This is a genomic window from Streptomyces sp. XH2 (assembly GCF_049725035.1).
Classification (GTDB): Bacteria; Actinomycetota; Actinomycetes; order Streptomycetales; family Streptomycetaceae; genus Streptomyces; species Streptomyces roseoverticillatus.
In genome coordinates this window covers 91599-149269 of the sequence record NZ_JBMMMZ010000018.1, presented here as the reverse complement: position 1 = coordinate 149269, position 57671 = coordinate 91599, and the positions used below count along the sequence as shown (strand labels likewise).

At 72.0% G+C, this 57671-nt stretch carries 48 protein-coding genes and 1 pseudogene; 32 read left to right on the top strand and 17 right to left on the bottom strand.

The features are described from left to right. The first annotated feature begins 568 nt into the window (after window positions 1–568). Window positions 569–2725 (top strand): TIR domain-containing protein, encoded by a 2157-nt coding sequence (locus tag ACOTKD_RS33310; protein WP_424892725.1) that lies wholly within the window; start codon window positions 569–571, stop codon window positions 2723–2725. 84 nt (window positions 2726–2809) lie between these two features. On the opposite strand, the gene ACOTKD_RS33305 is transcribed toward ACOTKD_RS33310, so the two are convergent. The 4 genes from ACOTKD_RS33305 to ACOTKD_RS33290 all read right to left on the bottom strand — a co-directional run bounded on the left by ACOTKD_RS33305 (window position 2810) and on the right by ACOTKD_RS33290 (window position 6424). Then, on the bottom strand, window positions 2810–3127 hold the full coding sequence (locus ACOTKD_RS33305) for a DUF6343 family protein (protein WP_424892724.1): 318 nt from the start codon (window positions 3125–3127) through the stop codon (window positions 2810–2812). A 69-nt stretch (window positions 3128–3196) separates the two neighbouring features. Further along, the gene (locus ACOTKD_RS33300; protein WP_424892723.1) at window positions 3197–4627 is read right to left on the bottom strand and encodes a WGR domain-containing protein; all 1431 of its coding nucleotides are present in this window, start codon (window positions 4625–4627) and stop codon (window positions 3197–3199) included. A 125-nt stretch (window positions 4628–4752) separates the two neighbouring features. After that, window positions 4753–5337: a methylated-DNA--[protein]-cysteine S-methyltransferase gene (locus ACOTKD_RS33295; protein WP_424892722.1), complete on the bottom strand. Its 585-nt coding sequence runs from the start codon at window positions 5335–5337 to the stop codon at window positions 4753–4755. Window positions 5338–5455: 118 nt separating this feature from the next. Further along, window positions 5456–6424 (bottom strand): glycerophosphodiester phosphodiesterase, encoded by a 969-nt coding sequence (locus ACOTKD_RS33290; protein WP_424892721.1) that lies wholly within the window; start codon window positions 6422–6424, stop codon window positions 5456–5458. A gap of 225 nt (window positions 6425–6649) precedes the next feature. Here ACOTKD_RS33290 and uvrB point away from each other — a divergent pair, with 225 nt between their 5' ends. From uvrB to ACOTKD_RS33270, 4 genes are all read left to right on the top strand, one after another. After that, complete coding sequence (gene uvrB, locus ACOTKD_RS33285; protein WP_424892720.1) at window positions 6650–8794, top strand: excinuclease ABC subunit UvrB; 2145 nt, start codon at window positions 6650–6652, stop codon at window positions 8792–8794. A 157-nt stretch (window positions 8795–8951) separates the two neighbouring features. Beyond that, a complete protein-coding gene (locus ACOTKD_RS33280) occupies window positions 8952–9530 on the top strand; it encodes a TerD family protein (RefSeq protein WP_106681282.1) in 579 nt (192 codons plus the stop codon). A gap of 120 nt (window positions 9531–9650) precedes the next feature. Then, window positions 9651–11525, top strand: coding sequence for a TerD family protein (locus ACOTKD_RS33275; protein WP_424892719.1), 1875 nt, complete (start codon window positions 9651–9653; stop codon window positions 11523–11525). Between the two features lie 120 nt (window positions 11526–11645). Beyond that, entirely contained in the window at window positions 11646–12671 is a 1026-nt protein-coding gene (locus ACOTKD_RS33270) for a TerC family protein (protein WP_424892718.1), read from the top strand. A gap of 38 nt (window positions 12672–12709) precedes the next feature. On the opposite strand, the gene ACOTKD_RS33265 is transcribed toward ACOTKD_RS33270, so the two are convergent. The 3 genes from ACOTKD_RS33265 to ACOTKD_RS33255 all read right to left on the bottom strand — a co-directional run bounded on the left by ACOTKD_RS33265 (window position 12710) and on the right by ACOTKD_RS33255 (window position 15670). Beyond that, the gene (locus tag ACOTKD_RS33265; RefSeq protein WP_424892742.1) at window positions 12710–13993 is read right to left on the bottom strand and encodes an MFS transporter; all 1284 of its coding nucleotides are present in this window, start codon (window positions 13991–13993) and stop codon (window positions 12710–12712) included. 288 nt (window positions 13994–14281) lie between these two features. Continuing rightward, window positions 14282–14938: an MBL fold metallo-hydrolase gene (locus tag ACOTKD_RS33260; protein WP_424892717.1), complete on the bottom strand. Its 657-nt coding sequence runs from the start codon at window positions 14936–14938 to the stop codon at window positions 14282–14284. 39 nt (window positions 14939–14977) lie between these two features. Next, the gene (locus ACOTKD_RS33255) at window positions 14978–15670 is read right to left on the bottom strand and encodes a maleylpyruvate isomerase family mycothiol-dependent enzyme (protein ID WP_424892716.1); all 693 of its coding nucleotides are present in this window, start codon (window positions 15668–15670) and stop codon (window positions 14978–14980) included. A 252-nt stretch (window positions 15671–15922) separates the two neighbouring features. On the opposite strand from ACOTKD_RS33255, the gene uvrA reads away from it, so the two are divergent. After that, window positions 15923–18835, top strand: a complete 2913-nt coding sequence (uvrA, locus tag ACOTKD_RS33250) for an excinuclease ABC subunit UvrA (protein ID WP_424892715.1) — start codon at window positions 15923–15925, stop codon at window positions 18833–18835. Between the two features lie 114 nt (window positions 18836–18949). Continuing rightward, a complete protein-coding gene (locus ACOTKD_RS33245; protein ID WP_424892714.1) occupies window positions 18950–19402 on the top strand; it encodes a Rieske (2Fe-2S) protein in 453 nt (150 codons plus the stop codon). Window positions 19403–19528: 126 nt separating this feature from the next. Here ACOTKD_RS33245 and ACOTKD_RS33240 read toward each other — a convergent pair whose 3' ends face one another. After that, entirely contained in the window at window positions 19529–20488 is a 960-nt protein-coding gene (locus ACOTKD_RS33240) for a hypothetical protein (RefSeq protein ID WP_424892713.1), read from the bottom strand. Window positions 20489–20723: 235 nt separating this feature from the next. Here ACOTKD_RS33240 and ACOTKD_RS33235 point away from each other — a divergent pair, with 235 nt between their 5' ends. The 13 genes and pseudogenes from ACOTKD_RS33235 to pgi all read left to right on the top strand — a co-directional run bounded on the left by ACOTKD_RS33235 (window position 20724) and on the right by pgi (window position 35898). Continuing rightward, window positions 20724–21350 carry a papain-like cysteine protease family protein gene (locus ACOTKD_RS33235; RefSeq protein ID WP_424892712.1) on the top strand — a complete coding sequence of 209 codons (627 nt, stop codon included), beginning with the start codon at window positions 20724–20726 and terminating at the stop codon, window positions 21348–21350. 4 nt (window positions 21351–21354) lie between these two features. Beyond that, a complete protein-coding gene (locus ACOTKD_RS33230; RefSeq protein ID WP_424892711.1) occupies window positions 21355–22212 on the top strand; it encodes a hypothetical protein in 858 nt (285 codons plus the stop codon). Window positions 22213–22394: 182 nt separating this feature from the next. Then, window positions 22395–24380 (top strand): excinuclease ABC subunit UvrC, encoded by a 1986-nt coding sequence (gene uvrC / locus ACOTKD_RS33225; protein WP_424892710.1) that lies wholly within the window; start codon window positions 22395–22397, stop codon window positions 24378–24380. A gap of 66 nt (window positions 24381–24446) precedes the next feature. Then, window positions 24447–25379 (top strand): RNase adapter RapZ, encoded by a 933-nt coding sequence (gene rapZ / locus ACOTKD_RS33220; protein ID WP_030366603.1) that lies wholly within the window; start codon window positions 24447–24449, stop codon window positions 25377–25379. Continuing rightward, window positions 25376–26428: a gluconeogenesis factor YvcK family protein gene (locus tag ACOTKD_RS33215; protein ID WP_424892709.1), complete on the top strand. Its 1053-nt coding sequence runs from the start codon at window positions 25376–25378 to the stop codon at window positions 26426–26428. The genes rapZ and ACOTKD_RS33215 overlap by 4 nt, the downstream gene beginning before the upstream one ends. Next, complete coding sequence (gene whiA, locus ACOTKD_RS33210; RefSeq protein WP_030366605.1) at window positions 26419–27426, top strand: DNA-binding protein WhiA; 1008 nt, start codon at window positions 26419–26421, stop codon at window positions 27424–27426. Before ACOTKD_RS33215 ends, whiA begins: the two co-directional genes overlap by 10 nt. Window positions 27427–27568: 142 nt before the next feature. Further along, window positions 27569–29779, top strand: a pseudogene (locus ACOTKD_RS33205) (M14 family metallopeptidase); the annotation flags it as partial. Window positions 29780–30114: 335 nt separating this feature from the next. Further along, entirely contained in the window at window positions 30115–31119 is a 1005-nt protein-coding gene (gene gap / locus ACOTKD_RS33200) for a type I glyceraldehyde-3-phosphate dehydrogenase (RefSeq protein ID WP_424892708.1), read from the top strand. Between the two features lie 176 nt (window positions 31120–31295). Beyond that, complete coding sequence (locus ACOTKD_RS33195; protein ID WP_424892707.1) at window positions 31296–32507, top strand: phosphoglycerate kinase; 1212 nt, start codon at window positions 31296–31298, stop codon at window positions 32505–32507. Between the two features lie 6 nt (window positions 32508–32513). Continuing rightward, entirely contained in the window at window positions 32514–33290 is a 777-nt protein-coding gene (tpiA, locus tag ACOTKD_RS33190; protein ID WP_229899659.1) for a triose-phosphate isomerase, read from the top strand. 115 nt (window positions 33291–33405) lie between these two features. Continuing rightward, entirely contained in the window at window positions 33406–33636 is a 231-nt protein-coding gene (gene secG, locus ACOTKD_RS33185) for a preprotein translocase subunit SecG (RefSeq protein WP_030366610.1), read from the top strand. Window positions 33637–33797: 161 nt separating this feature from the next. After that, on the top strand, window positions 33798–34133 hold the full coding sequence (locus ACOTKD_RS33180) for an RNA polymerase-binding protein RbpA (RefSeq protein ID WP_003957010.1): 336 nt from the start codon (window positions 33798–33800) through the stop codon (window positions 34131–34133). Between the two features lie 112 nt (window positions 34134–34245). Beyond that, the gene (pgi, locus tag ACOTKD_RS33175; RefSeq protein ID WP_424892741.1) at window positions 34246–35898 is read left to right on the top strand and encodes a glucose-6-phosphate isomerase; all 1653 of its coding nucleotides are present in this window, start codon (window positions 34246–34248) and stop codon (window positions 35896–35898) included. Window positions 35899–36145: 247 nt separating this feature from the next. Here pgi and pgl read toward each other — a convergent pair whose 3' ends face one another. Genes pgl through tkt form a run of 5 tightly spaced genes read right to left on the bottom strand, consistent with a single transcriptional unit; the run spans window position 36146 to window position 42758 of the window. Beyond that, window positions 36146–36925 carry a 6-phosphogluconolactonase gene (gene pgl, locus ACOTKD_RS33170; RefSeq protein ID WP_424892706.1) on the bottom strand — a complete coding sequence of 260 codons (780 nt, stop codon included), beginning with the start codon at window positions 36923–36925 and terminating at the stop codon, window positions 36146–36148. Further along, window positions 36922–37995, bottom strand: coding sequence for a glucose-6-phosphate dehydrogenase assembly protein OpcA (opcA, locus tag ACOTKD_RS33165; RefSeq protein WP_424892705.1), 1074 nt, complete (start codon window positions 37993–37995; stop codon window positions 36922–36924). The genes pgl and opcA overlap by 4 nt, the downstream gene beginning before the upstream one ends. Then, window positions 37992–39518, bottom strand: coding sequence for a glucose-6-phosphate dehydrogenase (zwf, locus tag ACOTKD_RS33160; RefSeq protein ID WP_424892704.1), 1527 nt, complete (start codon window positions 39516–39518; stop codon window positions 37992–37994). Before zwf ends, opcA begins: the two co-directional genes overlap by 4 nt. A 1-nt stretch (window position 39519) precedes the next feature. Beyond that, window positions 39520–40635, bottom strand: a complete 1116-nt coding sequence (gene tal, locus ACOTKD_RS33155) for a transaldolase (protein WP_424892703.1) — start codon at window positions 40633–40635, stop codon at window positions 39520–39522. 35 nt (window positions 40636–40670) lie between these two features. Continuing rightward, window positions 40671–42758 (bottom strand): transketolase, encoded by a 2088-nt coding sequence (tkt, locus tag ACOTKD_RS33150; protein ID WP_424892702.1) that lies wholly within the window; start codon window positions 42756–42758, stop codon window positions 40671–40673. 433 nt (window positions 42759–43191) lie between these two features. On the opposite strand from tkt, the gene ACOTKD_RS33145 reads away from it, so the two are divergent. The 3 genes from ACOTKD_RS33145 (at window position 43192) to ACOTKD_RS33135 (ending at window position 45691) form a co-directional block, all read left to right on the top strand. Then, window positions 43192–44133: a heme o synthase gene (locus tag ACOTKD_RS33145; RefSeq protein ID WP_424892701.1), complete on the top strand. Its 942-nt coding sequence runs from the start codon at window positions 43192–43194 to the stop codon at window positions 44131–44133. 24 nt (window positions 44134–44157) lie between these two features. Then, the gene (locus ACOTKD_RS33140) at window positions 44158–44532 is read left to right on the top strand and encodes a hypothetical protein (RefSeq protein ID WP_424892700.1); all 375 of its coding nucleotides are present in this window, start codon (window positions 44158–44160) and stop codon (window positions 44530–44532) included. A 112-nt stretch (window positions 44533–44644) separates the two neighbouring features. After that, window positions 44645–45691: an amidohydrolase gene (locus ACOTKD_RS33135; RefSeq protein WP_424892699.1), complete on the top strand. Its 1047-nt coding sequence runs from the start codon at window positions 44645–44647 to the stop codon at window positions 45689–45691. On the opposite strand, the gene ACOTKD_RS33130 is transcribed toward ACOTKD_RS33135, so the two are convergent. From ACOTKD_RS33130 to ACOTKD_RS33120, 3 genes are all read right to left on the bottom strand, one after another. Then, window positions 45664–46659 carry a COX15/CtaA family protein gene (locus ACOTKD_RS33130; RefSeq protein ID WP_424892698.1) on the bottom strand — a complete coding sequence of 332 codons (996 nt, stop codon included), beginning with the start codon at window positions 46657–46659 and terminating at the stop codon, window positions 45664–45666. The two genes, ACOTKD_RS33135 and ACOTKD_RS33130, sit on opposite strands and share 28 nt — an antisense overlap. A 67-nt stretch (window positions 46660–46726) precedes the next feature. Then, the gene (locus ACOTKD_RS33125; RefSeq protein ID WP_424892697.1) at window positions 46727–47512 is read right to left on the bottom strand and encodes an ABC transporter permease; all 786 of its coding nucleotides are present in this window, start codon (window positions 47510–47512) and stop codon (window positions 46727–46729) included. Then, complete coding sequence (locus tag ACOTKD_RS33120) at window positions 47509–48468, bottom strand: ABC transporter ATP-binding protein (RefSeq protein ID WP_424892696.1); 960 nt, start codon at window positions 48466–48468, stop codon at window positions 47509–47511. The genes ACOTKD_RS33125 and ACOTKD_RS33120 overlap by 4 nt, the downstream gene beginning before the upstream one ends. 205 nt (window positions 48469–48673) lie before the next feature. On the opposite strand from ACOTKD_RS33120, the gene ACOTKD_RS33115 reads away from it, so the two are divergent. From ACOTKD_RS33115 to ACOTKD_RS33080, 8 genes are all read left to right on the top strand, one after another. Beyond that, window positions 48674–49492 (top strand): helix-turn-helix transcriptional regulator, encoded by an 819-nt coding sequence (locus tag ACOTKD_RS33115; RefSeq protein ID WP_424892695.1) that lies wholly within the window; start codon window positions 48674–48676, stop codon window positions 49490–49492. Further along, window positions 49489–50910, top strand: coding sequence for a Fe-S cluster assembly protein SufB (gene sufB, locus ACOTKD_RS33110; RefSeq protein ID WP_424892694.1), 1422 nt, complete (start codon window positions 49489–49491; stop codon window positions 50908–50910). The genes ACOTKD_RS33115 and sufB overlap by 4 nt, the downstream gene beginning before the upstream one ends. A 92-nt stretch (window positions 50911–51002) precedes the next feature. Continuing rightward, entirely contained in the window at window positions 51003–52193 is a 1191-nt protein-coding gene (gene sufD / locus ACOTKD_RS33105) for a Fe-S cluster assembly protein SufD (protein WP_424892693.1), read from the top strand. After that, window positions 52190–52516: a non-heme iron oxygenase ferredoxin subunit gene (locus ACOTKD_RS33100; protein ID WP_424892692.1), complete on the top strand. Its 327-nt coding sequence runs from the start codon at window positions 52190–52192 to the stop codon at window positions 52514–52516. Before sufD ends, ACOTKD_RS33100 begins: the two co-directional genes overlap by 4 nt. Window positions 52517–52523: 7 nt before the next feature. Next, window positions 52524–53291, top strand: a complete 768-nt coding sequence (gene sufC, locus ACOTKD_RS33095) for a Fe-S cluster assembly ATPase SufC (RefSeq protein WP_424892691.1) — start codon at window positions 52524–52526, stop codon at window positions 53289–53291. Further along, window positions 53288–54544 carry a cysteine desulfurase gene (locus ACOTKD_RS33090; protein WP_424892690.1) on the top strand — a complete coding sequence of 419 codons (1257 nt, stop codon included), beginning with the start codon at window positions 53288–53290 and terminating at the stop codon, window positions 54542–54544. Before sufC ends, ACOTKD_RS33090 begins: the two co-directional genes overlap by 4 nt. A 12-nt stretch (window positions 54545–54556) precedes the next feature. Next, the gene (gene sufU / locus ACOTKD_RS33085; protein WP_424892689.1) at window positions 54557–55021 is read left to right on the top strand and encodes a Fe-S cluster assembly sulfur transfer protein SufU; all 465 of its coding nucleotides are present in this window, start codon (window positions 54557–54559) and stop codon (window positions 55019–55021) included. Further along, the gene (locus ACOTKD_RS33080) at window positions 55018–55356 is read left to right on the top strand and encodes a metal-sulfur cluster assembly factor (RefSeq protein WP_424892688.1); all 339 of its coding nucleotides are present in this window, start codon (window positions 55018–55020) and stop codon (window positions 55354–55356) included. Before sufU ends, ACOTKD_RS33080 begins: the two co-directional genes overlap by 4 nt. A 44-nt stretch (window positions 55357–55400) precedes the next feature. On the opposite strand, the gene ACOTKD_RS33075 is transcribed toward ACOTKD_RS33080, so the two are convergent. After that, on the bottom strand, window positions 55401–56417 hold the full coding sequence (locus ACOTKD_RS33075; RefSeq protein ID WP_424892687.1) for an agmatine deiminase family protein: 1017 nt from the start codon (window positions 56415–56417) through the stop codon (window positions 55401–55403). 216 nt (window positions 56418–56633) lie between these two features. On the opposite strand from ACOTKD_RS33075, the gene dapD reads away from it, so the two are divergent. Beyond that, on the top strand, window positions 56634–57623 hold the full coding sequence (dapD, locus tag ACOTKD_RS33070) for a 2,3,4,5-tetrahydropyridine-2,6-dicarboxylate N-succinyltransferase (protein WP_424892686.1): 990 nt from the start codon (window positions 56634–56636) through the stop codon (window positions 57621–57623). Window positions 57624–57671 lie beyond the last annotated feature (48 nt).

The following is a 57671-nucleotide window of genomic DNA, read 5'->3' as shown; positions in this document are numbered from 1 at the left end:
GCCACCAGGACCTCCCGCACCCGGGCGATCTCCTCCCGCAGCGCCGCCGCGTGCTCCCAGCCGCGCTCGTACGAGACGGGGTCCACGTCCGCCGGGCGCAGGGACTCGTACGCGGCCAGGCGGGGGTGCCAGGTGGCGAGGACGGGGCGGAGGGCCTGGTTGAGGACGGTGACCGCCAGCGCGCCGAAGGTGATCTCGCCCGGGCCGCGGCGCGGGGCGACGTCGGGGCCGTAGCGGCGCAGGATGTCGCGCGTGGTGCCGAAGAGGCTGTAGAAGGAGGACAGGGCCTCCCGCAGGAAGCCGTCCTCCGGGCCCAGCTCGACGGTGGAGACGCGCGTGGCCAGCTCCGCGTACAGCTCCCAGGCGGCCTTGCGCTCGGCTTCCACCGGCTCCCAGACGCCCGTGATGTCGCCCAGCATCGGAATCGCCATCCGGACCGTGACCTGCTTCGGCCTGGCCCGGCCGGCGGCGTTGCGTATCCGTCGCATGATCTTCCTCCCCGGGGCCCCACAGTAGGCTAGTCCGGCCGCAGCAGACAGGCATCGGCCGGAACACCGTGGGAGAGAGCGTGGAGGGACAGGGCGCCCGCACCTGGGACGTCTTCCTCAGCTACAGCCGCGGCGACGCCCACCGCATAGCTCCCCTGCGCGACCGGCTGCTCGCCTCCGGGCTGGAGGTCTTCGTCGACGAGGTCACCGTCGCGGGCTTCGCCGGCATCAGCGACAGCATCCGCGCCGGCCTGGCCCGCTCGAAGGCGCTGCTGGCGTGCTACTCGGCGGCGTACCCGACGCGGCACGCGTGCCAGTGGGAGCTGACCGCCGCCTACCTGGCGGGCCTCGCCGAGGGCGATCCGCGCCGCCGGGTCATGGTCGTCAACCCCGAGCCGGGCACCGGGCACATCCACCCCGTGGAGCTGCGCGACGCCAAGCACTGGGCCCTGCCGGCGGGAGCGGCCGGGCTCGACGCACTCGTGGCGGACGTGCGGGCGCACGTCGCGGCGCTGGAGGGCACCATCGGGGCGACCGAGGCCGCGCCGGCCCGCTGGTTCCCGGGCCCGGCCCCGTCGCCCGCGCCCGCGTTCACCGGCCGTCTGCCCCGCCTGTGGCAGGTGCACAGCTGCCTGCACCAGCACGACGCCCCGCTCACCACCGGCCATTCGGCTCCCCGGCCGGTGCAGGTCCGGGGCATGGCCGGGATCGGCAAGACGCTGCTGGCCCAGGAGTACGCGACGCGCTTCGCCGCCGGCTACCCGGGCGGGATCCACTGGCTCTCCCGCGACACCGGCGCGGAGCCGGGCGGCACGGGGTCTTCGTACGCGCCCTACGAGGGAAGCCTGCGGGCGCTGGCCGCCGCGCACGGCCTGCCGGGGGAGGGCGGCGCGGAAGACGTCGCGGCCCGGCTGCGCGACCGCTTCGCCGCGGCCGGCGAACCGTTCCTCTGGATCGTCGACGACCTCCCGGACCGGCTGACGGCCCAGCAGGTGGCACGGCTGTGTGCCCCCCACCCGCTGGGCCGCACCCTGCTGACGACCCGCAGCCGCCGCTACGACACGCTCGCCACCCCCGTCGACCTGGACCCCCTGCCTCCCGGCGAGGCGTACGCGCTGCTCACCCACGCCGCGGCGCCCGCCTCCCCCGAGGAGCGGGCGGCCGCCGAGGCCCTGTGCGCGGCCGTCGCCGGGCATCCGCTGGCGCTCGACCTGCTGTCCTCCGCCGCGGCCGACGGCTACACCACCCTCCTCGACCGCTTCCACACGCCCGGGCGCTCGCTCCTGGACGTCCTCGGGCGGGACCGCGTCCTGCCCACCGGATACCCGGCCGGGGTGACCGCCGCGCTCGTCCGGGACGTACGGGAGGCGGGCCCGAGCGCCATGGACGCCCTGCGGCTCGCGGCGGCCTTCGCACCGACCCCGCTGACCAGGGACGACGCGGTACGGGCCCTGTCGCCGGGCAGCGCCGCCCCCGATGTCGTCGCCGCCCGCCGCCTCGACGCGGGCATCGCCGTGCTGCGCGGCCGCGGCCTCCTCGCCTCCGCCGGCACCCGCGCCTGGTCGGTGCACCCGCTCACGGTCCACGCCTGGCTGCGGCACGACCCCGAGCCCGGCCGGGCCGAACAGCTGCGGCACGCCGTCATACGGGTCCTGCGCACCGCCCACGGCACTACGCTGGGCGGCGTCGCAGCCCGGCCCGGCACGGCCGGCACGAGCAGCACGAGGGAGCCGCGGATGAAGCAGCACACGCCCGCGCCGCCGGCCGGCGCGCCCGGCGAGCTGGAGCGCATGGCCGCCTTCGACCTGCAGGTCGAGCTCGCCACCCGCATCGGCGTCCAGGAGCTGGCCCCCGGCACCGGCAGCCTGCGCGAGGCCCTCGGCTCGCTCCACGCGATGTTCGAGTTCACGCGCTCCACGCTGCGGCAGTACAGCATCAACCTCGCCGGCGGGCCGCCGCCCGAGGGTGCCCGCACCGTCCACGCGATCGCCTACGACCTCCTCAACCGCACGCTGAGGCCCTTCACCAGCACGTGGCACCCGCGGCTGGCCGCCCACGAGGCGCTCCGCCCGGAGGGCACGAGCCCGGTCGCCCACGAGGAGGCGTGGGCGGACGCCCCGGCCATGCGCGCGGCCCTCACGGAGCTGCGCACGCCGCTGCTGCGGATCGTGGGTGAACTGGCCGGGATCTCGGGCGCCGACTTCGGCCTGTCGGCGGCCGGCTCACAACCGGGCTGAGGCCTGCTGCCCGGATGCGGGGCGCCGTGCGGAGGCGGATCGCCGCGGACACAGGCCGCCGCGGATACCCGCTACGGACAGCCGCTACGGATACGGTCCGCGTCCGTCGTCCCCCGGCCCCCGGCGCTCCCAGGGATCCCGGCGCCGGCTGACCGGCCGGTACGGCGGGACGTCCCGGCCGGGCTGGAAGTGCGGGCCCTGCCGGATGTGCCGGATCACCAGGGAGAGGTCGACGGCGGTCACGGCGACCAGGACCCCGCAGGCGACGGCCCAGCCGGGGTGGTCCGTGATCGCGAAGAGCACGGTGCCCGCGACGGCCCAGACCAGGCCCCAGGCGGCCAGCCCGCAGCGCAGCCGCAGGGGGCTGCGGGCCGTGGCGGGTTCGTTGCCGGTACGCGGCATGGCGATGCACCTCTGCTTCCAGCATCCACCCGCCGGAGTGCGGGGTGCCGCCCGGCCGGTCGGCCGGGCTCAGACCAGGCGCCGGATCTCGCCCCGCACGCGGTAGAAGCCGCCGGCCGCGGGCGCGAGGGAGTCGATGACGTAGCGGGCGCCGGCCTCGCGTATGTGCCGGGGGAACTGGACGTTCCAGCTGGGGTCGTAGCCCTCGGAGACGACGTGGACCCGCAGCCGGCCGGCCTCCTGGACGCACTCGACGACGATGCCCGTCGCGGGCGCCGCGGTCACGGTGGCGAGGGTGCGGGACGGGGTGTACGTGGGCACGGCCGCGGCCGACTTGACGTCCATGGGCACCGGGACGTCGCCCGCCTGCGCCGCGGCGATGGCGCTGTCACCGGCGTCGACGCAGACCAGTGCGCCGTCCGTGGTGACCATGTACAGCTTCTCGTTCAGATACTGCATGGACAGCGCCGAGCCGCCGCCGGTGCCGAGCTTCCACAGCCGGGTGCCGTCCGCCGCGAAGCAGTACACGGACGAGGAGGAGTCGCCCGCGAAGACGTAGCGGCCACCGGGGGAGGTGGCACAGGAGTAGACCACGGTGTCGCACGGGTAGGTGGCCTCGACGGCGCCCGTGGCCTTGGACAGGCGCTGGACGACCCGGCGGTTGGTGCCGGCGTAGACGGCGTGGTCCTCCTGCCAGCCGAACAGCACCGAGCCGGACGTGGGGGTGTGCCACAGCTCGCCGCTGCCGTCCTGGGCGTAGGCGGTCACGCCGCGCGAGTGGCCGTGGTAGACGGCGCGCTCGTCGCGGCGGACCATCCAGGCGTGGTCGCCGCTGCTGTTGCGTGACCACTGGTACTCGTCCTCATGGTCGATGACGGTGAGTCGGCCGTTGCGGTCGGCGACGTCGAGGACGCCCTCGCGGATGTCGAGCCAGAAGATGTCGACGTCGGAGGAGATCTCGTAGGCGGCGAAGGGCAGCTTGGAGGACAGGTCGTAGACCGTGCCGTCGTCGCACCCGGCGTAGATCCAGAAGTCGTCCGCCACCAGGCACTTGACGCCCGCGGGCAGCTGGTAGCGGGCCAGGACCTCGCCGTCGTGGCCGAGGGTGTGGACGTGTCCCGCCTGGTTGCCCACCCAGCAGCGGTCCTCGTCCACGTGGATGCCGAACGCGGAGGAGCCGGTGTCGAAGCGCCACAGCACCGGTGCCACGGCCCGCGCGGTCGACGGGGCGGAGGAGACCTGACGGCGCGTCACCGGGCGGGCGGCGCGCTGCCCGGCCACGGCCGGGGCGTACCCCTTGCGGACCTTCTCGCCGACCTTCTTCGCCGCTGCGGCCCGGGCCTTCTCCGCGCTGGGGAACGAGGAGGTCTGGCTCTGGCCGGGGGCGCCGATGCGGCCGTAGCGGACCGTGACGGACGTGCCGGCGACGGTGACCTCGTAGAACTTGTGCGCCCCGCCGCCGTCCTGCGACAGCTCCAGGTACGTCGTCTCTCCGGCCATGGCAAAGCCCCTCTTCCCCGTCCGTCGGCCACGGCGGCCGATCTCCGTGCCGAGCACGCTAGGGGCTGCCACTGACAACCGGGCCTCGCTCGCCTGCGCGAGCAGCGCCGCAAACAGACGAACCGTTAGAAAAGGGGCTCGGGGAGCACTCCTTCGAGGGACAGGAGGGCGCGCTTGATCTCCAGCCCGCTGCCGAACCCGCCCAGGCCGCCGTTGCTCTCGATGACGCGGTGACACGGCACCACGACCGGCAGGGGATTGCTGCCCATGGCCACGCCCACGGCCCGGGCCGCCCCGCGCTCGCCCACGCGGTCGGCCAGGTCCTGGTAGCTGACCACGGTCCCGTACGGGACGCCGGCGGCCAGCTCGCGCAGCACGCGGCGGTTGAACCCGGAGGTCAGCGACCAGTCCAGCGGGACCGAGAAGGTCTCCCGGCGGCCGGCGAAGTAGGCCGTGAGCTCGGCGGACGCCCGGTCGAGGACCTGCCGCGCGGCGCACGGCCCGGTCGCCGGCCCGGTCCCCATGCGGCGCGCGAGGCCGGCCACGGCCGCCTCCGTCTCCTCCGCGCCGGCGCGGAAGATCACCTGCAGCAGCCCCCGGGGCGTCGCCGCGATCCCCAGCGGCCCGATGGAGGCGCCGACCGTCGCCCACGCCCACTCCTGCGGCCGGGGCGGCGTCGCAGCCGCAGCGGCCGGTTCCAGGTCCGTCATGGGGCCAGCGTAGGCCGTCCGGGGGACCGCCGGGCCCCGGACCGCACAAGTGATCCACGATCTTGCGATCGGGCGGGCCGGCGGGCCCGGCCGCGGGTCCCCCGGGGGGCGGAGCCCGCTAGAGCCCCAGCCAGCTCAGGATCGACAGGGGGCCGTCGTCCTCCTCCTGCACCTCCTGCTCGTCCGCCGCCTCCTCCAGGGCCTCCTCGATCACCTGCGGGGCGTTGCTGATGATGCCGTCGACCCCCATGCGGGCCAGTGCCACGGCCCGGTCGCCCTTGTCCACCGTCCAGGCGGACACCTCCAGCGGCCGCCCGTGCGCTCCCCGTACGGCGTGCACCGCGCGCACGTAGGCGGCGGTGACGCTTTTGTGGTTCGGGTTGATCTGGTCGGCGAACGCGGCGTAGGACCGCAGCTCCGAGGGCTTGGGAGCGCCCAGGAAACCCGTCTTCACGTCCGGCCGCACCCGGTGGAAGGCTTTGAGGGACGGCGCGCTGAAGGACTGCACGACGAGGGAGCTCCGCACGTGCCGGGCGTTGAGCCACCCGGCGCGCTGCAGCTCGGCCGCCAGCTGCCGCTCGATGCCCGGGTACAGCTCGGGCGCCTTGACCTCCAGCAGCAGCTTCTGCCGGTTGTGGTCGACGCGCTGCAGGTAGCGCCGCAGCGTCGGCACCCGCTCACCGGCGAACCTGCGGTCGTACCAGCTGCCCGCGTCGAGCTTCTGGATCTCCGCGAGGGTGAAGTCGGCGATCTTCCAGGGGGCGCGGCCGGGATAGCGCCGTCTGGCGTCGGTGGTGCGCTCCAGCGTCGTGTCGTGCATGACGATCAGGGCGCCGTCCTTGGTGCGCTGCACGTCGTTCTCCACCCAGGTGATCCCCAGGTCGGCGGCCTCGTCGATCGAGGCCAGCGTGTTCTCCGGGGCCCGGACCGGCACCCCGCGGTGGCCGATCGCGAGCGGCGCGGAAGCCTGCGAGGACTTCGCGGCGGGGGCGGCCGCCGGGACCGCCAGGGCCTGGGGAGCGGCGAGGAGGAGTGCGGACAGGCCGAGCAGCGCGCTGGTCACGGCGGAGACGGGGCGGATGCGCATACGGGCTCCTCGCGGCGGCTGGACACGGACGGGCACGGACGCCGGAGGCGCCCCCGACCCCTGGTGTACGGGACGGGCCCACCTCAGACAAGTACGCGACGGAAGCGCCGCGGGCGCACGGCGACGGGTGTTCTTCGCCGGACCGCCGCCCGCCGTTCGCCCCGGGAACAGGGGCCGGACGGCGGGTGTCCGGCCGTTGTCAGTGGCGGGTCGTACCGTGGTCCCATGCGGCCCGTATCGAAGATCGAACGCAAGGTGGCGCCTTTCGAGGTCGTCAGCCCCTTCCAGCCCAGCGGTGACCAGCCCACGGCCATCGCCGAGCTGGAGCGACGTATCCGCGCAGGTGAGAAGGACGTCGTCCTCCTCGGTGCAACCGGCACCGGCAAGTCCGCGACCACCGCGTGGATGATCGAGAGGCTCCAGCGGCCGACGCTCGTCATGGCGCCGAACAAGACCCTGGCGGCCCAGCTCGCCAATGAGTTCCGCGAGCTCCTGCCCAACAATGCCGTCGAATACTTCGTCTCGTACTACGACTACTACCAGCCCGAGGCGTACGTTCCGCAGTCGGACACGTACATCGAGAAGGATTCCTCGATCAACGAGGAGGTGGAGCGGCTGCGCCACTCCGCCACCAACTCCCTGCTCACCCGGCGTGACGTCGTCGTGGTGGCCTCGGTGTCCTGCATCTACGGCCTGGGTACCCCTCAGGAGTACGTCGACCGCATGGTGCCGCTGAAGATCGGCCAGGAGATCGACCGCGACGAGCTGCTGCGCCGCTTCGTGGAGATCCAGTACACCCGCAACGACCTCGCGTTCACCCGCGGCACCTTCCGCGTCCGGGGCGACACCATCGAGATCTTCCCGGTCTACGAGGAGCTCGCCGTGCGCATCGAGATGTTCGGCGACGAGATCGAGGCGCTCTCCACGCTCCACCCGCTCACCGGAGAGGTCATCTCCGACGACCAGGAGCTGTACGTCTTCCCCGCCAGCCACTACATCGCCGGTGCCGAGCGCATGGAGAAGGCCATCGCCGGCATCGAGACGGAGCTGGAGGAGACCCTCGCCCGCATGGAGAAGCAGGGCAAGCTCCTGGAGGCGCAGCGGCTGCGCATGCGCACCACGTACGACATCGAGATGATGCGTCAGATCGGCTCCTGCTCCGGCATCGAGAACTACTCGCTGCACATGGACGGCCGTGAGCCCGGCTCCCCGCCCAACACCCTCATGGACTACTTCCCGGAGGACTTCCTCCTCGTCATCGACGAGTCGCACGTGACCGTCCCGCAGATCGGCGCCATGTACGAGGGGGACGCCTCCCGCAAGCGCACGCTGGTCGAGCACGGCTTCCGGCTGCCGTCGGCCATGGACAACCGCCCGCTGAAGTGGGAGGAGTTCACCGAGCGCATCGGCCAGACGGTGTACCTGTCGGCCACGCCCGGCACCTACGAGATGTCCCGGTCCGACGGCTTCGTCGAGCAGATCATCCGTCCCACCGGCCTCGTCGACCCCGAGGTCGTCGTCAAGCCGACCGAGGGCCAGATCGACGACCTGGTGCACGAGATCCGCAAGCGCACCGAGAAGGACGAGCGGGTTTTGGTCACCACCCTCACCAAGAAGATGGCCGAGGACCTCACGGACTACTTCCTGGAGCTCGGCATCCAGGTCCGCTACCTGCACAGCGACGTCGACACGCTGCGCCGGGTGGAGCTGCTGCGCGAGCTGCGGGCCGGCGAGTACGACGTGCTGGTCGGCATCAACCTGCTGCGCGAGGGCCTCGACCTGCCCGAGGTGTCCCTCGTCGCCATCCTGGACGCCGACAAGGAGGGCTTCCTCCGCTCCGGGACGTCCCTCATCCAGACCATCGGCCGCGCGGCGCGCAACGTCTCCGGCCAGGTGCACATGTACGCCGACAAGGTCACCCCGGCGATGGAGAGGGCCATCGAGGAGACCAACCGCCGCCGGGCGAAGCAGATCGCGTACAACAAGGAGCGGGGCATCGACCCCCAGCCCCTGCGCAAGAAGATCGGCGACATCGTCGCGACCCTCGCCCGCGAGGAGATCGACACGCAGGAACTGCTGGGCTCGGGCTACCGCGACAAGGGCGCCAAGGGCAAGGCGCCGGCGCCCTCCGCCCCGGCCGGCAAGGCGGCGGGCAAGGGGGCGAAGGCCGCCAAGGGCGGCAAGGCGAAGGCCGCCGCCGCGGTGACGGACAAGCCCGCCGCCGAACTGGCCCAGCAGATCGAGGACATGACCGACCGTATGCGGGCCGCGGCCGCGGAGCTGCAGTTCGAGGTCGCCGCCCGGCTGCGCGACGAGGTGAGCGAGCTCAAGAAGGAGCTGCGGCAGATGAAGGAGGCCGGCCTCGCCTGACGCTCCGGCACCGCCCGCCCCGGACCGCGGGCCGGGATGTTGCAAGACCGCCACAAATCCCGTCCGGATTCGTGTGCGGTCGGGGTCCGTGCGTAGGGTCTGGGCGGAGGCCGTGCGGACGCGCGGCCCACGGGGATAGAACGAGAAGGGACTGCGCGTGACGGTCAACTTGTCCAAGGGTCAGGGCATCAGCCTGCAGAAGGCAGACGGGGGCACCCTGACCGCCGTGCGGATGGGGCTGGGCTGGCAGGCCGCCCCCCGCCGCGGACTGTTCGGGTCGCGCACGAGGGAGATCGACCTCGACGCCTCGGCGGTGCTGTTCGCCGGTGGCCAGCCGGTCGACGTGGTCTTCTTCCGCCACCTGGTCAGCGACGACGGCTCGGTCCGCCACACCGGTGACAACCTGGTCGGCGGCGCCGGCACGGGCGGCGACGACGAGGCCATCCTCGTCGACCTGCAGCGCGTTCCCGTGCACATCGACCAGATCGTCTTCACGGTGAACTCCTTCACCGGCCAGACGTTCTCCGAGGTGCAGAACGCCTTCTGCCGCCTGGTCGACGAGACCAACGGCCAGGAGCTCGCCCGCTACACCCTCGACGGCGGCGGCGCGTACACCGCGCAGATCATGGCGAAGGTGCACCGTTCCGGCAGCGGCTGGGCGATGACCGCCATCGGCACGCCGGCCAACGGCAAGACCTTCCAGGACCTGATGCCGGCGATCCTGCCGAGCCTGTAGGCACAAGCGTCCTGACCGCATCCCGGGCCCGGCGGAGAGTGTTTCCGCCGGGCCCGCGGGCACGGCAAGGACGGAACACGACAAGCGCAGAACGAGCATGAGCAACGAGGGGGCGCAGGAATGACGGCCGAGCTGGTGCGGGGGCAGAACCACCCGCTGTCCGGGACCCGCCTGGAGATCCGGGTCTCCGCGGGAGGCCCCGTCGTCGCGGGCGCCACGCTCGCCGGCGCGGACGGCAAGGTGTCCGGCGCCGACCGGGTCGCCCACCCCGCCTCCCACCGCCTGCCCGGCCTGGAGGTCTCCCGGCAGGCCGCCGCCGACCACCGGCTCGCCGTCGACCTGGAGGCCCTCCCCGAGGGCGTGCACCGGGTCCACGTGCTGCTCGCGCTGCCCACCGGGGCCGGCGGCCCCACCTCCTTCGAGGCGCTGGCCGCCCCCTTCGTCGCCGTCACCGAGCTCGACGGGGCGGAGATCGCCACGTACACGATCACGGACCTCGGCGTGGAGTCCGCGGTCGTCGCTCTGGAGCTGTACCGCAGGCAGGACGCCTGGAAGGTGCGCGCCGTCGGCCAGGGATACGCGGGCGGGCTTGCCGCGATGCTGCACGACCAGGGCCTGGAGCAGGCCTTCGAGACGGCCGCGGCCATCAACGAGGCCGTCACTCGCGGCATGGCCCGCGCCGTGGCCCCGCCGCCCCCGCGCCCGGCCGCGGACCCCGAGCCCCCGCGCCCCGCCCCGGACCCCGCACCGCAGGGCCCCGCGGCCGGGAGCGGGCCCGTCGACTACCGTCACCCCCGCCGCGCCACCGCCACGCCCCCCGCACCGGCTCCGGCCGCCCCGCCCGCCGAGCCGGGGCAGCCCCCGCGCCCCGTGGCCGGCGACGCCAACGGCTGGACGATGGACGAGCGGCTCTACAACCAGGTGTGGGGCATGTTCGAGGACCTGGCCCGCACGACCGCCGCCTACCGCAGCGCCGTCGACTTCGCGGAGTCGCGCCTGGAGCAGGAGCTCGACAAGGTGCTCTCCGACCCGGCCACCCGGGTGGGCCCCGCCGCCGACGCGGCCCGGGCCGAGGCCCGCGCCCGGCAGGCGAGCCTGGTGGAGCAGGCCCGCGCCGTCCTCGACCGGGACCTGACCCAGCTCACCGCCGAGGCCGAGGTCGTCGAGCACGCCCTGCCGCCGGCCTTCGCCCGCTGGGACAGCCCGGTCTGGCAGGGCTACCAGGTGCCGCTGGAGACCCCCATGGCCCTGCGCCTGGGCGACCTGCACCTGCCGGAGAGCGCCGGCCTGCGCATCCCCATGCTGGTGCGGCTGCCCCTGGAGCGCGGCCTGTGGATCGACAGCGGCCGCCCCTCCGGGCTGCAGTCGGCGGTCGTGGACGCGACCGAGCTGCGCCGCCTCGCCATGGAGACGGCCGTCGCCCACGCCGCGCGGCTGCTCGCCGTGTACCCGGTCGGGGACTTCACCGTCCACGTCATCGACCCGGCGGGCGCGGCCGGCGGAGCGCTCGCGCCGCTGCTGCGGACCGGCGCGCTGAAGGAGCCGCCCGCGGCCGGTGCGCAGGGCGTCTCCGCGCTGCTGGAGCGGCTCACGCGCCGCGTCGACCTGGTGCAGATGGCGGTGCGCAGCGGCGCCGCCGACTCCCTCCCGCCGGACCTGGACACCGCCGAGCAACTGCTGATCGTCAACGACTTCCCGCACGGCTTCGACGACCGCGCGGTCAACCAGCTGCGCTACCTCGCGGACGAGGGCCCGTCGGTCGGGGTGCACCTGATGATGGTCGCCGACCGGGAGGACACCCGGGGGTACGGGCCGGTGCTCGACCCGCTCTGGCGCGCGCTGCTGAGGATCACGCCGGTCCCCGACGACCACCTCGCCGACCCGTGGGTCGGGCACAGCTGGACGTACGAGCCGTCGCTCGTACCGGCCGGCAGCGACGTCGTCCGCCAGGTGCTCCAGCGGGTGGGCCAGGCGCGGCAGGCCTACGGCATTTAGTAAGCAAAGCGCCGCTGAGCTGGGCTTTTGGGTTTTCCTTTACTGTTCCTTGGGGCTTCCTGTACCGTTTTGGGGACTGGCGCCGACCGCCGACGTGCCCGTACGACACCCGGAGGAACAGTGGACGTCTCCCTGACCCTGTGGGCGCTGACCATCCTCGGTCTCTGCGCCCTCATCGCCGCCGACTTCTTCATCGGAGGCCGCAAGCCGCACGAGGTCTCCCTCAAGGAAGCCGGCGTCTGGACGGCGGTCTGGGTCGCCCTGGCCGGCCTCTTCGGCCTCGGCCTGCTGGTCTTCGGTGGCGGCCAGCCGGCCGGCGAGTTCTTCGCGGGCTTCATCACCGAGAAGTCGCTCAGCGTCGACAACCTCTTCGTCTTCGTCCTGATCATGGCGAAGTTCGCGGTCCCGCCGGTCTACCAGCAGCGCGTGCTGATGGTCGGCGTGCTCATCGCCCTCGTCCTGCGGGCCGTGTTCATCGGCGCGGGTGCGGCGATCATCGCCAACTTCTCCTGGATCTTCTACCTCTTCGGCGCCTTCCTGATCTGGACCGCCTGGAAGCTCATCCAGGAGGCGCGCGCCGGCGAGGAGGAGGAAGAGTTCGAGGAGAATCGTTTCCTCAAGTTGGTGGAGAAGCGGTTCCCCTCCACCGACCGCTACCACGGCACCAAGCTCTTCGTCGTGGAGAACGGCAAGCGCCTGATGACGCCGATGCTGATCGTCATGCTCGCGATCGGCACCACCGACGTCCTCTTCGCCCTGGACTCGATCCCCGCGATCTTCGGCCTGACCCAGGACCCGTACATCGTCTTCACCGCCAACGCCTTCGCCCTCATGGGCCTGCGACAGCTGTACTTCCTGATCGGCGGCCTGCTGAGGAAGCTCGTCCACCTCTCGTACGGCCTGTCGGTCATCCTGGGCTTCATCGGCGTCAAGCTGGTGCTGCACGCCCTGCACGAGAACGGCGTGGGCGTCCCGGAGATCAGCATCCCGGTGTCCCTCGGCGTCATCTGCGCCGTGCTGGTCGTCACCACGGTCACCAGCCTCCGCGCCTCGCGGAAGCAGGCGGAGGCCGAGGCCCTGGCGGCCGCGACGGCCGCTCCGGAGGGCGAGAACGCCGGCGACGCCGAGGACGCCGCCCGCGTCTGACGGCGTCCCGCCCCTGCGCCCCAGGAGGCCGTCCCCGCTCAGGCGGGGGCGGCCTCCGGCGCGGTTCCGGGCGCCGCGGACGGCCGGGTCTCGGGCAGCAGCGCGAAGCACCCCAGGCTGACGGCGGCGACGGTCACGAGGTAGCCGGCGACCGCCCAGGGCGGGCCGGAACCCTGCGCCAGGGCCGTCGCCACGACCGGCGTGAGGCCGCCGCCCACCACCCCGGCCAGGTTGTAGCCGACCGCCGCCCCCGTGCAGCGCACCCGGGTCTCGAACAGCTCCGGGAGGTAGGCGGCGACGACGCCGACCACCGCCGCGAAGGGCACCGCCGCCCCCGCGAAGCCCAGCGTCATCCACACCGGCCGCCCGGTGTGCAGCAGGGCCACCAGCGGGACCATCCACAGGGCGAGGCCGGCGCTGCCGGCCAGGCACAGGGAGCGCCGCCCGTAGCGGTCGCCCAGCACGGCGAAGAGCGGGATGAGCAGGGTGGACACGGCGACGCCCGCCATGATGCAGCCGAGCATGACCGTGCGGCCGACCGCCAGCCGCTCGGTGCCGTAGGCCAGGGCCCAGGTGCTCATCGCGTAGTGGACGGCGTAGACGAGGGAGAGCCCGCCCGCGACGAGCAGGACCGGCCGCCAGTGGCCGCGCAGGAGCTCGGCGAGGGGCAGGGCGGCCCGGGTGTCCGTGGCCTCCAGCGCGCGGAACTGCGGCGTCTCCGGGAGCCGGGCGCGCAGCAGCAGGCCCGCCGCCGCCATGAGGCCCGCGCCCCAGAACGGCACCCGCCAGCCCCAGGCCAGGTAGTCCGCCTCGGCGAGCCCCGCCGACAGCACGAGAGCGAGGCCGTTGGCCAGCAGGAACCCCACCGGCGCGCCGAGCTGCGGGAAGCTGGTCCACAGGGCGCGGCGGTGCGCCGGGGCGTGCTCCCCGGTCAGCAGCACCGCCCCGCCCCACTCCCCGCCGAGCCCGAGGCCCTGCGCGAACCGCAGGACGAGCAGGAGCAGCGGTGCGGCGACGCCGATGCTGTCGTACGTGGGCACGAGCCCCACGGCGACCGTGGCCAGGCCGGTCAGCAGCAGGGAGGCCATGAGGACGGGCCGGCGGCCGTGCCGGTCGCCGATGTGCCCGAAGAGCACCGCGCCCAGCGGGCGGGCGAGGAAGCCGACCCCGAAGGTGCCGAAGGCGGCGAGGGTGCCGAGCAGCGGCGACGCGGTGGGGAAGAACAGCGGCCCGAGGACGAGCGCGGCGGCGGTGCCGTAGACGTAGAAGTCGTAGAACTCGATGGCGGTGCCGGTCATGGCGGCGAGCGCCAGGCGCGGCATGGACGGCGCGCGGTGCGGCGAATCGTGGGGCGGCTGCATGTACTGCCCAACATCCAGCCGGCAGGGCAGGCAACGGGCGTGCGGGTGCGCGGCGGGGGGCGCGGGGGAGTCGCGAAATTTTTTCGTCCGGATTTGCGTAGGTATGGCCATCCGGCTCGAAGGGGTGTAGCTTAATGAGTGAGGCCGCCGCATCCGGAGGAATTTGGATGGACGGCCTCACTGCATGCCCGGGCCCACCGCAGGCCCGGGCTTTGTCGTGCGCTCGGGGTCTCCCGTGCGCCGGCGGGGTCACCAGCCGCGCTCGCGCCATTCCGCGAGGTGGGGACGCTCGGCGCCCAGCGTGGTGTCCGCGCCGTGGCCCGGGTAGACCCAGGTCTCGTCCGGCAGCTGCCCGAAGAGCTTCGTCTCCACGTCGCCGAGGAGGCTCGCGAAGGCCTCGGGGTCGTTGTGCGTGTTGCCCACGCCGCCCGGGAACAGGCAGTCGCCGGTGAACACGTGCGCGTGGCCGTGCGGGTCGTCGTAGACCAGCGCGATGCTGCCCGGGGTGTGGCCCACGAGGTGGCGGGCGACGAGCTCCACGCGGCCGACGCGGATGACGTCGCCGTCGCTCACCGGCACGTCCGTCGGCACGGGGATGCCCTCGGCGTCCTCGCGGCCCGCGTACGTGGTGGCGCCGGTGGCGTCGACCACCTCGCGCAGCGCGCCCCAGTGGTCGGCGTGCCGGTGGGTGGTGACCACGGACTTGATGCCGCTGTCCCCGATGAGGGAGAGCAGGGTGTGCGGCTCGGCGGCCGCGTCGATCAGCAACTGCTCGTCCGTGGCGCGGCAACGCAGGAGATAGGCGTTGTTGTCCATCGGGCCGACCGCGACTTTCGAGATCATCAGGTCGGTCAGCTCGTGCACGTCCGCCGGTCCGCCGACCTTCACCGCTCCGCTGTACGTCATGTCGTCAGCCTATGCCTTCACCCCCTTCCTCCACCCCCGCTAAAGCGGGGGCAGGGCGGGCAGCGTGCCCCCGGCCGTCTCCAGCGTCGCGCCCTTGTCGCCGCGGCCCGCGAGCCACCCCAGGAGGGCCGCCGGGGAGCCGCTGACGGTGACCGGGGCGCCCTCCGCGGTGCCGTCCATGCCCCAGGTCCTGCCGTCGCCGGCGACGAGCGTGACGGCGGGGATCTCCGGGCGGCCCGACCAGCGCTCGGCGAGGAAGGCGATCTCCCGGCCGGTGAACTCCGCCGGCAGGTCCTGCAGCTCGTAGCCGGCGTCCAGGTCCACCAGGTGCAGTTCGAGCTCGATCCAGCGGCGGAAGGGGACGCGGGCGGCCCGGTCGGTCACGCCGTTGCGCATGACGACGGTGCGGGTCCAGTCGGCGGGGGCGGCGGCCTGGGCGCTCAGGCGCTCGGCGCTGTCGCGCAGGTCGGCGAGGTGGACCTCCAGGGGGCGGCCGGCGTCCCGGGCGATGTCCGCGTCGCGGGACTCGGCGCTCGCGTACATGGGGCGGCCCGCCAGCACGTTGACGAGCGCGTCGGCGTTGCGCGCGACGTGGGCCAGCACGTGGCCGCGGGTCCAGTCCGGGAGCCGGGACGGCCCGGCGACGGCGGCGTCGTCGAGCTTGCCGGCCGCACTCAGGAAGCGGTCGGTCGCTTCGCGTACAGATGCCAGGTCACGCACGTGGTCGATCATGCGGCCGACGATAGCGCCGCCACTCGTCCGGGTGAAGGTGTCGGACTCCGGCCGTAAATCGAATGTGCGTGCTATAGGCTCGGTGGGGCATCGCATCCGACAACAACGCGGCGGCCCCCCTACCCTGGACCGGGGGCGCGCGCCTCACCGCCCCAGGAAACCGCCCGCAAGAACCGCTCCCGGGAAGCGCTCCCGAAGGCGACCGCAGGAGCGGCCCCATCGATATCGTTCTCAAGAAAGGTGCCGACCGGCGTGGCTGACCGTCTCATCGTCCGTGGCGCTCGCGAGCACAACCTCAAGAACGTCTCGCTCGACCTCCCCCGCGACTCCCTGATCGTGTTCACGGGGCTCTCCGGCTCGGGCAAGTCGTCCCTCGCGTTCGACACGATCTTCGCCGAGGGGCAGCGCCGCTACGTCGAGTCGCTCTCCTCCTACGCACGGCAGTTCCTCGGGCAGATGGACAAGCCCGACGTGGACTTCATCGAGGGCCTGTCCCCGGCCGTCTCCATCGACCAGAAGTCGACCTCGCGCAACCCGCGCTCGACGGTCGGCACCATCACCGAGGTCTACGACTACCTCCGGCTGCTCTTCGCCCGCATCGGCAAGCCGCACTGCCCCGAGTGCAGCCGCCCCATCACCCGCCAGTCGCCGCAGGCGATCGTGGACAAGGTGCTGGAGCTCCCCGAGGGCAGCCGCTTCCAGGTGCTCTCGCCGCTGGTGCGCGAGCGCAAGGGCGAGTTCGTCGACCTCTTCTCCGACCTGCAGACCAAGGGCTACAGCCGGGCCCGGGTGGACGGCGAGACCATCCAGCTCTCCGACCCGCCCAAGCTCAAGAAGCAGGAGAAGCACACCATCGAGGTGGTCATCGACCGCCTCACCGTCAAGGACAGCGCCAAGCGCCGCCTGACCGACTCGGTCGAGACCGCCCTGGGCCTCTCCGGCGGCATGGTCATCCTCGACTTCGTCGACCTCGCCGAGGACGACCCCGAGCGCGAGCGGATGTACTCCGAGCACCTCTACTGCCCCTACGACGACCTGTCGTTCGAGGAGCTGGAGCCGCGCTCGTTCTCCTTCAACTCGCCCTTCGGCGCCTGCCCCGAGTGCACCGGCATCGGCACCCGCATGGAGGTCGACCCCGAGCTGATCATCCCGGACCCGGAGAAGTCGCTGGACGAGGGAGCGATCAGCCCCTGGTCGCACGGCCACACCAAGGACTACTTCAGCCGCCTGGTCGACGCCCTCGCCGACGCCCTCGGCTTCCGCACGGACATCCCCTGGGCGGGGCTGCCCGCGCGCGCCAAGAAGGCGCTCCTCAACGGCCACAAGACCCAGATCGAGGTCCGCTACCGCAACCGCTACGGCCGCGAGCGCGCGTACACCACGGCCTTCGAGGGCGCGGTGCCGTTCGTCAAGCGGCGCCACTCCGAGGCCGAGAGCGACGCCAGCCGCGAGCGCTTCGAGGGCTACATGCGCGAGGTGGACTGCCCGACCTGTGAGGGCACGCGCCTGAAGCCGATCGTGCTCGCCGTCACCGTCCAGGGCCGGTCCATCGCCGAGGTCTCGGCGATGTCGATCAGCGAATGCGCCGACTTCCTGCGGGACATGAAGCTCACCGGCCGCGAGAAGAAGATCGCCGAGCGGGTCCTCAAGGAGGTCAACGAGCGGCTGAAGTTCCTCGTCGACGTCGGCCTGGACTACCTCTCGCTCAACCGCGCCGCGGGCACCCTCTCCGGCGGCGAGGCCCAGCGCATCCGCCTCGCCACCCAGATCGGCTCCGGCCTCGTCGGCGTGCTCTACGTCCTGGACGAGCCCTCCATCGGTCTCCACCAGCGCGACAACCACCGCCTGATCGAGACCCTCGTCCGCCTGCGCGACATGGGCAACACCCTCATCGTCGTCGAGCACGACGAGGACACCATCAAGGTCGCCGACTGGGTCGTGGACATCGGCCCCGGCGCCGGCGAGCACGGCGGCAAGGTCGTGCACAGCGGCCCCCTGAAGGAGCTCCTGCGCAACAAGGAGTCGATGACCGGGCACTACCTCTCCGGCAAGAAGGCCATCGCCATACCGGACGCCCGCCGCCCCGTCGACCCCGGCCGCCGGATCACCGTCCGCGGCGCCCGTGAGAACAACCTGCAGGACATCGACGTCTCGTTCCCGCTCGGCGTGCTCACGGCCGTCACCGGCGTCTCCGGCTCCGGCAAGTCCACGCTGGTCAACGACATCCTGTACACGCACCTCGCCCGCGAACTGAACGGCGCCCGGGCCGTGCCCGGCCGCCACACCCGCGTCGACGGCGACGACCTGGTCGACAAGGTCGTCCACGTCGACCAGTCGCCCATCGGCCGCACCCCGCGGTCCAACCCGGCCACGTACACCGGCGTCTTCGACCACATCCGCAAGCTCTTCGCGGAGACGATGGAGGCCAAGGTCCGGGGCTACCTGCCCGGCCGCTTCTCCTTCAACGTCAAGGGCGGCCGCTGCGAGAACTGCTCCGGCGACGGCACCATCAAGATCGAGATGAACTTCCTGCCGGACGTGTACGTGCCGTGCGAGGTCTGCCACGGCGCGCGCTACAACCGGGAGACCCTGGAGGTGCACTACAAGGGCAAGTCCATCGCCGAGGTGCTGGACATGCCCATCGAGGAGGCCCTGTCCTTCTTCGAGGCCGTGCCCACCATCGCCCGCCACCTGCGCACGCTCAACGAGGTCGGGCTCGGCTACGTCCGCCTCGGGCAGTCCGCGCCGACGCTCTCCGGCGGCGAGGCCCAGCGCGTGAAGCTCGCCAGCGAGCTGCAGAAGCGCTCCACGGGCCGAACGGTCTACGTCCTGGACGAGCCCACCACGGGCCTGCACTTCGAGGACATCAACAAGCTCATCTCGGTGCTGTCCGGCCTGGTCGACAAGGGCAACAGCGTCATCGTCATCGAGCACAACCTCGACGTCATCAAGACCGCCGACTGGGTCGTCGACATGGGCCCCGAGGGCGGCAGCGGCGGCGGCCTCGTCATCGCCGAGGGCACGCCCGAGGACGTCGCGTCGGTGCCGTCCAGCCACACCGGCAAGTTCCTGCGGGAGCTGCTCGGGGACCGCGTCAGCGACGCGGTTCCGCTGCCGCGGAAGAAGCCGGCGGCCAGGAAGAAGGCCGCTGCCCGCAAGGGCTGACCGTCTTGTCCTCATTGCCGGACGGGCTCTCTTCCGGGAGAGCCCGTCCGGACGGTTCTCCGGCGCCGGGTAAGGTCGGTCCGCAGTCACCGTGAGTCCAGCGCTGGAGCCCCCATGAGCACCCCCTCGTCCCCGCAGAGCCCCGCCGGGTCCCCCTGTGCGTCGCGCCGCACCGTGCTCCGGGGCGCCGCGCTCGCGGGTGTCGCCGGGCTGGGCGCCGCCGCCTGCGACGGCAAGACCGGCCCCAAGGCCGCCCCGGTGCCCACCGCGCCGGTGGACCTCGGCCCCGCGGCCGACGTCCCCGTCGGCCAGGCACGGCTCTTCCGCGAGGAGCGGCTGATCGTCTCGCAGCCCGTGCAGGGCCAGTACAAGGCGTTCAGCGCGGTGTGCACGCACGCGGGCTGCGTGGCCGACAAGGTGGACAACGGCAAGGTGCGCTGCCCCTGCCACGGCAGCGAGTTCGACGCGAACACCGGCAAGGTCCTCCAGGGCCCGGCCGGCGACCCGCTGCCGTCCGTCCCGGTCCGCGCGACCGGCGGCAAGCTGATCGCGGGCCCCGAGGCGTAAGCCCTCGCCGGCGGGCCACGGAGGACGCGGCTGTTGCGGCCGGTGAAGCATTCCGCCGGACCCTCGCCGTGGCGGCTCGCCGCCCTTGCGGCGGGTGAACCTTGAGCCCGGCCGCGAGCCGTTCCCCTACGCCCACTCCCAGGCGATCCCCACGATCCCCGGACGCACGCACGGCTCCACCAGGTGCACCATGCGGTGGCGGCCGGCGAGCGTCAGCTCCTGCAGCCCGCCGCGGGGCGCCGCCGCCGAGCTGCGGGTGAAGCGCAGACAGCGCGCGGGCAGTGCCGCGGCGTCGAACCGGACCTGCAGCACGTACTGCCCGCCCGCGAAGCTGAAGCCGCGCACGTACTCGCCGGCGGGCCCCGCCGTGCCGTCGTCGAAGCCGTAGCCGAAGACGTGGGTGTCCCCGGCCCGCAGCCGGGTATCGAAGAGCAGCTCGGCCACCAGGACGCCGGCCGCCGTGTGCCACCGCACCCGCCCCACGCGGCAGTTCTCGTTCGCCCGCACGGCCACCCGGCCGGGGTCGCAGCCCTCGTCACCGTGGTGGATGGCGAGGTAGCGGTCCACGCCGTCCCGGTGGGCGCGGACGACGTGGTGGGAGTCGCGCCCCCGCAGTTCGCGGCCGGCCCCGATGCGGACCCGCTCCAGGTGGCAGACCGTGTGCAGGCCGCCGTCGGCGGGCGACTCCAGCTCGGCGAGGAGCCGCTCCAGCGCGTGCGACTCCTCGACCAGGGAGCGGTACGAGCGCGCGGCCGGCCGCTCGGCGCCGGTGCGCGGCTCACCCGGCTCCAGCAGCCGGGTGAGGGAGTGGGCGGGCAGCTCCAGGACCTCCTCCAGGACCCGCACCGCCCTGAGCGACTCCTGCCGCTGCGGCCGGCGCGCCCCCTGCTGCCAGTAGCTGAGGCTCGTCACACCGACGTGCACGCCGCGCTGCGCGAGCCGGTGCTGCACCCGGTGCAGCGCGAGCCCCCGCACGCTCAGCGCGGTCCGCAGCGCCACGTGGAACGGCCCCGTGCGCAGGGCCCGGGCCAGCTCGGCTTCCGCCGCGTGGCGGTCCGGATCCCCGCCGGACCGTGTGCGTGCCATCCGTTCCCACCCCTGTGCTCTGTGAATATTCACAAGCGGTGACTGCGGCGGCCCCCGCCGGACCGCTGTGATCCGTATGGCCGGGCAACGGACGTTCACATCCGGTACGCCTCGTTCACACCGTCGGCTCACCGAGCATTGAAGCCGGTTGACCATTCACTGACAACTCCCTGATGCTCCTCACCAGCGTCCGGACGCGCCTCCATCACCACCCCCCGCCTCGGGAGGAACGTCCATGTCCCGTGCATCGGCACAACTGAACAAGCCCGGAAAGGCCCGCATACGCGGCAGACGGCTGTCCACCGCAGCCGTCGTCGCGGCCGCGCTGCTCGCCGTCCCCACCACGGCATCGGCAGCCGGCGGGGACCACGCGTCCCTGCGCGCCTCGAAGAAGCTGAACATCACCATGCAGGCCCAGCAGAAGAGCAACTGGTGCTGGGCCGCCTCCGGCAACACCATCGCCACCTGGTTCGGGCGCAACTACACCCAGAACCAGTTCTGCAACGCCGCCTTCCGCCGCCAGCAGGGCACGGAATGCCCCAACAACCAGGCCACGCTGGGCAATGTGCAGACCGCCCTGCAGTGGGCCGGCATCAACCCCGGTTCGTACGTGACCGGATGGCTGCGCTACCCGACGGTCCAGAGCGAGGTCAACGGCAACCGGCCGATCGAGACCCGCATCCAGTGGTCCTCCGGCGGCGGCCACATGCACGTCCTCTACGGCTACGACGACGCGAGCGGGTTCGTGTACTGGGGCGACCCCTGGCCCTCCAGCAACCGCTACAACTGGGCCTCCCACGACTGGTACGTGAACAACAACGACTTCTCCTGGACCCACTCGCTCTACCGGATCGGGGCGTGACGACATGACCGACCGGATGACCCGTCAGGCGGCCCGGAAGCAGCACTCCCGGCGCAACGCGGCCCGTGCGGTGGCCGCGGGCGCCGTCACCGCCGCCGCCCTCGGCCTCGCCCCGCTCGCGCACGCCGCCACCCCGGCGCCTCCCGCGGCCCCCACCGCCGCCGGAGTCTCCGCCGCGCACGAGGCGGCCGCCTCCTCCTCCACGCTCAGCACGCTGTCCCGCTTCTTCGCCCGCGACGGTGCGGTCGCCGCGGCGAAGGCGCAGCCGAGGATCGAGGGCGCGACCGTGCCCGTCTACACGCTCTCCCCGGAGTTCGTCGCCGGCAAGGACGGCGCCTCCGTCGCCACGCTCGACTTCCTCGCCAGCAAGGCGGTCTCTGCCGACGGCCAGAAGGCGTCGGTGTGGACCGCGCGCACCGGCGGCGACTGGAAGGTCGTCAACATCGCCACCGGTGACGACGAGACGCGCTACGCCGCCGAGGGGCAGCAGAAGCTCGGCGGCGGCACCGTCTTCCGCGAGCCCCAGATCGACGCCTGGTACGTCCAGCGCGGCGACCGCGTCCTGCCGCTGGACGACGACGCCGTCCGGGCCGTGGGCGAGCAGGGCACCACGCTCGACGGCTACCGCGCCCGCGTCCACAAGGCGTACGGCGACAAGCTGCCCGGCTCCGCGTACGCGAAGAAGGGGCAGGCGGGCGGCTACGGCCAGGAGCCGGCCGCGGCCGGGGAGCAGCAGGCGGCGCCCGCGCCGCAGGCCGGCTCCGGCCCGCTGAGCACGGCGTCCGCGGCGGCGGCCGGCGGCACGGCCCTGCTGCTCGGCGCGGGGGCGGTGGTGGCGCGCCGCAGGCTCCGGCGCCGCTGACCCGGGCCCGGGTCCGGCCGGATCCCCGCCGATCCGGTCGGTCCGTCCGGATCGGCCCCGATCCACCGTGATCCGCCCCGCGTTCCCGGTTCCGTCCCCGGCCGCCACCCCCGGCCGGGGCCGGAGCCGGTCCCTCCGCGGGCGGACGCCGATTGTCACTGCCCGCCAGTAGGGTGTGTGACATGGCCGACCCCAGCAGCTACCGACCCAAGCCGGGACAGATCCCCGACTCGCCGGGGGTCTACCGATTCCGTGACGAGCACGGCCGGGTGATCTACGTCGGGAAGGCGAAGAGCCTGCGCTCGCGCCTCTCCTCGTACTTCCAGGACCTCGCCGGCCTGCACCCGCGCACCCGCACGATGGTGACCACGGCCGCCTCCGTCGAGTGGACCGTGGTCTCCACCGAGGTCGAGGCGCTCCAGCTCGAGTACTCCTGGATCAAGGAGTACGACCCCCGGTTCAACGTCAAGTACCGCGACGACAAGAGCTATCCCTCCCTCGCCGTCACCCTGGGCGAGGAGTTCCCGCGCGTGCAGGTCATGCGCGGCCCCAAGAAGAAGGGCGTGCGCTACTTCGGCCCGTACGCCCACGCCTGGGCCATCCGCGAGACCGTCGACCTGATGCTGCGCGTCTTCCCCGTGCGCACCTGCTCGGCCGGGGTGTTCAAGCGCTCCGCCCAGATCGGCCGCCCCTGCCTGCTGGGGTACATCGGCAAGTGCTCCGCCCCCTGCGTGGGCCGGGTCAGCCCCGAGGAGCACCGCGAACTGGCCGAGGAGTTCTGCGACTTCATGGCCGGGCGTACCGGCGCGTACATCCGCCGTCTGGAACAGCAGATGCACGATGCCGCCGAGGAGATGGAGTACGAGAAGGCGGCCCGCCTGCGGGACGACATAGAGGCCCTCCGGCGCGCCATGGAGAAGAACGCCGTCGTCCTCGCCGACGCCACCGACGCCGACCTGATCGCCGTCGCGGAGGACGAGCTGGAGGCCGCGGTGCAGATCTTCCACGTGCGCGGCGGCCGGGTGCGCGGACAGCGCGGCTGGGTGACCGACAAGGTGGAGGCCGTCGACACGGCCGGTCTCGTCGAGCACGCCCTGCAGCAGCTCTACGGCGAGGAGAGCGGCGACGCGGTGCCCAAGGAGGTCCTGGTCCCGGCCCTGCCGGAGCCGGTGGAGCCCGTTGCCCAGTGGCTGGGCGAGCGCCGGGGCTCCCGCGTCGACCTGCGCATCCCCCAGCGCGGGGACAAGAAGGACCTGATGGCGACGGTCCAGCGCAACGCCCAGCAGGCCCTCGTCCTGCACAAGACCAAGCGCGCCTCCGACCTGACCACGCGCTCCCGGGCGCTGGAGGAGATCGCCGAGGCCCTGGAGCTGGACTCCGCGCCGCTGCGCATCGAGTGCTTCGACATCTCCCACCTCCAGGGGCAGGACGTGGTCGCGTCCATGGTCGTCTTCGAGGACGGCCTGGCGCGCAAGGGCGAGTACCGCCGCTTCCAGATCAAATCGTTCGAGGGCCAGGACGACGTCCGGTCGATGCACGAGGTGATCGGCCGGCGGTTCCGCCGCTATCTGCTGGAGAAGCAGAAGGCGGGGGAGTGGTCCGAGGAGAACGCCGTCGAGGCCGCGGAGGAGGAGACCGCCCGCACCGAGGACGGCCGCCCCAAGCGCTTCGCCTACCCGCCGCAGCTCGTCGTGGTCGACGGCGGGCAGCCGCAGGTGGCCGCCGCCCGCCGCGCGCTGGACGAGCTCGGCATCGACGACGTGGCCGTCTGCGGCCTCGCCAAGCGGCTGGAGGAGGTCTGGCTGCCCGGCGAGGACGACCCCGTCGTCCTGCCCCGCACCAGCGAGGGCCTCTACCTCCTGCAGCGCGTGCGCGACGAGGCCCACCGCTTCGCCATCGCCTACCAGCGCAGCAAGCGCACGAAGACGCTCAGGGCAGGCCCGCTCGACGAGGTCCCGGGCCTCGGGGAGACCCGCAAGAAGGCCCTGCTCAAGCACTTCGGCTCGGTCAAGCGGCTGCGCGCCGCCACGGTCGAGCAGATCTGCGAGGCGCCGGGCATCGGCCGCAAGACCGCCGAGACGATCGCCGCCGCGCTCGCGGCGGCGGCCCCGCCCGCCCCCGCGGTGAACACGGCGACGGGCGAGATCATGGAAGAGGCGGGGGAATGACGGGACACGCAGTATGGAAGGACGGGGCCGCGACCGCGGCGCCGTCGGTGAGACGGGGGTAGCAGCATGACCGGGAACGACCGAGACGGAGCACAGGTGAGTACGGGCACGACGGCGGATGCGGCGGCCGAGACGGCGGGCATCCCCGAACTGGTGATCATCTCCGGCATGTCGGGGGCGGGCCGCAGCACCGCCGCCAAGTGCCTGGAGGACCTCGGCTGGTTCGTCGTCGACAACCTGCCGCCCGCCCTGATCCCCACCATGGTGGACCTCGGCGCCCGCTCCCAGGGCAACGTGGCCCGCATCGCCGTGGTCGTGGACGTCCGTGGCCGGCGCTTCTTCGACAACCTCCGCGAGTCCCTGGCCGACCTGGCCGCCAAGCAGGTCAAGCGGCGCGTGATCTTCCTGGAGGCCTCGGACGACGCCCTGGTGCGCCGCTTCGAGTCCGTGCGCCGCCCGCACCCCCTGCAGGGCTCCGGGCGCATCGTCGACGGCATCGCCGCCGAGCGGGACCTGCTGCGCGAGCTGCGCGGCGACGCCGACCTGGTGATCGACACCTCCAGCCTCAACGTCCACGAGCTGCGCGCCAAGATGGACGCCCAGTTCGCCGGCGAGGAGGAGCCGGAGCTGCGGGCCACCGTCATGTCCTTCGGCTACAAGTACGGCCTGCCCGTCGACGCCGACCTCGTGGTGGACTGCCGCTTCCTGCCCAACCCGCACTGGGTGCCTGAGCTGCGCCCCTTCACGGGCCTGAACGAGGAGGTCTCGGGCTACGTCTTCAACCAGCCCGGTGCCAAGGAGTTCCTCGACCGCTACACCGAGCTCCTGCAGCTCATCGCCGCGGGGTACCGCCGCGAGGGCAAGCGCTACGTGACCATCGCGGTCGGCTGCACCGGCGGCAAGCACCGCTCCGTCGCCATGTCCGAGAAGCTGGCCCACCGCCTCGTCTCCGAGGGCGTGGAGACCGTCGTCGTGCACCGGGACATGGGGCGCGAGTGACCGGCCGCACGTCCAGGCTCCGCCGGGTGCGCCGCCTCGTCCCCGGGCGGGCGACGCGCGGCCCCGAGGGGCGCGCGAAGCGCGGCGCCCAGCCCAAGGTGGTCGCCCTCGGCGGCGGGCACGGCCTGTCCGCCTCGCTCGCCGCCCTGCGCCGGATCACCGGCGACCTCACCGCCGTCGTCACCGTCGCCGACGACGGCGGCTCCAGCGGCCGGCTCCGCGACGAGCTGGGCGTGCTGCCCCCCGGTGACCTGCGCAAGGCCCTCGCCGCCCTGTGCGGCGACGACGACTGGGGCCAGACCTGGGCCCGGGTGATCAAGCACCGCTTCACCAGCGAGGGCGATCTGCACGACCACGCCGTCGGCAATCTGCTGATCGTCGCCCTGTGGGAGCAGCTCGGGGACCCCGTCCAGGCCCTCGACCTGGTCGGCAAGCTGCTCGGCGCGCACGGCCGGGTGCTGCCCATGTCCGCCGTGCCGCTGGAGCTGCAGGCGCTCGTCAAGGGCCACGACCCCGCCGAGCCCGAGGCCGTCACGACCGTCCGCGGCCAGGCCACGGTGGCGCTGACCCCCGGTGAGGTGCAGTCCGTGCACGTCGTCCCGGAGGACCCGCCGGCCGTGCCCGAGGCCGTCGCCGCCGTCCTCGACGCCGACTGGGTCGTGCTCGGCCCCGGCTCCTGGTTCTCCTCCGTCATCCCCCACCTGCTCGTGCCCGAGCTGCTGGAAGCCCTGCAGGAGACCAAGGCCCGCCGGGTGCTGTCGTTGAATCTCGCACCACAACCGGGTGAAACCGATGGCTTCTCCCCGCAGCGTCATTTGGAGGTTTTGGCCCGACACGCCCCTAAACTCGCCCTGGACGTGGTGCTGGCCGACGAGGCCGCCGTGCCCGACCGGGAGAGCCTCACCGAAGCCGCGAAGCGGCTCGGGGCCGCGGTCGAGCTGGCGCCGGTCGCCGCGCCCGACGGCTCCCCGACCCATGACCCGGAGCTGTTGGCCGCCGCGTACGACCGTATTTTTCGGATGCATGGAAGGATCGGCCCATGGCGATGACGGCAGCGGTGAAGGATGAAATCTCCCGGCTCCCCGTCACCCGCACCTGCTGCCGGAAAGCGGAGGTCTCGGCGATCCTGCGGTTCGCGGGCGGTCTGCACCTGGTCAGCGGGCGCATCGTGATCGAGGCGGAGCTGGACACCGGGATCGCCGCCCGGCGGCTGCGCAAGGACATCCTGGAGATCTTCGGGCACGCCTCCGACCTGGTGGTGATGGCCCCCGGCGGGCTCCGCAGGGGCAGCCGGTACGTGGTCCGGGTGGTGGCGGGCGGTGACCAGCTGGCGCGCCAGACCGGCCTGGTCGACGGCCGCGGCCGGCCGATCCGCGGGCTGCCCCCGCAGGTCGTCTCCGGCGCCACCTGCGATGCCGAGGCCGCCTGGCGGGGCGCCTTCCTCGCCCACGGCTCCCTCACCGAGCCCGGCCGCTCCTCCTCCCTGGAGGTGACCTGCCCCGGGCCGGAGGCGGCGCTCGCGCTGGTCGGCGCGGCCCGCCGGCTGCAGATCGCGGCCAAGGCGCGCGAGGTGCGCGGTGTGGACCGCGTGGTCGTCCGCGACGGCGATGCGATCGGTGCCCTGCTGACCCGGCTGGGCGCGCACGAGTCGGTGCTGGCCTGGGAGGAGCGGCGGATGCGCCGCGAGGTCCGTGCCACGGCCAACCGCCTCGCCAACTTCGACGACGCCAATCTGCGCCGCTCGGCCCGTGCCGCCGTCGCGGCCGGGGCCCGGGTGCAGCGTGCGCTGGAGATCCTCGGCGAGGAGGTGCCCGAGCACCTGGCCGCCGCGGGCCGGCTCCGCATGGAGCACAAGCAGGCCTCCCTGGAGGAGCTCGGCGCGCTGGCCGACCCGCCGCTGACCAAGGACGCCGTCGCCGGCCGGATCCGGCGCCTGCTCGCCATGGCCGACAAGCGCGCCCAGGACCTCGGCATCCCGGGCACCGAGTCCAACCTCTCCGATCTGTCGGACCTCTCCGAGGAGATGGCGGAGGGCATGGCCGGCTGACCGGCCGCCCACCTCCGGTTCGAGCCACCCGGTGCCGTGCGGGGCGCCGGTGCGTGGCTCTTTCCGCATCGTTGACATGATCATGCGGACTCTCCAGTCTGGCGTCCGTGCATGACGTGGCAGACAACAGCAAGGGGGGCTCATGAGACGCAGGACGAGATCGGTCCTCGCGGCGGCTTCGCTGCTCTTCGGCGGACTGGCCGCGGCACCCTTCGCCCACGCACAACCCGCCGCCGCACCCGCGGCGCGCGACGGTGACGGCGCACCGGCCGTCTGGACCGCCAGCATCACCGCCGGCCAGGTGCCGCTGCTGCTCGCGGCTGGCGTCGACGGCCAGGAGCTCGCCGAGCGCCCGCAAGGGACCAAGGCGGCCTCCGTCGAGCTCTACCTCACCCCGGGCCAGGCCCGTGACCTGCGCGACCGCGGCGTCGGCCTCACCGAGAAGCGGATCTCCCAGCGCACGAAGGAGCGCCTCAGGGCCGCGGGCGACGGCGTCTTCCGCCCGTACAGCGGCAAGAACGGCCTCCAGCAGGAGCTGCTGGACACCGCGAAGGCCCACCCCGGCCTCACCAAGGTCGTGAGCATCGGCAAGACCGTCCGCGGCCAGGACATCCTCGCCCTGAAGCTCAGCAAGGACGCCCGCACCGAGCCCGACGGCCGCAAGCCCGCCGTGCTGTACATGTCCAACCAGCACGCCCGGGAGTGGATCACGCCCGAGATGACGCGGCGGCTGCTCCACCACTACCTCGACGGCTACGGCAAGGACGCCCGCCTCACCGACGTCGTGGACCGCGCCGAACTCTGGTTCGTCCTCTCCGCCAACCCCGACGGCTACGACTACACCTTCCAGAGCCCGGCCACCCGCCTGTGGCGCAAGAACCTGCGCGACAACAACGGCGACGGGAAGATCACCCCGGGCGACGGCGTCGACCTCAACCGCAACTTCCCGTACAAGTGGGGCTACGACAACGAGGGTTCGTCCCCCCGCCCGGGCTCCGAGACCTACCGCGGCCCGGCCCCCGCCTCCGAGCCGGAGACGCGGGCGCTCGACGCCTTCGAGAAGAAGCACCGGTTCGGCTACGCCGTCAACTACCACTCGGCGGCCGAACTGCTGCTCTACGGCGTCGGCTGGCAGGTCGCCACGCCCACCCCGGACGACGTCCTGTACAAGGCGCTCGCCGGCACCCCGGAGAAGTCCGCCATCCCGGGCTACCACCCCCAGGTCTCCTCCGAGCTCTACACGACCAACGGCGAGGCCGACGGCCACGCGGCGAACGTCAACGGGACGATGATGTTCACCCCGGAGATGTCGACCTGCCGCACGGCCTCCGAAGCCGACCCCCACGACCGCTGGGACCCGGCGGACTGCCCGTCGTCCTTCAGCTTCCCCGACGACGAGAAGCTCATCCAGCAGGAGTTCGCGAAGAACATCCCCTTCGCGCTGTCCGTGGCCGAGACCGCCGTCAACCGCGAGGGCGCCGACCGGCCCCGCTCGTCCGTGGGCCTGACCGCCCCCGACTTCACCCCCGACGCCTTCACCACCTCCTACGCCCTCGGCGACGAGCAGGAGGTCGCCGTCACCGCCCGCAAGAGCCTGCGCGAAATGCGCCTCAACTACCGCATCGACGACGGGCGTCCGCACTCCGCGCCGCTGGAGGCATGGAAGGGCGGCGACCGCTACGGCGGCAAGGACAGCATCCGGTTCGCCGAGTACCGCGCCTACGTCGAGGGCGCCGAGCCCGGCTCGAAGGTCCGGGTCTGGTACACCGGCCTGACGCGGGACGGGAAGCCCACCGCCAGTGAACCCTTCACCTACACCGTGGCGCACCGCCCCGAGGCCGACACCCTGGTGATCGCTGACGAGGGCGGCACGACCGCCGCCCGGCACACCGCCCTCTACACCGGCGCCCTGGCCGCGGCCGGCCGCGACGCCGCCGTCTGGGACGTCGCCACCCAGGGCGCACCGCACGCGCTCGGCGTGCTCGGCCACTTCAAGAGCGTCGTCTGGTACTCCGGCGACAACCGGCCCGGCGGCGCGACCCTGCCGGCCGTGCGGGACTTCGTGAACGAGGGCGGCAAGCTCGTCGCCGCGGGCAAGCAGGCGGGCGGCTACGCCCTCGTCGGCGAGGTGGAGACCGACGACTTCAGCCAGTACTACCTGGGCACGGGCGGCCGCGTGTCGCAGCCCGCCCCCGCGCGCTTCACCGGGACCGGCGCCCTCGCCGGCACCGGCGTCCGCCTCGGCGACGCCCCCGGTGACCGGGTGGACGGCGCGGGCGCGTACACCCCCATCTCCGACGAGCTGCCGCCGGCGGGCTTCCCGCAGTTCCGCAGCGCCGCCGCGGGGGAGTACACGAACGGCGCAACGGACGGCCGGTGCACCGGAAGCGGCGTCACGTTCCGTGACGGATCTTGTGGTGCGGCGGCGGACGCGCGCCGCGCGGCAGCCGTCTCCACCCCCGCCACGGTGCTCCTGGGGTTCGGTCTCCAGCACGTCCCGGACCCCGCCGAACGGTCCGCGCTCATTAGTGCAGCCCTGCGCTCTGTCAAGGGGTGAAGCCGCTCCAGAGGCCCAGTGACGCCAATGTCACGTCCCCACCTTCTTAGAGGTAGGGTCGGTGGTGGTCGGGGACATCCCAAAACAGCCCGCCGGCGGACAGTCCGGCACACCAACGAGGAGATCGGTTCGTGACGATCCGCGTAGGCATCAACGGCTTTGGCCGTATCGGTCGTAACTACTTCCGCGCGCTCCTGGAGCAGGGTGCGGACATTCAGGTAGTCGGTGTCAACGACCTGACCGACAACGCCACCCTGGTGCACCTGCTGAAGTACGACAGCATCCTCGGTCGTCTCAAGCACGAGGTCAGCCACACCGACGACACGATCACTGTCGGCGACATGACCTTCAAGACGATGGCCGAGCGCGACCCGGCGAACCTGCCCTGGGGCGAGCTGGGCGCCGACATCGTCATCGAGTCCACGGGCATCTTCACCAAGCGCGAGGACGCCGCCAAGCACCTCGCCGCCGGTGCGAAGAAGGTCCTCATCTCGGCTCCGGCCAAGAACGAGGACATCACCATCGTGATGGGCGTCAACCAGGACAAGTACGACGCGGCCAACCACCACGTCATCTCCAACGCCTCCTGCACCACCAACTGCGTGGCGCCGATGGCCAAGGTCCTCGACGAGAACTTCGGCATCGTCAAGGGCATGATGACGACGGTCCACGCGTACACCAACGACCAGCGCATCCTGGACTTCCCGCACTCCGACCTGCGCCGCGCCCGCGCCGCCGCGGAGAACATCATCCCGACCTCGACCGGTGCCGCCAAGGCCACCGCCCTGGTCCTCCCGCAGCTGAAGGGCAAGCTGGACGGCATCGCCATGCGCGTCCCGGTCCCGACCGGCTCGGTCACCGACCTCGTCCTGGAGCTCGACCGCGAGACCACCAAGGAAGAGATCAACGCCGCCTTCCAGAAGGCCGCCGAGGGCCAGCTCAAGGGCATCCTCGAGTACACCGAGGACCCGATCGTCTCCTCGGACATCGTCAACTGGCCGGCCTCCTGCACCTTCGACTCGCAGCTGACGATGGTCCAGGGCAAGCAGGTCAAGGTCGTCGGCTGGTACGACAACGAGTGGGGCTACTCCAACCGACTGGTGGACCTGACCGTCTTCGTCGGCGGCCAGCTCTGATCTCTCTGCCCGCTGGTCGTACGATCACAGGCATCGGGATGTAGGGGACGGGGCTCATACGACGCGATGAAGCGTCGTACGAGCCCCGTCTCATGACTGTCCCCAGCTACCGCTGGGAGGGGCCCCCATCCGACTGGACGGGGATCTCCCACCTACGGACGTACCGGAGTCACCGCATGAAGACGATCGACGAACTCATCCAGGACGGCGTCGAGGGCAAGCGGATCTTCGTCCGCGCCGACCTCAACGTGCCGCTCGCCGGCACCACCATCACCGACGACGGCCGCATCCGCGCCGTCGCCCCGACGATTGCCAAGCTCGCCGCCGCGGGCGCCAAGGTGATCGTCGCCTCCCACCTGGGCCGTCCCAAGGGCGCCCCGGACCCCCAGTTCTCCCTCGCCCCGGCCGCCGTGCGGCTCGGCGAGATCCTGGGCAAGCAGGTCTCGTTCGCCACCGACACGGTCGGCGACAGCGCGAAGGCCACCGTCGCCGCACTGGCGAACGGCGAGGTCACGCTGCTGGAGAACCTCCGCTTCAACGCGGGCGAGACCAGCAAGGACGACGCGGAGCGCGGCGCCTTCGCCGACGCCCTCGCGTCGCTGGCCGACCTGTACGTGGGCGACGGCTTCGGCGCCGTGCACCGCAAGCACGCCTCGGTCTTCGACCTCCCGGCGCGCCTGCCGCACGCCGCCGGCGACCTGATCGCCACCGAGGTCGGCGTCCTGAAGAAGCTCACCGAGGACGTCGCGCGCCCCTACGTGGTGGTGCTCGGCGGCGCCAAGGTCTCCGACAAGCTGGGCGTCATCGACAACCTGCTGGAGAAGGCCGACCGCATCCTCATCGGCGGCGGCATGTCGTACACCTTCCTCAAGGCCAAGGGCCACGAGGTCGGCATCTCGCTGCTGCAGGAGGACCAGATCCCGGTCTGCCTGGAGTACCTGGCCCGCGCCGAGAAGCGCGGCGTGGAGTTCGTCCTCCCCGTCGACGTCCTGGTCTCGGCCGACTTCCCGGACCTGAAGACCAAGGCCCCGGCCAACCCGGAGCTCGTCGCCTCGGACGCCATCCCGGCGGACAAGGAGGGCCTGGACATCGGCCCGAAGACGCGCGAGCTCTACGCCTCGAAGCTCGCCGACGCCGGCACCGTCTTCTGGAACGGTCCGATGGGCGTCTTCGAGCACCCCGACTACGCCAACGGCACCAAGGCCGTTGCCCAGGGCCTGCTGGACTGCGACGGCTTCACCGTCGTGGGCGGCGGCGACTCGGCCGCGGCCGTGCGCACCCTTGGCTTCGACGAGAATGCTTTCGGCCACATCTCGACCGGCGGCGGCGCCAGCCTCGAGTACCTCGAGGGCAAGACGCTCCCCGGCCTCGCCGCACTGGAGGACTGAACCACTGTGAGTGCACGTACCCCGCTGATGGCGGGCAACTGGAAGATGAACCTCAACCACCTCGAGGCCATCGCCCACGTCCAGAAGCTCGCCTTCGCGCTCGCCGACAAGGACTACGAGGGCACCGAGGTCGCCGTCCTGCCGCCCTTCACCGACCTCCGCTCGGTGCAGACGCTGGTCGACGGCGACAAGCTGAAGATCAAGTACGGTGCCCAGGACGTCTCGGCGTTCGACTCCGGCGCGTACACCGGCGAGATCTCCGGCGCCATGCTCGCCAAGCTGAAGTGCACCTACGTGGCGATCGGGCACTCCGAGCGCCGCCAGTACCACGGCGAGTCGGACGAGATCTGCAACGCCAAGGTCAAGGCCGCCTACCGGCACGGGCTGACCCCGATCCTGTGCGTCGGCGAGGGCCTGGACGTCCGCAAGGCCGGCGGCCAGGTCGCGCACACCCTCGCGCAGGTCGACGGCGCCCTCAAGGACGTCCCGGCCGAGCAGGCCGAGAGCATCGTCATCGCCTACGAGCCGGTGTGGGCCATCGGCACCGGCGAGGTCGCCACGCCCGAGGACGCCCAGGAGGTCTGCGGGGCCATCCGCGGCCGCCTCGCCGAGCTCTACGGCCGTGAGGTCGCCGACAAGATCCGCATCCAGTACGGCGGCTCCGTCAAGTCCGGCAACATCGCCGCGATCATGGCGCAGCCGGACGTCGACGGCGCCCTGATCGGCGGCGCCGCGCTGGACGTGGACGACTTCGTCAAGATCGTGCGCTTCCGCGACCAGTAGCAGCGCTATGACGAGGAGCATCCCTCGTCGTACCCTGTCGGGGCCGGGACCGGCGCGTTCGCGCCACCCGGCCCCTCACCGTCTACCGTCCGAGAGAGTTGGTCCAGCCGTGGTCATGGGGTTCTCGATCGCCCTCATCATCTTCAGCGTGCTGATGATGATGCTGGTGCTCATGCACAAGGGGAAGGGCGGCGGCCTGTCCGACATGTTCGGCGGTGGCATGCAGTCCTCCGTCGGCGGTTCCTCCGTCGCCGAGCGCAACCTCGACCGCATCACCGTGGTCGTCGGCCTGCTCTGGTTCGCGTGCATCGTCGCACTCGGCCTGCTGATGAAGCTCGATAGCTGACGTACCGTCGTGAGCGCGGCCTATCATTGAGGTCGCGTCCTCACGGCCGGGCTGTAACTCCTGCCACTGGACGCGCGTTGGGCCTTACGTAGACTGGGGCGCCCGCAGCGGAGCCGTCGGTTCAGACGGTCCGCAGCACCATTACGCAGGGAGTTACGACCGTGGCAAGTGGCAACGCGATCCGGGGAAGCCGGGTCGGAGCGGGGCCGATGGGTGAGGCCGAGCGGGGCGAGTCCGCGCCGCGCCTCCGCATCTCCTTCTGGTGCTCTAACGGGCACGAGACGCAGCCGAGCTTCGCCAGCGACGCACAGGTGCCGGACACGTGGGACTGCCCGCGCTGCGGCTTCCCGGCAGGCCAGGACCGGGACAATCCGCCGGACCCGCCGCGCACCGAGCCGTACAAGACCCACCTCGCCTACGTCCGCGAGCGGCGCAGCGACGCCGACGGCGAGGCGATCCTGGCCGAGGCGCTCGCGAAGCTCCGCGGAGAGATCTGACCGAACGGCACCCCTCGTGGGTGCCGTTTCGTGTTGCGCTCGAACCGACCGCAGATCAATTAGGTTGGAGGGCGGCGGGGCAGTTACGAGAATGAATGGGCTGATGTCCGAGATGAACGCAGAGGACCGCACCAGGCTGGACCGGACCCCGGAGTGGAACGCTCTGGCCAAGCACCGGGACGAACTGGGGGAGGTGCACCTGCGCGAGCTCTTCGCGGACGATCCGCGGCGGGCCGAGACGTACGCCCTCACCGTCGGCGACCTCCACTTGGACTACTCCAAGCACCTCGTCACCGACGAGACCCTGCGCCTGCTGCGCGAGCTCGCCGCGGCCGCGGGCGTCGCGGAGCTGCGCGACGCCATGTTCCGCGGCGAGAAGATCAACACCACCGAGGGCCGCGCCGTGCTGCACACCGCGCTGCGCGCCCCGGAGTCCTCCGTCGTCAAGGTCGACGGCGAGAACGTCGTCCCGGCCGTCCACGCCGTGCTGCGCAAGATGCAGGTCTTCTGCGACCGCGTGCTCTCCGGCGACTGGAAGGGCCACACGGGCCGGCCCATCAAGAACGTCGTCAACATCGGCATCGGCGGATCCGACCTCGGTCCGGCGATGGCCTACGAGGCGCTGCGCGCCTACACCGCCCGCGACCTGACGTTCCGTTTCGTCTCCAACGTGGACGGCGCCGACCTGCACGAGGCCCTGCAGGGCCTCGACGCCGCCGAGACGCTCTTCATCGTCGCCTCCAAGACGTTCACGACGATCGAGACCATCACCAACGCCACCTCCGCGCGGAACTGGCTGCTGACCGAGCTGCGGGCCGGCGAGGACGCCGTCGCCAAGCACTTCGTCGCCCTGTCGACGAACGAGGAGAAGGTCTCCGAGTTCGGCATCGACACCACCAACATGTTCGAGTTCTGGGACTGGGTCGGCGGCCGCTACTCCTACGACTCGGCCATCGGGCTCTCCCTGATGCTCGCCATCGGCCCGGACCGCTTCCGCGAGATGCTCGCCGGCTTCCACCTCGTCGACGAGCACTTCCGCACGGCGCCCTTCGAGGAGAACGCACCGCTGCTGCTTGGCCTGCTGGGCGTCTGGTACGGCAACTTCCACGGCGCCCAGTCGCACGCGGTCCTGCCCTACAGCCACTACCTGTCGAAGTTCGCCGCGTACCTGCAGCAGCTGGACATGGAGTCCAACGGCAAGTCGGTCGACCGCGAGGGACGGCCCGTCAGCTGGCAGACCGGGCCCGTCGTCTGGGGCACCCCCGGCACGAACGGCCAGCACGCGTATTACCAGTTGATCCACCAGGGCACGAAGCTGATCCCGGCCGACCTGCTCGGCTTCGCGCGGCCCGTCGACGACCTCCGGCCGGGGCTGGTGGCCCAGCACGACCTGCTGATGGCCAACCTGTTCGCCCAGGGCCAGGCGCTGGCCTTCGGCAAGACGCCGGAAGAGGTCGCGGCGGAGGGCGTTCCCGCCGAGCTCGTCCCCCACAAGACGTTCCGCGGGAACCACCCGACGACGACGATCCTCGCGAGCGAGCTGACGCCGTCGGTGCTGGGGCAGCTGATCGCCCTGTACGAGCACAAGGTGTTCGTCCAGGGTGCGATCTGGAACATCGACTCCTTCGACCAGTGGGGCGTCGAGCTGGGGAAGGTGCTCGCCAAGCGGGTGGAGCCGGCGCTGACGGAGGGCGCGGACGTTCCGGGGCTGGATGCGTCCACGGCGGCGCTCGTGTCGCGCTACCGAGAGCTCCGCGGGCGCTAGCCGCCGCGCCCTCGGGCGGGGCCGGGCGCCCGGCCTGAGGCGGTTCCGGCACCGCCGGACGCGTCGAGAGTGGCTGAGCGCCGTGGCGGCGGTGTCAAGGATGCGCCGCGTCCTTGACCGGGCGAAGGGCGCTCGCGCCCTTCTCTTCCGCCGCAGCGGTGCTCAGCCACCATCGGCCTGTCCGGCGGTGCCAAGACGACGGCCCGGCCCCCGAAGAACGGGAGCCGGGCCGTTGGCATACGTGCCGTCAGGGCGACGCCGGGGGATACAGCCCCCGCGGCAGCCGCGCCGCCGCGGCCGCGTCCAGCAGCCACAGCGTGCGGCTGCGGCCGCACGCGCCGGCAGCCGGCGCCTGGATCTCGCCCGCACCGCTCAGCGCGAGCGCAACGGCGTTCGCCTTGTCCTCGCCCGCGGCGAGCAGCCAGACCTCCCGCGCCGCGCGGATCGCCGGCAGGGTCAGCGAGACCCTGGTCGGCGGCGGCTTGGGCGCGCCGTGGACGCCCACGACCGTGCGCTCGGTCTCCCGTACGCCCGGCATCTCGGGGAAGAGGGACGCGACGTGCGTGTCGGGGCCGACGCCCAGCAGGAGCACGTCGAAGGACGGCACGGGGCCGTGGTCCTCCGGGCGTGCGGCCGCGGCCAGCTCCGCCGCGTACGCCTCGGCCGCCGCGTCCGCGTCGTCGTGGCTGCCGTCGGCCGCGGGCATGTAGTGCACCCGGGCCGGGTCGAGGTCGACGGCGTCGAGCAGGGCCTCGCGGGCCTGCGTGGCGTTGCGCTCCGGGTCGCCCTCGGGGAGGAACCGCTCGTCGCCCCACCACAGGTCCAGGCGCGACCAGTCGACCGCGTCCCGGGCGGGCGCCGCGGCGAGGGCCGCGAGCAGCCCGTTGCCGTTGCGCCCGCCGGTGAGGACCACGGACGCCGAGCCGCGGGCGGCCTGGGCGTCGACGATCTTCGTGATCAGCCGGGCCGCCGCGGCCTGCGCCATCAGCTCCTTGTCCCGGTGGACGACGATCTGCGGAGTGCTCACTTGCCGGCCGCCTTCTTGCCGCCGGCCTTCTTGGCGGGGGCCGGGGCGGCCTTCTCCCCGGCCTCCGGAGCCTCGTCGGCCTTCTCCTCGGCAGCAGCCGGAGCCTCGGCGGCCGGTGCCTTCGGGGCCGGCGCCGCGGGCGGTGCCTCGTTCAGCCGGTCCACCCCGTACTTGAGGGCGGCCTGGTAGATGTCGTCCGGGTCGAGCCGGCGCAGCTCCTCCGCGAGGAGCTCCGCCGTCTCGCGCCGCTGGAGGGCGACGGCGCGGTCGGGCTGGCCGGGCATGGAGAGCGTGGCCAGGGAGCCGTCCGGGCGGTGCAGGACGACGGGCCCGTTCCGGGTCTCCAGGCGGACGGCGGTGAGGCCGGGGCCGTCGGAGACGGTGCGGCGCACCGGGACGCCGAGGCGGTCGGCGAGCCACAGGGCGAGGAGCTCGGCGCTGGGGTTGTAGCCCTCGCCCTCGACCTCCGCGGAGACGACGTCGGCGTGCTGCTGGTCCAGGGCGGCCGCGAGCATGGAGCGCCACGGCGTGATCCGGGCCCAGGCGAGGTCGGTGTCGCCGGGCGTGTAGTGCGCCGAGCGGGCCGACAGCTCCTTGACGGGGTCCTCGGCGGCGTACGCGTCGGTGACGCGGCGCTGGCCGAGGGCGCCCAGTGGGTCCTCGTGGGGGTCGGCCGGGGAGGAGACCGGCCACCAGACGACGACGGGGGCGTCCGGCAGCAGCAGCGGCAGGACGACCGACTGGGCGTGGTCCATCACGTCGCCGTAGAGCCGCAGGACGACCGTCTCGCCGGTGCCGGCGGAGGTGCCGACGCGGACCTCGGCGTCGAGGCGGGCCTTGGCGCGGTCGCGCGGGGAGCGGCTGACGCGCTTGATGACGACGAGCTTGCGCGAGGGGTGCTCGCGGGACGCCTCGTTGGCGGCCTTGAGCGCGTCGTAGGCGTGCTCCTCGTCGGTGACGATGACGAGGGTGAGCACCATGCCGATGGCCGGGGTGCCGATCGCGCGGCGGCCCTGGACCAGGGCGTGGTTGATCTTGCTGGAGGTGGTGTCCGTGAGGTCGATCTTCATGGCCGGCGCCAGCTCCGTCCGTCTCGTGCGAGCATCTCGTCCGCTTCGACCGGGCCCCAGGTGCCGGCGGGGTAGGACGCGGGCTTGCCGTTCTTGTCCCAGTACTCCTCGATGGGGTCGAGGATCTGCCAGGACAGCTCGACCTCCTTCAGGCGCGGGAAGAGGTTGGCGTCGCCCAGCAGGACATCGAGGATGAGCCGCTCGTAGGCCTCGGGGCTGGACTCGGTGAAGGACTCGCCGTAGGCGAAGTCCATCGAGACGTCCCGGACCTCCATCTGGGTGCCGGGCACCTTGGAGCCGAACCGCATGGTGACGCCCTCGTCCGGCTGCACCCGGATGACCAGGGCGTTCTGCCCGAGCTCCTCGGTGGCGGTGTGGTCGAAGGGCGAGTGCGGGGCGCGCTGGAAGACGACCGCGATCTCGGTGACGCGGCGGCCCAGGCGCTTGCCGGTGCGCAGGTAGAAGGGGACGCCCGCCCAGCGGCGGTTGTCGATCTCCAGCTTGATCGCGGCGTAGGTGTCGGTCTTGGAGTGGGGGTCGATGCCCTCTTCCTCCAGGTAGCCGACGACCTCCTCGCCGCCCTGCCAGCCGTGCGCGTACTGGCCGCGGACGGTCTCCTTGCCGAGGTCCTTGGGCAGCCGGACGGCGCCCAGCACCTTGGTCTTCTCGGCGACCAGCGCGTCCGCATCGAAGGAGGCGGGCTCCTCCATGGCGGTCAGCGCGAGCAGCTGGAGGAGGTGGTTCTGGATGACGTCGCGGGCGGCGCCGATGCCGTCGTAGTAGCCGGCGCGGCCGCCGATGCCGATGTCCTCGGCCATGGTGATCTGCACGTGGTCGACGTAGGACCGGTTCCAGATCGGCTCGAAGAGGGTGTTGGCGAAGCGGAGCGCCAGGATGTTCTGGACGGTCTCCTTGCCGAGGTAGTGGTCGATCCGGAAGACCTCTTCGGTCGGGAAGACCTCGTGGACGATCCGGTTGAGCTCCTGGGCGCTGGCCAGGTCGTGGCCGAAGGGCTTCTCGATGACGGCGCGCCGCCAGGAGCCCTCCTTCTGCTCGGCCAGGCCGTGCTTCTTGAGCTGCTGGACGACCTTGGGGAACCACTTCGGCGGCACCGAGAGGTAGAAGGCGAAGTTGCCGCCCGTGCCCTGGGCCTGGTCGAGCTCCTGGACGGTGCTCTTGAGCTTCTCGAAGGCCTCGTCGTCGTCGAAGTCGCCCTGCACGAAGCGGCAGCCCTGGACCAGCTGCTGCCAGACCTCCTCGCGGAAGGGCGTGCGGGCGTGCTCCTTGACGGCGTCGTGGACGATCTGTGCGAAGTCCTCGTTCTCCCAGTCGCGGCGCGCGAAGCCGATGAGCGAGAAGCCCGGCGGCAGCAGACCCCGGTTGGCGAGGTCGTACACCGCCGGCATCAGCTTTTTCCTGGACAAATCGCCCGTGACGCCAAAGATGACCAGGCCCGACGGCCCCGCGATACGCGGGAGCCGTCGGTCCAGAGCGTCACGCAGCGGATTGCTGCTTGTGCTCAATTCACGCCTCCGGAGCGAGGCGCTTGAGCTCCGCCTCGGTGGACTTCAGCAGGTCGTTCCAGGACTGCTCGAACTTGTCGACGCCCTCGTCCTCCAGGAGCTGCACGACCTCGTCGTACGAGATCCCGACCTTGGCGATCGCGTCGAGCTCGGCCTTGGCCTGCTCGTACGTGCCGCGCACCGTGTCACCGGTGATCCGCCCGTGGTCGGCCGTGGCCTCCAGGGTGGCCTCCGGCATGGTGTTGACCGTGTTCGGGGCGACCAGGTCGTCCACGTACAGCGTGTCCTTGTAGGCCGGGTCCTTGACGCCGGTCGAGGCCCACAGCGCACGCTGCTTGTTGGCGCCGGCCTTCTCCAGGACGGCCCAGCGGTCCGAGGAGAAGACCTCCTCGTAGGCCTGGTAGGCCAGGCGGGCGTTGGCGAGGGCGGCCTTGCCGCGCAGCGCCTTGGCCTCGTCGGTGCCCAGGGCGTCCAGGCGCTTGTCGATCTCGGTGTCCACGCGGGACACGAAGAAGGACGCGACCGAGTGGATCAGGGACAGGTCCAGGCCCGCGGCCTTGGCCTGCTCCAGACCGGTCAGGTAGGCGTCCATGACCGCGCGGTAGCGCTCGAGGGAGAAGATCAGCGTGACGTTGACGCTGATGCCCTTGCCGATCACGTCGGCGATCGCCGGCAGGCCCGCCTTGGTGGCCGGGATCTTGATCAGCGTGTTGGGGCGGTCCACCAGCCAGGCCAGCTGCTTGGCCTCGGCGACGGTGGCCTTGGTGTCGTGCGCCAGACGGGGGTCGACCTCGATGGAGACCCGGCCGTCCTGGCCGTTCGTGGCGTCGAAGACCGGGCGCAGGATGTCGGCGGCGTCGCGCACGTCCGCCGTGGTGATCATGCGGATGGCCTCGTCGACGGTGACCTTGCGGGCCGCGAGGTCGGCGAGCTGCTGCTCGTAGCCCTCACCGCTGGAGATCGCCTTCTGGAAGATCGACGGGTTCGTCGTGACGCCCACGACGTGGCTCTGGTCGATCAGCTCGGCCAGGTTGCCGGACGTGATGCGCTTGCGGGACAGGTCGTCCAGCCAGATCGCGACGCCTTCGTCGGAGAGGCGCTTGAGTGCGTCTGTCATGGGTTCTGCATCTCCTACTTGCTCGTAAAGGGGCGTCAGCGGCGGGCGGCGTCGGCGTGCTCGATCGACTCGCGCGCGGCCGCGACGACGGCCTCGGTGGTCAGACCGAACTCGCGGTAGAGCACCTTGTAGTCGGCGGAGGCGCCGAAGTGCTCCAGCGACACGATGCGGCCGGCCTCGCCGACGTAGCGGTGCCAGGTCAGGCCGATGCCCGCCTCGACGGCGACCCGGGCCTTGACGTCCGGCAGCAGCACGCCGTCGCGGTACGCCTGGTCCTGCTCCTCGAACCACTCGACGGACGGCATCGAGACCACGCGGGTCGGGATGCCCTCGGCCTGGAGCTGCTCGCGGGCCTCGACGGCCAGCTGGACCTCGGAGCCGGTGCCGATCAGGATCACCTGCGGGCGGCCGCCCTCGGCCTCGAACAGGACGTAGCCACCCTTGGCCACACCCTCGTTCGCCTCGTACGTCGGGACGTTCTGGCGGGTGAGGGCCAGACCGTGCGGCGCGGGCTTGACGGTGTGGCGCTTGGTGATCTCGCGCCAGGCGATGGCCGTCTCGTTGGCGTCGGCCGGGCGGACCATGTTCAGGCCCGGGATGGCGCGCAGGGCGGCCATGTGCTCGACCGGCTGGTGGGTGGGGCCGTCCTCGCCGAGGCCGATGGAGTCGTGCGTCCACACGTAGGTGACCGGCAGCTTCATCAGCGCGGCCAGGCGGACCGCCGGGCGCATGTAGTCGGAGAACACCAGGAAGGTGCCGCCGTAGACGCGGGTGTTGCCGTGCAGCGCGATGCCGTTCATGGTCGAACCCATGGCGTGCTCGCGGATGCCGAAGTGGATCGTGCGGCCGTAGGGGTTCGCCTCCGGCAGCGGGTTGCCCACCGGGAGGAAGGACGACGACGGGTCGATCGTGGTGTTGTTCGAACCGGCGAGGTCGGCGGAGCCGCCCCACAGCTCGGGGATCACGCCGCCCAGCGCCTTGAGGACCTCACCCGACGCCTTGCGGGTGGCGACGTCCTTGCCGGCCGGGAAGACCGGGACGGCCTTCTCCCAGCCGTCGGGCAGCTCGCCCGCGACGATCCGGTCGAACTCGGCGGCGCGCTCCGGGTTGGCCTCGCGCCACTCCTGGATGCGCTTGTCCCACGTGGCGTGGGCCTCGCGGCCGCGGTCGACGACCTTGCGGACGTGGGCGAAGACCTCGTCCTCGACCTGGAAGTGCTGCTCGGGGTCGAAGCCCATGACCTTCTTGGTCGCGGCGACCTCGGCCTCGCCCAGCGCGGAGCCGTGCGACGCCTCGGTGTTCTGGGCGTTCGGGGCCGGCCAGGCGATGATCGTGCGCGCGGCGATGATCGAGGGACGCTCGGTCTCCTCCTGCGCGGCCTTCAGCGCGGCGTGCAGCGCGTGGATGTCGAAGTCGCCGTCGGCGCCCTGCTCGATGCGCTGGACGTGCCAGCCGTACGCCTCGTAGCGCCCCAGGACGTCCTCGGAGAACGCGGTCTCGGTGTCGCCCTCGATCGAGATGTGGTTGTCGTCGTAGAGCGCGACGATGTTGCCGAGCTTCTGGTGGCCGGCGAGCGAGGACGCCTCGGCCGAGATGCCCTCCTCCAGGTCGCCGTCGGAGACGATCGCCCAGATGGTGTGGTCGAACGGGGAGGTGCCCGCCGGCGCCTCCGGGTCGAACAGACCGCGCTCGTAGCGGGCGGCCATGGCCATGCCCACGGCGTTGGCGATGCCCTGGCCGAGGGGGCCGGTGGTGGTCTCCACGCCCCGCGTGTGGCCGTGCTCCGGGTGGCCGGGGGTCTTGCTGTCCCAGGTGCGGAAGGACTTCAGGTCCGACAGCTCCAGGCCGTAGCCCGCCATGAAGAGCTGGATGTACAGCGTCAGGCTGGTGTGGCCGGGGGAGAGGACGAAGCGGTCGCGACCGGTCCAGTCGGCGTCACTGGGGTCGTGCCGCATCATCTTCTGGAACAGCAGATAGGCGGCGGGCGCCAGGCTCATGGCCGTGCCCGGATGGCCGTTGCCGACCTTCTGCACGGAGTCCATGGCCAGGACGCGGGCGGTATCGACGGCCCGCTGGTCCAGTTCGGTCCATTCGAGGTCTGTGGTGGTCGGCTTGGTGCTCACCCTTGGATCAGGGCTCCTCTCCACATGGTCTTGTCTGCCGGGGGCGGTATGTTCCGCCACGACGCGGCGTGGTCGAGCCTACCCCTGCGGGGACGCGCATCTTTTCGACGTACAGTCGGCTGCCCGCTCCCGGGCAAGCGAATCGCGGCGGCAGGGATTCCCGCCGCGGGTGCGGCGCCCTGGGTCCAGCCTGCCGGGCGGCGCGCCCGCCCGCCTCCCGAAGGCGACCGTTGCGTCATGTCCGGGGAGCTCCGCGGCGGTGTCCGGGGCGCGCGGCGGGGCGTCCGTGATCCGTTGCGCGCGCCCTCAACACGACCCACCCCGGCGGAGGCCGTGCCATCGCCTGCGTCTAAAGTGGCGTGGTACGCGCAAGTCTTTACCGGGCTTTCCGTCCCGGATGTGCTTGCTGGCCTTATCTCTGTCAGGGGTGTGCGTGACGGCCGTCGAATCCCGTCCTGCGGGGGTGCTCACCGAGAGCCCCGGTCACCGGCCGTTCGGGGCCCGTGCCAAGGCGTTCGTGGCGCTGACCAAGCCGCGTGTCATCGAGTTGCTGCTGATGACCACCGTGCCGGTGATGTTCCTCGCGGCCCAGGGCGTGCCCGACCTGTGGCTGGTCCTGGCCACCTGCATCGGCGGCTACCTGTCCGCGGGCGGCGCCGGTGCGTTCAACATGTGGTACGACCGCGACATCGACGCCCTGATGGACCGCACGTCGCAGCGCCCGCTGGTGACCGGCATGGTCTCCCCGAAGGAGTGCCTGGTCTTCGCCTCCGTGCTGACGGTGGGCTCGACCCTGTGGTTCTGGTTCCTGGTCAACCCGCTGTCGGCGATGCTCTCCCTCGGCGCCAACGCCTTCTACGTCGTCATCTACACGATGATCCTCAAGCGGCGCACCGCGCAGAACATCGTGTGGGGCGGCATCGCGGGCTGCATGCCGGTCATCATCGGCTGGTCGGCCGTCGCGAACTCCGTCTCCTGGGCCGCCGTCGTCCTGTTCCTGGTGATCTTCTTCTGGACGCCGCCGCACTACTGGCCGCTGTCGATGAAGGTCAAGGACGACTACGAGCGCGTGGGCGTGCCGATGCTGCCCGTCATCGCGGGCAACAAGGCGGTCGCCAAGCAGATCGTCCTCTACAGCTGGGTGATGGTCCTCGTCTCGCTCTCCCTGCAGCCGCTCGGCTACACCGGCTGGTTCTACACGGTCGTCGCGGCGGCGCTGGGCGGCTTCTGGCTGAAGGAGGCGCACGCCCTGCAGCTGCGCGCCAACGCCGGCATCACGGGCGCGAAGCTCAAGGAGATGCGGCTCTTCCACTGGTCCATCACCTACGTGTCGCTGCTGTTCGTCGCAGTGGCCGTGGATCCCTTCCTTCGTTAATTACCGGTGGGTAGCATCTGCGGCATGGCAGATGACACCACCCCGCAGGACGGCACGGCCGGCAACGCCGCACCCGACGCCCGGGCGGACCGCAAGGCCGCCCGGCTCGCCCGTCAGATCGACACCTTCGCCAAGGGCCACGGCGGCTCCGCCGAGGGCCAGCTGGCCCACATCGCCCGCGGCACCGTACGGATCGCCCTCGTGGGCGCCGACGGCGAGTGGGGCAACCTCGTCGCCCCCTCCCTGGACGTCGCGCAGAAGGCCGCCGAGAAGGCCGGGCTGACCCTCCACGACGACTTCGACGGCGAGCTCGCCGCCAAGGTCCGCACCGGCCCGTACGAGTGGTCGCGCATGGCCGGCATCCAGGTCGGCGGCCCGGCCAACCCCGCCGCCGGCTGACCCGGCGGCCGGGCCGGCGACTGCCGATAACCGACGAGCCCCTCGGCCGTTAGACCCCCGGGGAGCGGCCGCACGCGCGCCGCTCGGGGCGGGGACGGCACGAGGGGGGCGGATGGACGGCATGCCGCCGCTCGTCGACCAGCACAGCCACGGCGCGGTCCACGGCGAGCTGGGACTCGGCGGGTTCGAGGCGCATCTGGCCGCGGCCGCGGGCGCAGCGGGCCCGGCCCCGCCCGGCACGTCCTTCTTCGACAGCCGCACGGGGCTCGCCCTGCGCCGCTGGTGCCCGCCGCTCCTCGGCCTGGACCCGCACTGCTCTCCCGTCCGCTACCTGGCGCGCCGCCGCGAGCTGGGCGCCTACCGGGCCGGGCAGCTGCTGCTGCGCGGCGCCGGCATCGGCACGTTCCTGCTGGAGACGGGGGAAACGAGCGCCCTCACCTCGGCCGCCGAGCTCGCCGGGGCCGCCGACGGCAGCGCGCACGAGGTCGTCCGGCTCGAACCGCTCGCCGAGCAGGTCGCGGACACCTCCGGGAGCGCGGACTCCTTCACCGCGTACACGGCCGAGGCGCTCTACGCGGCCGCCCGCGGCGCCATCGCGTTCGCCTGCAGTCTCCCCTTCTGCGACGGGAGCCCGCCGGGCCTGGCGGAGGTGCGCAGGGCCGCGGGGCAGTGGCTGCGGTCGCGCCGCCCGGGCGGCCGGCTGGACGACCCCGTCCTCGCCCGCCACCTGCTGTGGAGCGCGCTCGCCGCCGGGCTCCCCGTCCAGCTGCACTGCTCCGACCCGCTGCGGCTGACCCGCTTCCTGCGGGCCACGGCGGGCCTGGGGTGCGATCTGGTGCTGCTGCCGGACCCCTGGCACCACCGGGAGGCCGCGCAGCTCGCCGGCGCCTTCCCGCACGTCTACGCGGACGTGGGGCGGCTTCCTGAGGAGACGCTGCGTGAGGCGCCCTTCGGCAAGCTGCTGTTCTCCTCCGGCGCGCGCGGCCCGGCGGAGCTCTACGTGGTCGCCGCCCGGTCGTTCTCGCAGGCCATGGAACGGCTCATGAGCGACTGGGTGGCCGACGGCTGGTGCCGGCGGGCGGACGCGTGCAGGATCGCCTCGCTCGTCGCGGCCGGCACCGCCCGCAGGATCTACCGGCTGGACGCGCCGGCCGGCTGAGCCGGGACGGCCTCGTGCCCGTCCGCGGGGGCGGGCAGGACGGGCTGCCCGCCGCGGTCGCGCAGCGACAGGAAGACCCGCAGCACGGCGATCCACACCAGGCAGGAGCCGAACATGTGGGCGCCGACGACGACCTCGGGCTCGTCGTTGAAGTACTGCACGTAGCCGATGACGCCCTGGAACATCAGGACGGCGAACAGCTCCACGGTCCGGCGGCGCGGCACGGCCGGCGCCTTCACGGCCCGCAGCACGAACCACAGGGCGATGGTCAGGCCGACCACGATGTAGACGAAGTCGACGTGCAGCTGGGTGACCTCGCGCCAGTCCAGCGGGATGCGGTGGACGTCCTTCTTGGCGTCGCCCGCGTGCCGGCCGGAGCCGGTGACGACCGTGCCGACGAGGATCAGCACGGTGGTCGCCGCGACCAGGACCCAGCTGAGCTGCCGCACCGGACGCGCCACCAGGTCGCGCGGTGAGTCGTCGCCCTCGCCCGAGCGGTGCCACATCACCACGGCCACCGTCAGCAGCGCGGTCGCCGCGAGGAAGTGCAGGGCGACGATGTACGGGTTGAGGCCCGTCAGCACGGTGATGCCGCCGATGATGCCGTTGCTCGCGATCAGCCAGAACTGGGCCCAGCCCAGCCGCGTCAGGGGACGGCGGCGCGGGGCACGCGCGCGGGCCGCCACGATCGCCACGCCGACGATCGCGCAGAGCACGTACGTCAGCATGCGGTTGGTGAACTCGATGACGCCGTTGATGCCCATCTCCGGGGTGGGCGTCAGGCTGTCCTCGGTGCAGGTGGGCCACGTCGGGCAGCCGAGCCCCGACTGGGTGAGCCGGACCGCGCCGCCCGTCACCACGATGACCACGCCCATCACCACGCAGGCGAGGGCCGCTCGCTCGACGAAGCGCGCGGACGGCTGCCAGCGGTCGGCGACGATCTGGAGGGGGTTCAGCGTTTTCGGCACGGGCTCATCGTAAAGGGGAGCTTGTGCACGGATTCACGAGGGGTGCGCGTCGTGTGTTTCCGCGCCGTCACTCCCAGCGGAAGAACTTCGCCGCCGCCCCGAGGCCCAGCACCGCCCAGACGGCGAGGATGCCGAGGTCTCCCCACGGCATGCCCGCGCCGTGCTGCAGGACGTCCCGCAGGCCGTCCGAGAGCGCCGAGATCGGCAGCAGCTCCAGCACCGCCCGCACCCCGCCCGGGAACTTCTCCATCGGCACGATCACGCCGCCGCCGACCAGCAGCAGGAGGAAGACGAGGTTCGCCGCGGCGAGCGTCACCTCCGCCTTCAGCGCGCCGGCCATCAGCAGCCCCAGCCCGGAGAACGCCGCCGTGCCCAGCACGAGCAGCAGCACGACCGCGAGGGGATTGCCCTGCGGCGACCAGCCCAGCGCGAAGGCGATCACCGTCAGCAGCACGACCTGCAGCACCTCGGTGACCAGCACCGAGCAGGTCTTCGCCGTCATCAGCGCCCAGCGCGGCAGCGGCGAGGCGCCCAGCCGCTTGAGGACGCCGTAGCGGCGCTCGAAACCGGTCGCGATGGCCTGGCCGGTGAACGCCGTGGACATCACCGCCAGCGCCAGCACGCCCGGGGCGAGGAAGTCGACGGCTTCGCCCTCGCCCGTGTCGACGATGTCGACGGCGCTGAAGAGCACCAGCAGCAGCGTGGGGATGACGACGGTCAGCAGCAGCTGCTCGCCGTTGCGCAGCAGCATGCGGGTCTCCAGCGCGGCCTGCGCGCGGATCATCCGGGAGAGGGGAGCGGCACCGGGCCGCGGGGCGAAGGCCCCGTCGCCCGCCGAGATCGCATCACTCATGCCCGCAGCTCCTTACCGGTCAGCTCCAAGAAGACGTCCTCCAGCGTGTGCCGCTCGACCGCGATGCGGTCCGGCATGACGCCGTTCTGCGCGCACCACGTGGTCACCGTGGCGAGCAGCTGCGGGTCGATGCGGCCGCCCACGCGGTACGTGCCCGGGGTCAGCTCCGCCGCCGTCGATTCGGCGGGCAGGGCCTTCAGGAGCGAGGTGAGGTCCAGGCCGGGCCGGCCGCTGAAGCGCAGGGTGTTCTCCGCGCCGCCCCGGCACAGCTCCTCGGGGCTGCCCTGGGCGATGACCCGGCCGCTGTCGATGATGGCGATGTCGTCGGCCAGGGCCTCGGCCTCGTCCATGTAGTGCGTGGTGAGGACGACGGTGACGCCGTCGGTGCGCAGCTCGCGCACCAGGTCCCAGGTGGCGTGCCGGGCCTGCGGGTCCAGGCCGGCGGTCGGCTCGTCCAGGAAGACCAGCTCGGGGCGGCCGACGACGGCCATGGCGAGCGCGAGCCGCTGCTGCTGGCCGCCGGAGAGCCGCCGGTAGGACGTCCGGCCGCAGCCGCCGAGGCCCAGCCGTTCTATGAGGGAGGGCACGTTTAGGGGGTGCGCGTGCAGGGCCGCGACGTGGCGCAGCATCTCCTCCGCGCGCGCCCCCGCGTACACCCCTCCGCTCTGCAGCATGACGCCCACGCGGGGGCGGAGCTCGGCCGCGTCGGCGACGGGGTCGAGCCCCAGGACGCGGACGGTGCCCGCGTCGGGGCGGCGGTAGCCCTCGCAGGTCTCGATCGTGGTGGTCTTGCCGGCTCCGTTGGGGCCGAGGACGGCGGTGAGGCCGCCGCGGGCGACGGACAGGTCGAGCCCGTCCACCGCGGCCTTCGGTCCGTACCGCTTCACCAGCCCGCGGACCTCGACCGCGGGCCGGTCCGGGGCCTCGGGGGTGTCCCCCGGGAAGACGCTGCGCATGGCGCGAAGTCTACGAAGCCGGGCGTGTCCCCGGAGGCCCCGGGGTGGAACCCGTTCGCGGAGGGACCGCCGCGGGAGCCCGGAACCACGGGCCTCCGGGCAAGATCGACGGGTGGCGGTTAGGTAACCCTTAGTGATCGAGGACACCGCCGGCCGGCGGGGGCGAGGCTTGTCCGCCTCCGGGTAATTACGCAACAATGGTGTTGTGAAATACGCGGGCGAGGCTTCACGGGGCCCCGCGGCCGGTCCGGAAGGATCCGCGGCCGCCGGGTTGCAGCGGCCTGCGCCCGGGCCCGCGCGCGAGGAGGACCGTCGCGAGCACGGCCATGACGAGCAGCGCGGCACCCGCAACCGCGTCGCGCGCTCCATCCTCGACCACGGCCCGTCCACCGCGGCCGAGCTCGCCCTTCGCCTGGAGCTCACCCAGGCGGCCGTGCGCCGCCACCTCGACACCCTCGTCGCCGAGGGTGTCGTCGAGCCCCGGGAGAAGCGGGTCTACGGCGCCCGGAGCCGCGGCCGCCCCGCCAAGGCCTTCGCGCTGACCGACTGCGGCCGCGACGCCTTCGACCAGGCCTACGACAAGCTGGCCGGCGACGCCCTGCGCTGGATCGCGCAGGCCGCCGGCGGCGGCGAGATGGGGGAGGCCGCGGTCGCGGCCTTCGCCCGGGCCCGGATGGCCGCCCAGGCCGAGGGCTACCGCCGGGCGCTGGAGGCGGCCCCGCCCGAATCCCGCACGGAGGCCCTTGCCAGGGCATTGACCGCGGACGGGTACGCTGCTACGGCGCGTAGCGCGCCGGTCGGCGAACAGCTTTGCCAGCACCACTGCCCGGTCGCCCATGTCGCCGAGCAGTTCCCGCAGCTGTGCGAGGCGGAGACCGAGGTCTTCTCCCGCCTGCTCGGGACACATGTGCAGCGTCTTGCCACCATCGCCCACGGCGACGGGGTGTGCACGACGTTCATCCCGAAGAGCAAGACCAAGACCACCACAGCATCCGCCAGCACGGCCGGGAGGAACCCCGCATGACTCTCCCCACGGAGACTGCCCACCCTGAGCTCGAAGGCCTGGGCACGTACGAATACGGCTGGGCCGACTCCGACGTGGCCGGCGCCGCAGCCAAGCGCGGCCTTTCCGAGGAGGTCGTCCGCGACATCTCGGCGAAGAAGTCCGAGCCGGAGTGGATGCTCAAGCTGCGTCTCAAGGGTCTGAAGCTCTTCGACAAGAAGCCCATGCCGACCTGGGGCTCCGACCTCTCCGGCATCGACTTCGACAACATCAAGTACTTCGTGCGCTCCACCGAGAAGGCCGCCGCCTCCTGGGAGGACCTGCCGGAGGACATCAAGAACACCTACGACAAGCTGGGCATCCCGGAGGCCGAGAAGCAGCGCCTCGTCGCCGGTGTCGCCGCCCAGTACGAGTCGGAGGTCGTCTACCACCAGATCCGTGAGGACCTGGAGGCCCAGGGCGTCATCTTCCTGGACACCGACACGGCCCTGAAGGAGCACCCGGAGCTCTTCCAGGAGTACTTCGGCACGGTCATCCCCGTCGGCGACAACAAGTTCGCGTCGCTGAACACCGCCGTGTGGTCCGGCGGCTCGTTCATCTACGTCCCGAAGGGTGTCCACGTCGACATCCCCCTGCAGGCCTACTTCCGTATCAACACGGAGAACATGGGCCAGTTCGAGCGGACGCTGATCATCGTCGACGAGGACGCCTACGTCCACTACGTCGAGGGCTGCACCGCCCCGATCTACTCCTCGGACTCGCTGCACAGCGCGGTCGTGGAGATCATCGTCAAGAAGGGCGGCCGCTGCCGCTACACGACGATCCAGAACTGGTCGAACAACGTCTACAACCTGGTCACCAAGCGTGCCGTGGCCTACGAGGGCGCGACCATGGAGTGGGTCGACGGCAACATCGGCTCCAAGGTGACGATGAAGTACCCGGCCGTCTACCTGATGGGCGAGCACGCCAAGGGCGAGACGCTGTCGATCGCGTTCTCCGGCCAGGGCCAGCACCAGGACGCCGGCGCCAAGATGGTCCACATGGCGCCGAACACCTCCTCCAACATCGTCTCCAAGTCGGTGGCGCGAGGCGGTGGCCGCACCTCCTACCGCGGCCTGATCGAGATCGGCGAGGGCGCCCACGGCTCCAAGTCGAACGTGCTCTGCGACGCCCTGCTCGTGGACACCATCTCCCGCTCGGACACCTACCCCTACGTCGACGTCCGCGAGGACGACGTCTCCATGGGTCACGAGGCGACCGTCTCCAAGGTCAGCGACGACCAGCTCTTCTACCTGATGAGCCGGGGCCTGTCCGAGGACGAGGCGATGGCGATGATCGTGCGCGGCTTCGTCGAGCCGATCGCCCGCGAGCTGCCCATGGAGTACGCGCTGGAGCTCAACCGGCTGATCGAGCTGCAGATGGAAGGCTCCGTCGGCTGACCTTCCCCCGCCCTTAAGGCAGGGGAGGGGCACGGACGCCCCCGACCGCAGCAGCGAACCCTTTGTGACAGGAAGAGAGCACGACGACAGCCATGGCTGACAACACCCCCGCCGGCAGCACGACCGACGGCGCCATCCAGGTGGGCGGGCCGCAGCAGCCCATCGACGCGCGCGTGAGCGCCCCCGCCTCGTACGACGTGGCGGACTTCCCCGTGCCGCACGGCCGCGAGGAGGAGTGGCGGTTCACCCCGCTGGAGCGCCTGCGCGGTCTGCACGACGGCTCGGCCCTTGAGAAGGGCGTGAACGGCGGCGGCGTCAAGGTCGAGGTGAGCGCCCCCGCCGGCGTCACCGTCGAGACCGTCGGCCGCGACGACGCCCGCCTCGGCCGGGCCGGCAAGCCCGTCGACCGCGTGGCCGCCCAGGCCTACAGCTCCTTCGAGAAGGCCTCGGTCGTCTCGATCCCCAAGGACGCGGTCCTCACCGAGCCCGTCACCATCTCCGTGCACGGCGAGGGCGGCGTGGCCTTCGGCCACCAGGTGGTCGAGGTCGGCGCCTTCGCCGAGGCCGTCGTCGTCCTGGACCACACCGGTGACACCACGCTCGCCGCCAACGTCGAGTTCCTCGTGGGCGACGGCGCCAAGCTCACCGTCGTCTCCGTCCAGGACTGGGACGCCACCGCGGTGCACGCCGCCCAGCAGACCGCGCTGATCGGCCGCGACGCCTCCTTCAAGTCCGTCATCGTCACCTTCGGCGGCGACCTGGTCCGCCTCCACCCGCGGGTCGTCTACGGCGCCCCCGGCGGCGAGGCCGAGCTCTACGGCCTGTACTTCACGGACGAGGGCCAGCACCAGGAGCACCGCCTCTTCGTCGACCACGACACCCCGCACTGCCGCAGCAACGTCGCCTACAAGGGCGCGCTGCAGGGCCAGGACGCGCACGCCGTCTGGATCGGCGACGTCCTCATCCGCGCGGCGGCCGAGGGCACCGACACCTACGAGCTCAACCGCAACCTCGTCCTCACCGACGGGGCCCGCGTCGACTCCGTGCCCAACCTGGAGATCGAGACCGGCGAGATCGTCGGCGCCGGCCACGCCTCGGCGACCGGCCGCTTCGACGACGAGCAGCTGTTCTACCTGATGGCCCGCGGCATCCCGGCCGACGAGGCCCGCCGCCTGGTCGTCCGCGGCTTCTTCGCCGAGCTCGTCCAGCAGATCGGCATCCCGGAACTCGAGGAACGCCTCATCGCCAAGATCGAGGCCGAGCTGGAGGCGTCGGTGGCATGAGCGAGACCCTTTTCGTCCGAGTGGCCGCGCTGAGCGACCTGGAGGAGGACACCCCCAAGCGGGTCGAGGTCGACGGCGTCGCCGTCTCCCTCGTCCGCACCGAGGGCGAGGTCTTCGCCATCAACGACATCTGCTCCCACGCGAACGTGTCGCTCTCCGAGGGCGAGGTGGAGGACTGCGCCATCGAGTGCTGGCTGCACGGCTCCAGCTTCGACCTGCGCACCGGAAAGCCCTCCGGCCTGCCGGCCACGCGCCCCGTCCCCGTATACCCCGTCAAGATCGAAGGGGACGACGTGCTCGTCTCCGTCACCCAGGAGTCCTGAGTTCCCCATGGCAACGCTTGAGATCCACGACCTGCACGTCTCCGTCGAAGCCGAGAACGGCCCGCGCGAGATCCTCAAGGGCGTCGACCTGACCGTGAAGCAGGGCGAGACCCACGCCATCATGGGCCCCAACGGCTCCGGCAAGTCGACCCTGGCGTACTCCCTCGCGGGTCACCCCAAGTACACGATCACCGGCGGCACCGTCACCCTCGACGGCGAGAACGTCTTGGAGATGTCCGTCGACGAGCGCGCCCGCGCCGGCGTCTTCCTCGCCATGCAGTACCCGGTCGAGGTGCCCGGCGTCTCGGTCTCCAACTTCCTGCGCACCTCCGCCACCGCCATCCGCGGCGAGGCCCCCAAGCTGCGCACCTGGGTGAAGGAGGTCAAGGAGGCCATGGAGCGCCTCAACATGGACCCCGCCTTCGCCGAGCGCAACGTCAACGAGGGCTTCTCCGGCGGTGAGAAGAAGCGCCACGAGATCCTCCAGCTGGAGCTCCTCAAGCCGAAGATCGCGATCCTCGACGAGACCGACTCCGGCCTGGACGTCGACGCCCTGCGCCAGGTCTCCGAGGGCGTCAACCGCGTCCGCGAGACCGGCGAGGTCGGCACCCTGCTGATCACGCACTACACGCGCATCCTGCGCTACATCAAGCCCGACTTCGTCCACGTCTTCTCCGGCGGCCGCATCGTCGAGTCCGGCGGCGCCGAGCTGGCCGACAAGCTGGAGTCCGAGGGCTACGAGGCCTACCAGACGAAGGGCGGCGTCACCGCGTGACCATACTGCCGGGCCTCCTCGACACCGAGGCGATTCGCAAGGACTTCCCCATCCTGGACCGCACGGTCCACGACGGTAAGAAGATCGTCTACCTGGACTCCGCGGCCACCTCCCAGAAGCCGCGCCAGGTGCTCGACGCGCTCAACGCGTACTACGAGCGGCACAACGCCAACGTCCACCGCGGCGTCTACACCATCGCCGAGGAGGCCACGGCGCTGTACGAGGGCGCGCGCGACAAGGTCGCCGCCTTCATCAACGCCCCCAGCCGCGACGAGGTCATCTTCACCAAGAACGCCTCCGAGTCGCTCAACCTCGTGGCCAACATGCTCGGCTGGGCCGACGAGCCCTACCGGGTCGACCACGACACCGAGATCGTCATCACGGAGATGGAGCACCACTCCAACATCGTCCCGTGGCAGCTGCTCTCGCAGCGCACCGGCGCGAAGCTGAAGTGGTTCGGCCTCACCGACGACGGCCGCCTCGACCTGTCCAACATCGACGAGATCATCACCGAGAAGACCAAGGTCGTCTCGTTCGTGCTGGTCTCCAACATCATGGGCACGGTCAACCCCGTCGAGACCATCGTCCGGCGCGCCCAGGAGGTCGGTGCGCTCGTCGTGATCGACGCCTCCCAGGCCGCCCCGCACATGGTGCTGGACGTCCAGGCCCTCCAGGCCGACTTCGTGGCCTTCACCGGCCACAAGATGTGCGGCCCGACCGGCATCGGCGTGCTGTGGGGCCGTCAGGAGCTGCTGGAGGACCTCCCGCCGTTCCTCGGCGGCGGCGAGATGATCGAGACCGTCTCGATGCACTCCTCCACCTACGCCCCCGCGCCGCACAAGTTCGAGGCCGGCACGCCCCCGATCGCCCAGGCCGTCGGCCTCGGCGCCGCGGTGGACTACCTCTCCTCGATCGGCATGGAGAACATCGCCCGCCACGAGCACGCGATCACGCAGTACGCCGTGACCCGCCTCCAGGAGGTCCCGGACCTGCGGATCATCGGCCCCACCACGGCCGAGGACCGCGGCGCCACGATCTCCTTCACGCTCGGCGACATCCACCCGCACGACGTGGGCCAGGTCCTCGACGAGCAGGGCATCGCGGTGCGCGTCGGCCACCACTGCGCGCGGCCCGTCTGCCTCCGGTACGGAATTCCTGCGACCACGCGGGCGTCGTTCTACCTGTACTCCACGCCCGGCGAGGTCGACGCCCTGGTCGCGGGTCTGGAGCACGTCCGGAACTTCTTCGGGTAGAGCGGGGATCTTGTGAAGCTGGATTCGATGTACCAGGACGTCATCCTGGACCACTACAAGCACCCGCACGGGCGGGGCTTGCGGGACGGCGACGCCGAGGTGCACCACGTCAATCCGACCTGCGGCGACGAGATCACGCTGCGGGTGCGCATGACCGGCGACACCATCGAGGACGTCTCGTACGAGGGCCAGGGCTGCTCCATCAGCCAGGCCAGCGCCTCCGTCCTCAACGAGCTGCTCGTCGGCAAGGAGCTGGAGCAGGCGCAGAAGATCCAGGAGACCTTCCTGGAGCTGATGCAGTCCAAGGGCCGCATCGAGCCGGACGACGCGATGGAGGAGGTGCTGGAGGACGCGGTCGCGTTCGCCGGCGTCTCCAAGTACCCGGCGCGCGTGAAGTGTGCTCTGCTGAGCTGGATGGCGTGGAAGGACGCGACCGCCCAGGCACTGGGCGAGGGCGCTGAGAGGAAGACCGCATGAGCGACAACGCAGGGATGACCACCAAGCCGGCCACGGAGGAGGAGGTCCGCGAGGCCCTCTACGACGTGGTCGACCCCGAGCTGGGCATCGACGTCGTCAACCTCGGCCTGATCTACGGCATCCACATCGACGACGCCAACATCGCCACCCTCGACATGACCCTGACGTCCGCGGCCTGCCCGCTGACCGACGTCATCGAGGACCAGGCGAAGTCGGCCACCGAAGGCATCGTCAACGAGCTCCGGATCAACTGGGTCTGGATGCCGCCGTGGGGCCCGGACAAGATCACCGACGAGGGTCGCGAGCAGCTCCGCGCGCTCGGCTTCAACGTCTGACCCGCGCACTCCGCACAACGGCAGCAGCCCGCCCCTGACCCCGGTCAGGCGGCGGGCTGCTGCTGTGTGGCGCAGTGGATGCCGCCGCCGCCCTCCGCCAGTTCGTGGATTGCGATCCGGCGGATCGTGCGGCCGGGGTGGAGGTCGCGCAGGAGGGACGCGGCGCGGTCGTCGGCGCGGCGGTCGCCGAAACGGGGGACGAGCACGGCGCCGTTCGCCACGTAGTAGTTGGCGTAGCAGCCGAGGAAGTCCTCGCCGCGCCTGCCGAGGGCGGCCGGATCCGGCTCGGGGAGGTCCAGGACCTCCAGGGGCCGCCCGTGGGCGTCGGTGGCCGCCTTCAGCGCGGCGCGCGCCTGCTCGTACACGCGTGTCCAGACGTCCGGCTTCGCCCCGGGCGGCGGGCTGCTCAGCAGGACCGTGCCGGGGGCGGCGAAGCGGGCCAGGGCGTCGACGTGGCAGTCGGTGACGTCCTCGCCGCGGACGCCCTCCAGCCAGATGACCTCGCGGGCGCCGAGCAGTGCCTCGAGGGCCTTCTCGATGTCGTCGCGCGAGTGCCCCGGGTTGCGGTTGTCGTTCACCAGCGAGCTCTCGGTGACCAGCAGCGTGCCCTCGCCGTCGGACTCCAGCGAGCCGCCCTCGGCGACGACCGGCGCCTCGATGCGGGGCACCCCGAAGGCCTCCAGCACCCGGCGCGCGACCAGGCCGTCCCGGGGGTGCTCCTGCTTGCCGCCCCAGCCGTTGAAGCCGAAGTCGATCCCGGCCGCGGTGCCGTCCGGGCCGGTGACGAAGACGGGGCCGGAGTCCCGCAGCCACAGGTCGTCGACGGGCACCTCCACGATCTCCACGCCCCCGCCGCACGCCTTCCGCGCCGCTCCGGCGTCCTGCGGCCCGGCGAGCATCACCACCGGCTCGTACTCCGCGATCACGCGGGCGATCGCGGCGACGTCCTCGCGGACGGCGGCGGTGTACCGGCCCCAGACGGGACCGGCCGGCGGCCAGCCCATGAAGGTCCGCAGGTGGGGCTGTGACTCCCCGGGCATCCGGCGGTCCGGCTGGTGCATCGTCGGCGCTCCTTCGAAGACGGACGGTTCTGGGGCGGATGTTTCTGAGGCGGACGGTTCTCCCCCGGGAGGACGCGGAACACCGGCACCGGCGTTGACAGCCTTCGCGATGCGTACGGCCGTACGCAAGCCGTGGTCCTCGATGAGCCGGGCGACCGGTTCGCCGTGAGGCGGCGAGTTCGCCTTGAGAGGCCCCGGCCGGTTAGGTTTTCGGGCATGACCGATGCTGTTGCCCCCCGTACCACCGGCGCCGTCGCCGCCGGCCTCGCCACGATCACCCAGGACGGGACCGTCCTCGACACCTGGTTCCCCGCCCCGGAGCTCACCGAGGACGCCGGCCCGGCCGGCACCGAGCGCCTGAGCGCCGAGCGCGCCGCCGAGCTGCTCGGCGAGAACGCCCTCAAGGCCGCCGGCCCGGACCCGCGCCGGGGCGTCGAGGTCGTGGCCGTCCGTACGGTCATCGCCTCGCTGGACGACAAGCCGCTCGACGCCCACGACGCCTACCTGCGCCTGCACCTGCTCTCGCACCGCCTGGTGAAGCCGCACGGCCAGAGCCTGGACGGCATCTTCGGCCTGCTCGCCAACGTCGCCTGGACCTCCCTCGGCCCCGTCGCCGTCGACCAGGTCGAGACGGTGCGCCTGAACGCCCGCGCCGAGGGCCTGCACCTGCAGGTGACCAGCATCGACAAGTTCCCCCGGATGACGGACTACGTCGCCCCGTCCGGCGTGCGCATCGCCGACGCCGACCGCGTCCGCCTGGGCGCCCACCTCGCCGCCGGCACCACCGTCATGCACGAGGGCTTCGTCAACTTCAACGCCGGCACGCTGGGCACCTCGATGGTCGAGGGCCGCATCAGCGCGGGCGTCGTCGTGGGCGACGGCTCCGACATCGGCGGCGGCGCCTCCACCATGGGCACCCTCTCCGGCGGCGGCAAGCAGATCATCTCCATCGGCGAGCGCTGCCTGCTCGGCGCCGAGTCGGGCATCGGCATCGCCCTCGGCGACGAGTGCGTGGTCGAGGCCGGCCTGTACGTGACCGCGGGCACCCGCGTCACCCTGCCGGACGGCCAGGTCGTCAAGGCGCTGGAGCTCTCCGGCGCCGACAACATCCTCTTCCGCCGCAACTCCACCTCCGGCGCGGTCGAGGCCCGCCCGTACAAGAGCACCTGGGGCGGTCTGAACGAGATCCTGCACAGCCACAACTGAGCGGGACGGCGCAGTGGAGCGGCCGCACCCCGGGCGAGGGGTGCGGCC

Excerpts from the sequence above, each read along its gene's own strand:
- ACOTKD_RS33305 (WP_424892724.1), bottom strand. The coding sequence starts at position 3,127 with ATGCCGCGTACCGGCAACGAACCCGCCACGGCCCGCAGCCCCCTGCGG.
- ACOTKD_RS33300 (WP_424892723.1), bottom strand. The coding sequence starts at position 4,627 with ATGGCCGGAGAGACGACGTACCTGGAGCTGTCGCAGGACGGCGGCGGG.
- ACOTKD_RS33295 (WP_424892722.1), bottom strand. The coding sequence starts at position 5,337 with ATGACGGACCTGGAACCGGCCGCTGCGGCTGCGACGCCGCCCCGGCCG.
- ACOTKD_RS33290 (WP_424892721.1), bottom strand. The coding sequence starts at position 6,424 with ATGCGCATCCGCCCCGTCTCCGCCGTGACCAGCGCGCTGCTCGGCCTG.
- uvrB (WP_424892720.1), top strand. The coding sequence starts at position 6,650 with ATGCGGCCCGTATCGAAGATCGAACGCAAGGTGGCGCCTTTCGAGGTC.
- ACOTKD_RS33275 (WP_424892719.1), top strand. The coding sequence starts at position 9,651 with ATGACGGCCGAGCTGGTGCGGGGGCAGAACCACCCGCTGTCCGGGACC.
- ACOTKD_RS33265 (WP_424892742.1), bottom strand. The coding sequence starts at position 13,993 with ATGCCGCGCCTGGCGCTCGCCGCCATGACCGGCACCGCCATCGAGTTC.
- ACOTKD_RS33260 (WP_424892717.1), bottom strand. The coding sequence starts at position 14,938 with ATGACGTACAGCGGAGCGGTGAAGGTCGGCGGACCGGCGGACGTGCAC.
- ACOTKD_RS33255 (WP_424892716.1), bottom strand. The coding sequence starts at position 15,670 with ATGATCGACCACGTGCGTGACCTGGCATCTGTACGCGAAGCGACCGAC.
- ACOTKD_RS33245 (WP_424892714.1), top strand. The coding sequence starts at position 18,950 with ATGAGCACCCCCTCGTCCCCGCAGAGCCCCGCCGGGTCCCCCTGTGCG.
- ACOTKD_RS33240 (WP_424892713.1), bottom strand. The coding sequence starts at position 20,488 with ATGGCACGCACACGGTCCGGCGGGGATCCGGACCGCCACGCGGCGGAA.
- ACOTKD_RS33235 (WP_424892712.1), top strand. The coding sequence starts at position 20,724 with ATGTCCCGTGCATCGGCACAACTGAACAAGCCCGGAAAGGCCCGCATA.
- ACOTKD_RS33230 (WP_424892711.1), top strand. The coding sequence starts at position 21,355 with ATGACCGACCGGATGACCCGTCAGGCGGCCCGGAAGCAGCACTCCCGG.
- uvrC (WP_424892710.1), top strand. The coding sequence starts at position 22,395 with ATGGCCGACCCCAGCAGCTACCGACCCAAGCCGGGACAGATCCCCGAC.
- rapZ (WP_030366603.1), top strand. The coding sequence starts at position 24,447 with ATGACCGGGAACGACCGAGACGGAGCACAGGTGAGTACGGGCACGACG.
- whiA (WP_030366605.1), top strand. The coding sequence starts at position 26,419 with ATGGCGATGACGGCAGCGGTGAAGGATGAAATCTCCCGGCTCCCCGTC.
- ACOTKD_RS33195 (WP_424892707.1), top strand. The coding sequence starts at position 31,296 with ATGAAGACGATCGACGAACTCATCCAGGACGGCGTCGAGGGCAAGCGG.
- secG (WP_030366610.1), top strand. The coding sequence starts at position 33,406 with ATGGGGTTCTCGATCGCCCTCATCATCTTCAGCGTGCTGATGATGATG.
- pgi (WP_424892741.1), top strand. The coding sequence starts at position 34,246 with ATGAACGCAGAGGACCGCACCAGGCTGGACCGGACCCCGGAGTGGAAC.
- opcA (WP_424892705.1), bottom strand. The coding sequence starts at position 37,995 with ATGAAGATCGACCTCACGGACACCACCTCCAGCAAGATCAACCACGCC.
- tal (WP_424892703.1), bottom strand. The coding sequence starts at position 40,635 with ATGACAGACGCACTCAAGCGCCTCTCCGACGAAGGCGTCGCGATCTGG.
- ACOTKD_RS33140 (WP_424892700.1), top strand. The coding sequence starts at position 44,158 with ATGGCAGATGACACCACCCCGCAGGACGGCACGGCCGGCAACGCCGCA.
- ACOTKD_RS33135 (WP_424892699.1), top strand. The coding sequence starts at position 44,645 with ATGGACGGCATGCCGCCGCTCGTCGACCAGCACAGCCACGGCGCGGTC.
- ACOTKD_RS33125 (WP_424892697.1), bottom strand. The coding sequence starts at position 47,512 with ATGAGTGATGCGATCTCGGCGGGCGACGGGGCCTTCGCCCCGCGGCCC.
- ACOTKD_RS33120 (WP_424892696.1), bottom strand. The coding sequence starts at position 48,468 with ATGCGCAGCGTCTTCCCGGGGGACACCCCCGAGGCCCCGGACCGGCCC.
- sufB (WP_424892694.1), top strand. The coding sequence starts at position 49,489 with ATGACTCTCCCCACGGAGACTGCCCACCCTGAGCTCGAAGGCCTGGGC.
- sufD (WP_424892693.1), top strand. The coding sequence starts at position 51,003 with ATGGCTGACAACACCCCCGCCGGCAGCACGACCGACGGCGCCATCCAG.
- ACOTKD_RS33100 (WP_424892692.1), top strand. The coding sequence starts at position 52,190 with ATGAGCGAGACCCTTTTCGTCCGAGTGGCCGCGCTGAGCGACCTGGAG.
- sufC (WP_424892691.1), top strand. The coding sequence starts at position 52,524 with ATGGCAACGCTTGAGATCCACGACCTGCACGTCTCCGTCGAAGCCGAG.
- ACOTKD_RS33080 (WP_424892688.1), top strand. The coding sequence starts at position 55,018 with ATGAGCGACAACGCAGGGATGACCACCAAGCCGGCCACGGAGGAGGAG.
- ACOTKD_RS33075 (WP_424892687.1), bottom strand. The coding sequence starts at position 56,417 with ATGCACCAGCCGGACCGCCGGATGCCCGGGGAGTCACAGCCCCACCTG.
- dapD (WP_424892686.1), top strand. The coding sequence starts at position 56,634 with ATGACCGATGCTGTTGCCCCCCGTACCACCGGCGCCGTCGCCGCCGGC.